Raw genomic sequence first — 57,671 nt, 5'->3', positions numbered from 1 at the left:
CTCGCAGTTGGTACCCGGCATTGCCGGAATAAATACGGTTGGTTTTGCCACTTTATGTTTGCATACATATACCTTATCGGTATTGTAAAGTGTCTCTTCTGCTGCCTTCATCGGTGCGCCGGAAGCGGTCGGGAACACTTTCTCCAGGGTTCCGGTCCATGCTTTCAGAGCCTCTTCCATAGAGATCATGGTACTGCCATACTCGAAGGTTCCCTTGTCGGTTACCTCACCGATCACAGTGTACGGGATGGACAGCTCGCCTACCTTGCCATCCGGAACCTCGCAGACGATATTGCCCCAGCCAGCGGCGAAGAAGTCTCTCGGATCTACATTGTGCTCAATCTTTACGCCCAGGCGGTTACCAAATGCCATCTTGCTGACAGCCTCTGCCACACCGGCACCCTCAACCGCATATGCGGAAATAATCTTTCCAGACTCCATATCGCGGTAGATTTTCTCGTAACCATCCATGATCTGGCTGTAAACCGGCAGGTCATGTGCATCTTTCTCGATGGTAAAGAGAACAATCTTGCTGCCCGCTTTCTTAAATTCCGGAGATACCACGTGTTTGGTATCGGAAATATCAACTGCAAAGGAAACCAGTGTCGGCGGTACATCGATTTCTCCGTGCTCTTCATCATAGAAGCTGCCGGACATACTGTCCTTGCCGCCGATGGACGGAAGTCCAAATCCGAGCTGCGCACTGTAAGCACCGAGCAGAGCGGAGAACGGTGTGCCCCATCTCTTCGGATCTTCCGTCATACGTTTGAAGTACTCCTGGAAGGTAAAGCGGATCTTGTGGAAATCACCGCCGTTTGCCACGATCTTAGCAACAGAATCCAGCACTGCGTAAGTAGCGCCGTGGTACGGGCTCCAGCTGGACAGGTACGGATCATAGCCGTAACTCATCATGGTAACAGTATCGCATTTGCCCTCGCTCATCGGCAGTTTTGCCACCATCGCCTGTGTCTCGGTCATCTGGTGAACGCCGCCATATGGCAGGAATACACTGCTTGCGCCCACGGTGCTGTCGAACATCTCAACCAGACCCTTCTGGGAGCATACATTTAAGGAAGAAAGCATGGACAGCCATTTTTCTTTGACATCCTTTACTTCCTGTTTATCAAATACATTGCCTTCCCTGGTCGGAACCTCAACGGTAACGGTTGTCTCCTGATGAGCACCGTTGGTATCCAGGAATGCACGGCTTAAATCTACGATCGTCTTGCCTCTCCAGTTCAGAACCAGGCGCGGGGACTCGGTAACAACGGCAACCGGAACTGCCTCCAGGTTCTCTTCTGCTGCATAAGCAAGCATCTTATCAACATCTTTCGGGTCTACCACCAGAGCCATACGCTCCTGTGACTCGGAAATCGCAATCTCCGTTCCGTCCAGACCTGCATATTTCTTCGGAACCTTGTCAAGGTCAATCTGAAGTCCGTCAGCTAACTCACCGATCGCTACCGACACGCCGCCGGCGCCAAAGTCGTTACACTTCTTGATCAGACGGCTGACCTCTGGGCGGCGGAACAGTCTCTGTAATTTACGCTCGGTCGGTGCATTGCCCTTCTGAACCTCTGCGCCGCAGACCTCGATGGACTCCTCGGTATGTACCTTGGAAGAACCGGTTGCGCCGCCGATACCATCACGGCCGGTACGTCCACCCATCAGGATGATTACATCGCCCGGATCGGAAGTCTCACGGATGACGTTTTTGCGCGGAGCTGCTGCCATAACAGCACCGATCTCCATACGTTTTGCCACATAATTTGGATGATAAATCTCTTTTACATAGCCGGTAGCAAGACCGATCTGGTTACCGTAGGAGCTGTAGCCATGTGCTGCATCCTTTACGATGCGCTTCTGCGGAAGTTTGCCGTGCAGTGTCTCCGACATCGGACGGGTCGGATCAGCCGCACCAGTCACACGCATAGCCTGGTATACATAGGTACGTCCGGAAAGCGGGTCACGGATAGCACCGCCTAAGCAGGTGGCAGCGCCGCCAAACGGCTCAATCTCGGTCGGATGGTTGTGGGTCTCATTCTTAAAGTTTACCAGCCACTCTTCTTCCTTGCCGTCGATGGTAACCGGAACTACGATACTGCACGCATTAATCTCCTCAGACTCCTCCAGATCCTCCAGCTTGCCTTCACGGCGAAGCTTCTTCATAGCGAGAACAGCCAGATCCATCAGGCAGACAAACTTGTCATCGCGATCTTTGTAGAGAACCTCGCGATCTGCCAGGTACTGTTTGTAAGAAGCTTCCATCGGCTCATTGTAATCGCCCTTTGTAAAGGTAACGTCCTTTAACTCAGTCTGGAAGGTCGTATGACGGCAGTGATCGGACCAATATGTATCCAGCACGCGGATCTCGGTCACAGACGGATCTCTCTTCTCTTCGTTCTTAAAGTAGTTGTGGATATGCTCGAAATCCTTGAACGTCATCGCAAGGTTCAGGGAATCGTAGAGTTCTTTTAACTCTGCCTCGCCATAACCGCAGAAGCCATCGAAAATCTTGACATCCTCCGGCTGCTCAAATACCGTTACCAGCGTTTCCGGCTTTGCGTTGTTATTCTCACGGGAATCCACCGGGTTAATGCACAGGGACTTGATGCCCTCGATCTGCTCCGCGGTCAGTGTTCCGGAAATAACATAAGTTGTCGCGGAACGGATCACCGGATTTTCCTCTTCATTCAGAAGTTTCACACACTGTTCTGCGGAATCGGCTCTCTGATCGAACTGTCCCGGCAGGAACTCAACGGAAAAGATCGTATCGCCTTCCTTGGACGGGAATGCCTCCTCATAGACAAAATCAACCGGCGGCTCAGAGAAGATCGTAATCAGCGCTTTCTGATATGCATCCTCCGATACATTCTCAATATCATAGCGGATCAGTACGCGGACATCGGTGATCGTGTCGATCCCCAGATAGCTTGCGATCTCCTCTTTCAGATCGTGAGCCAGTACGGCAAATTCCGGTTTTTTCTCAACGAAAATACGTCTTACGCTCATGTTTTCCTCCTGTTTTTTCGTATTTTAATGTTTCATGTTCTGTAAAATACATTCATTTTTTAGCATAAAAGGCAAATGCCTTCTTCTAGCATCTGCCTTTATCATACACAATTTTTATAGATTAGTAAAATTAATATATTTAATATTTTTTATTAACACATCTTATTGGTTGCTGTTCCAACGTCCCTGTCTCATTCAGTGCAAGCAGCTTTCCCATCCCCGTCGAACGGTCATACGAAACAACCGACAGACTGGCATTCGCCACAATGATCTCCTGCGGCTCCCGATGGAAACGGAGCAGATAATTCATCAAAAAGACGAGGATCCCACCGTGCGCCACGATCACCGCATCCCCGGCTGTCTCCTCCAAAATCTGTCGGATCGCCCGTTCACTCCGCGCCTCGCAGGATTTTCTTGATTCTCCGCCGGACGGGATGCCGACCATCGGCTGTTCCCTCCACAGATGAAATTCATCCGGGTACTCTGCTTCCACCTGCTGCCAGCTTTTGCCTTCCCAGCATCCAAAATCGCGCTCCCGCAGCCCCGTCAGGCGGCGGAGCGGTAATTTTCCTTCCTTTGCCAGGATCTCCGCCGTCTGGAATGCACGCGCAAGCGGGCTGGCATAGACCGCATCGATCCGCGTTTCCGCCGGATAGCCGCTCCTTTCTTTCAGGACAGTGGCAAGCTGCTCCGCCTGCTGCCGTCCTGTTTCGTTCAGCGGAATATCCGTCGTTCCCTGTATCTTTCCCGCCCGGTTCCAGTCGGTCTGACCGTGGCGTACCAAATAAAACAGCATTTTCTATTACTCCTGTTCATCTATCTCTTTCTGAGCCATCTCTGCCGCCTGACCGCTGACCTTCATCGCGTCCATCGTCAGCTTCATGATGTCACGGATCTCATCCTCGCTCATCTTCATGCGCTCCGCCAATTCCGCAAGGGTCGCCTCACGTCCCAGCTCCCGCGCCATGCTCGCAGAAATATCCTTGAGGACATTAACACGCGCCGCCATCTCCTCCTCGATCTTCGTCTCGCGGTTCTGAATCTGCAGCGCATCCTCGATCGCCGCACGCACCTTTTTCTCCATCTGCGCGTCGAAATCACCGTTTTCGTACTCACTTGCGAACAGAAACAGCGCCATATTTGCCTCCTGCACCAGATCGCCCGCCGGAAGTCCCCGATCGTGGTACTCCTCCGCGATCTGAACCGCCTTCGCCAGTTTTAACTCCGTCAGACGGGAAGCCGCTGTCTTGTCCCCCTCCGTCAGTTTTTTCAGAAGCGCCGTTTCCTCCTCCGGCGTGCCCTGCGGGAGATTTTTCAGTTCCTCTAAGTAAATATCATAAAATGTATTAGATTCCATGTGGTATTCCCTCCTAAAAAATACATACTTCTAAGATGATTCCGTCATTTTATCACAAACAAGACACAGATACAATCATTATTGACTCCGCCCTCCAATCATGTTACACTGAATACAGTTCTATAAGGAGGACTAATAAATGGATATCAACTATGAATTATATAAAGTATTTTACCACGTAGCCTCGACGTTAAGTTTCTCCGAGGCATCTAAGCAGCTTTTCATCTCCCAGTCGGCGGTCAGCCAGTCGATCAAGGTACTGGAGAAGAAACTGAACCAGACTCTTTTCATCCGCAGCACAAAAAAAGTACAGCTTACCCCGGAAGGCGAGATCCTACTCAAGCACGTGGAACCGGCGATGAACCTGATCCGTCAGGGCGAAAACCAGCTGCTCGACTCTAACAGCTTAAACGGCGGTCAGCTCCGCATTGGCGCAAGCGATACGATCTGCCGCTATTATCTGGTGCCATTTTTAAGCGAATTTCACAAGCGCTACCCGAATATCCACATCAAGGTTACCAACCGTACCTCCATCGAATGTGCGCGGCTTCTGGACAACGGTCAGGTCGATTTTATTCTGACGAACTATCCAAACTCCGGGCTCGGTGGAACGCAGAATATCCATGTGCTGCGCAAATTCAACGATATATTCGTCGCCAATGAGACCTATTTTCCGATGAAAGACCGCCCGGTTACACTGCGCGAGCTGCAGGCGCTCCCAATCCTCATGCTGGATCGCAAGAGTACCACCAGCGAATTTCTGCACAACATGTTCCAGAAGCACCAGCTCGACCTCGTACCGGAGATTGAATTAAGCAGCAACGATCTGCTCATCGATCTGGCGCGCATCGGTCTCGGCATCGCATTTGTCCCGGATTTCTGTCTCCCGGCTGGCGAAAAAGAACTTTATGCCCTGACCCTGACTGAAGCCCTGCCGCCGCGCCAGCTCATCGTCGTCCACAATGAGACAATGCCGATCTCACAGGCATCGCGTGAATTTATTGAACTTCTGGAAAACGGCTCCAAAACGCCTGGAGTTCCTGCTCCAGAGACGAAAGACTGACTCGTTTGACATCGCTCCATTCCCTTGGAAATAATTCCCGGTACTCCCGACGCCAGAACCGGTCATCCAGTAAAAGGATGACGCCCTGATCGGCCGCGGTCCGGATGACCCGCCCTGCCGCCTGGAGTACCTTATTCATGCCCGGATACTGGTAGGCATATGCAAATCCATCTTTTCCCGCTTCTTCAAAATATCCCTGCAAAATTTTCTGCTCCGTGCATACCATCGGGAGCCCGGTTCCGACCACGATCACGCCGATCAGCCGGTCGCCTGTCAAATCGATTCCCTCCGAAAACAGACCGCCCATCACGCAGAACGCCACCAGGGAGGTATCACGTTCAGCTGTTCGTTCGGGAGAAAATTTCTGTAAAAATGCTTCCCGCTCCTCCTCGGTCATGTGAGAATCCTGGACCAGGATTTCCATGCTTTTTCCGTTTTTCCCGGAATGATTTTTCATTTTTTCATTATCATCCAATTCAACATTCTGATACGCATATTCCCCTTCACACACCTCACGTACCCGGTTCATATACTGATACGACGGAAAAAACACAATATAATTGCCCTTTTTCACACTTGCCATCGTCTGGATGTACCGCAGCACCCGCCGGTATTCCGTCTCATTGCGCCGCGTATACCGGCTCGTCACATCCGTCGCCGCCAGCAGAAGACGCCGCTCCTGCGGAAACGGGGACGGCACATAGACCGTATAGTCCTCCTCCTGATCCGACAGAAGCATCCGGTAATACCGGAGCGGCAGAAGCGTTGCCGAGAAAAAGACCGCCGCTTTCCCCTGCGACAGGCACTGCGCCAGATTTTCAATCGGATTGACACAATAAAGCCGGATGACAAATTCGCCGGACGGCAGAAGTTCCGTGTAAATCCTGTAATGCTCATCGACCCGCTCATACATATTTAAAAAATGTCGCACCGAAAAATAAAAATCCAGAATCGTGTCCCGCCCATCTTCCCCGCCCGGCTTTTCCAGATACTTTTCCATTTCTCCAAAAACACTGTTTAACACTGAAACCAGATGTCCGGCATCCTTGAGCAGCTGGTAGCCGCCGCACTCCCGCTTCATCTCCAGAAGCGCCTTATTTAACCTTGTAAGCTGCCGCCCCAGCGCCGGCGCACGATGTCCCAGTACCTTTTTCGTCAAAAGTACTTCTTCCTTTATAATAGAAGCACTGTACATTTCCCGCGCGCGCGATACCAGATTGTGGGCTTCATCCATCAGGAAGAAATAGTCCCCCTCCGCCCCATCCGCAAAATAACGTTTCAAGCGCACATCCGGGTCAAAGACATAATTATAATCACAGATGATCCCATCCACAAACGAAGAAATATCGAGGCAGAACTCAAACGGGCAGACCTGAAATTTTTCCGCATACTCTAAAATTACCGAACGCGTAATTCCAAATTCCTGATGCAAAATTTCATACACCGCATCGTTGACACGGTCAAAATGCCCTTTCGCACGCGGGCACATTTCCGGATTACACACCGGTTTTTCCAAAATACACAACTTTTCCTTTGCCGTGATCGTGACCGAACGAAAATACAGCCCGCGTTCCCGCAAAATCGCCAGCGCCTCTTCCGCCACCGTCCGCGTGATCGTCTTCGCCGTCAGGTAAAAGAGTTTCTGCCCATGTCCTTCCCCGATCGCTTTAAGCGCCGGAAATACCGTCGAAAGTGTCTTTCCAATCCCGGTCGGGGCCTGGACAAACAGCCTGCGCCCGCGCTCCAGCGTCCGGTAAACCGCCACAGCCAGCTCCCGCTGTCCCGCCCGGTACGGATAGGGAAATTCGAGCGCTTTGATTGATTCATCACGTCGCAGCCCGTTGTGATAGAGGTAACGCGCCCATTTGACATATTCATGGATCAGACCAGCAAACCATTCAGAAAGTTCGTTCATCGTCTGGATCTCCTGAAAGCGGCGGATCTCCTCCGTCTCCAGATTACAGTAGGTGAGCTGCAGTGTCACTTCGTCCAGCGCTTCCTGTAATCCATAGATATAGCCATAACAGCGCGCCTGCGCCATATGCACGCCAACCGCTTCTTCCAGACAGTTTACATCCTGGTAAACACACTTGATCTCATCGATCGTGACATCTTTTCCATCCCGGATGATTCCATCCGCACGCCCCTCGACCACGATCTGGAATCCGTCCTCCTCCACCGAATGGCGCAGCGACACCTCCGCCTGATACCCTGATCCCATCCGCCGCTGTATCTTCCGGTGCATCCGTCCTCCAGCTAACATCGCCTCTTTCTGTGCACCCGCCGTGCGCCGGTTATCAATATCCCCCGAACGCAGAACGAACTCAACCAGATTGCGGACGGAGATCCGTATCTGCCTGCCGGTCAGCTCCATGTGTGGTTCCTCCCTTCCCCGTACATGTACTCTCGGAATCTTTCTGTGCTTGATTTTGTGAAATGATTTTTTGTCAGTTGTGCCCAAATTTCTGAGGCGTACGCGGTGCGTACGTTGATGAAATTCGGGTGCGGCTGGCGGAAAATCAGCCACAAAAGCACGTGCAGAAAGACTCCGAGAGTACATATATATGTCTATCAAAAAGACTGCAGACACCATCTTCTCTCCGGCACCCGCAGTCTTTCTTTATTTTCGTACTATCAACTTTTCTTTCATCATGCCGATTCGAGCCATACATATCCTTCCAAAATATCTATGATATCTATGTTCCACTTGAACCAGCCTTCCAGCCCTTTTATGCCGCTGTCACATTGTCCGCTTCCATCGTGTCAAGGAACGCCTCATACTCTGCATCCTCGCCCGTGTACTCAACGGTCAGAATCTGTGTCAGATCCAAACTCATAACTCCCAGAATCGACTTGGCGTCAATGACAACACGGTTATAAAAAACATCAATATCAAAATCGCATTTCATAGAAGCATTGACAAATTTCTTTGCATCTTCTATCGTTTTCAGCATAATTTTTCTCTGTTTCATAATAAACAACTCCTTTTTCCTGAATGTACCAACAGAATTTTTCCCTCCGTTTTTTAGGCACATTTAAAACCATAAAGATTTATTCAGTGTTTATAGCATGATTTTTGTCGAATGTCAATTTGATTTCTTTTATACCGCATATTTTTAATACATGATTTTTACCAAAAAAGCAGCGTGTTTCTTGGTAAAATATTCCGACGTCTAGAACTATCGTCGTATTCATTTCATGATATATTGTCATTATTTATATACATCAAATGGTTTAGCGGATTGTTTTTGGGCAGTTGAACTAAATATTCATTGTGATTTTCCACCCAGCATGAGCACACAAATTCTCTTTTACCAAATTATCCTGATCTCTAGTTTCCATATAAAATGATGAATGATACTTAATAAATGGAAAAAAATATATTAAATCAAAAAAAATGAAAAATTATAAAAAAATTGTTGACTTTTCGTTATGGCTATGATATCATAACTGAGTCAGCAGCGAAGGGGAATAGTTCAATGGCAGAGCAACGGTCTCCAAAACCGTTAATGGGGGTTCGAATCCCTCTTCCCCTGCTTCTAAAGGCGTCAGTGATTCAGAGATGAGTCATTGGCGTTTTTTGTTTTTTTAAACATTCAAGTCGAACGTCCATGAGACTTGGCGCGTGATTCTGGTCAGAGAAGCTGACATATCCCTATCAGAATCACTGCGCATCCTCGCGGAGCGTTTATCTCAGTCGGAGACCTAACTCCCACTGAGACAAATTTGCTGTTACTCACATTACGCTAATATTATTTTTCTTAAATTTTCCCAAAATCCAAGCAACCTACAGCAGCCCAATCGCCTCCCGCACATTTGCCACCCCTTCCAGCCGGATATCCGACCTTGGTTTCAATTTACTGACATTGACCATCGGAAGAATGCATCTTGTAAATCCCATCTTGACTGCCTCATGGACTCTCTGCTCTGCCATCGAGACGGCGCGCACCTCTCCGGAGAGTCCGACCTCGCCAAATACGATCGTTTTCTCGTCCAGCGGACGGTCTTTATAGCTGGAAATCAGCGCCATCACGATCGCAAGGTCAAGCGCCGGCTCGTTCATCTTCATGCCGCCTGCAATGTTGACATACGCATCGTACCCGGACAGGGCATAACGGCATCGTTTTTCCAACACTGCCATGAGCAGGTTCACACGGTTGTAATCGACGCCCGCTGCCGTCCGCCGCGGCAGTCCGAAATTCGTCTTTGACACCAGTGCCTGCACTTCCAGAAGAATCGGGCGGGTTCCCTCCATCGAGCAGGCAGTCACCGCACCGGATGCCTCCGCCGGGCGCCCTTCCAGCATAAATTCGGATGGATTCGGCACCTCCGCCAGTCCTTCCTCCCGCATCTCAAACACGCCGATCTCATTGGTCGAACCGAAGCGGTTCTTCACTCCCCGCAGAATCCGGTAGGACGCATGGCGATCGCCCTCAAAATATAGCACTGTATCGACCATATGTTCCAGCATACGCGGTCCCGCCACAACGCCCTCTTTCGTCACATGACCGACGATAAAGACTGTCACACCCAGTCCTTTTGCGAGCTGCATCAGGACGCCGGTGCACTCTCTTACCTGGCTGACACTGCCCGGTGCGGAACCTGCCGCCTCGATAAACATGGTCTGGATCGAGTCGATCACGACCACATCCGGGCGTACCTCCCGGATTACCTCCGCGATCGTATCCAGGTTCGTCTCACTCAAGAACGAAAGTGGTCCGCGCACCGTCCCGATCCGGCTTGCCCGCAGTTTGATCTGTTTTAATGACTCCTCGCCGGAGACGTATAAAACCTTTTGTTCCTGTCCTGCCAGGTTCCGGCAGACCTGCAGAAGCAGGGTTGATTTTCCGATTCCCGGATCTCCGCCGACCAGCACCAGGGAGCCACGCACCACGCCGCTTCCAAGCACCCGGTCAAGTTCTGCAAATCCGGTTCTCGTCCGATCCGTATCGGAAAGCTCAATTTCATCTAAGCTGACCGGCTTTGTCTGCGCGCCAACCCGTTTCCCCGGTGCCGCCGTCAGCGAAGCCGCTGCCGCATACCGCCCTGCTGCCGTACCGGATGATGCCGGTGCGGACGGCGCTTCCACCATCGTATTCCACGCCTTACACGCCGGGCACTGCCCCATCCATTTGGAAGATTCATAACCGCATTCCCTGCAGAAAAATCCCGTTGATTTTGCCTTTGCCATGCTGATTCCTTTCCAAACACTTCTTCTCATATTTCTTATTACATAAAAAGCTGCTGCATGGCGGAAACCGGCTTCCGGCGCACACGCCCGCCATTCCTGCCATGCAGCAGCTTTCATCTCATGCATTGTAACTTGTACGTAACGTTTTGTTTTTCTTTTCCTTATCTGGCTTCAATCCGGATTGCGGTTGCCTTGCCCGGGTTCAGCTCCACGCTCAGTACCAGTTTGCCGCTGACGTTGGTCTTCATGCCACCGACCGATACGCCGTCTACATATACCTCATACTCACGCTCATCCTCTAACTGAATGGTAATCTGAGCATCCTTCTCGCCCTCAACCGAAAACTGTACGGAAGTATCTCCCGCCTGGAAATGATTGACTGCCGTGCCCGGTACCGACTCATATACGAACATTCCGTTGCGCTCCAGCTTGGTAATCTCGCCGAATGTTTTTACCTTATAAAGATCGCCCTGAAATTCAAAATCCTGCAGCTTGGACTTTGCTGCTAACATATAATTGCCAAAACTGATGGTTCCGTCATCCTCGATGCGGATTAACTCGCTAACTACTGGCATAATGCTTTATCCTCCTAGTATCCTTTTAATCAATATCGCAACTGCTCCGCACTTACACAGTTACTCAGTAGTATCATTTTAACACACTTCGACCGGGTTTACCAGTCTTTTCGCTTCCAGCCCTTTAGACCGTCTCAAATTTCAGCTGATCGCCATCTTTTTCAATCCGAACCTCTGTTTTTTTCCGGATCGTGCCTTCCAGGATCTTCTCAGAAAGCTGATCCTCGATCTGCGTCTGGATCGTCCGGCGCAACGGTCTTGCACCATATTTGGAATCATATCCCTTGTCTGCCAGGAAATCGATCGCATCATCTGTGATCGTGAGCGTCATTCCAAGCTGATCCTCCGTCCTTTTCTTGATGCCGCGCAGCAGAATGCCCGCGATCGTCTTGATATTCTCCTTCGTCAGAGGATGGAATACTAAAATCTCATCGATTCGGTTTAAAAACTCCGGTTTAAACATCCGGCGCACTTCCTCCATCACGCGCTCTTTCATAAACGCATAATCCGCTTTCTCACCGCTCTCCGACGAGAATCCAAGCCGCTTCGGGGAAATAATATTTTCAGCGCCCGCATTGGAGGTCATAATCAGAATCGTGTTCTTGAAATCCACCTTCCGTCCCTGTGCGTCCGTAATGTGTCCGTCATCGAGGATCTGCAGCAGAATGTTAAATACATCCGGATGCGCTTTTTCAATCTCATCAAAGAGAATAACCGAATATGGATTGCGACGCACCTTCTCGCTGAGCTGTCCGCCCTCCTCGTAGCCAACATATCCTGGCGGCGAACCGATCATCTTGGAAACGCTATGTTTCTCCATGTACTCCGACATATCAACGCGGATCATCGCATTTTCCGTGCCAAACATCGCCTCCGAGAGTGCCTTGGAAAGCTCTGTTTTTCCGACACCCGTCGGCCCCAGGAACAGAAACGAACCGATCGGCCGCTTCGGATCCTTGAGTCCCACACGACCACGGCGGATCGCACGCGCCACGGCGGATACAGCTTCCTCCTGTCCGACCACGCGCTCATGCAGAATGGACTCCAGTTTCAACAGCCGCTCTGACTCTTCTTCTGCCAGCTTGCGAACCGGGATCTTCGTCCAGTCAGAAACAATGTCCGCAATCTCATTTTCACCGACCACTAACTTGCGTGAATTTTTCTCTTTTTCCCATTTTTCACGAATCTTTTCAATCTTTTCCTGCTTTTTCTGCTGCTTCTTCTTGATCTCACCGGCTTTCTCATAGGCTTCAGCCTTGATCGCCTCTTCCTTCTGACCTTCGAGTTTTTTGATCTCCGCTTCGAGCTTTTTGATCTCCTCCGGCTCCGTATATACAGTCAGACGCAGCTTCGAGGATGCTTCATCGATCAGATCGATCGCCTTGTCCGGCAGGAAACGGTCATTGATATAGCGGGCAGACAGGCGCACCGCTGCCACCAGTGCCTCATCCTGGATCGTCACCTTGTGATGTTCCTCATAGCGGCTGCGAAGCCCCTTCAAAATCTCAATGGATTCCGCCTCCGTCGGCTCATCCACCATAACCGGCTGAAACCGGCGTTCCAAGGCCGCATCTTTTTCGATGTATTTGCGGTATTCTTCCAGCGTCGTCGCACCAATGAGCTGAATCTCGCCCCTCGCCAGCGACGGTTTCAGGATATTAGAGGCATCGATCGCGCCCTCCGCGCCGCCTGCACCGATGATCGTGTGAATCTCATCAATAAACAAGAGCACATTTCCACTCTCCCGCACCTCGGCAAGTACCTTCTTAATCCGCTCTTCGAACTCACCACGGTACTTGGATCCTGCGACCATGCCGGACAAATCGAGGCTGACAACCCGCTTTTTCGCGATCGTCTCCGGTACATTGCCGGAAACAATGAACTGCGCCAGACCTTCCACAACCGCCGTTTTTCCGACGCCTGGTTCCCCGATCAGGCACGGATTATTCTTCGTCCGGCGGCTTAAAATCTGAATAACACGTTTCATTTCCCGTTCCCTGCCGATGACTGGATCGAGCTTTCCGTCCCGCGCCATCTGAGTCAGATCCCGGCTGAAATTGTCCAGATTCGGTGTATTGCCTTTCTCCGGGCGCACCCGTCCTGCTGCCGCATCTTCCGCCGCCTCGGACGGCGCATCATCGCCCATAGCCCCCATCAGATCCACATATAATTTCTGAATATTAACATTCATTGTATTGAGTAAACGGCACGCAGTTGATTTTCCATCCTTGATGATGGCAATCAGGATGTGCTCCGTTCCAATCAGAGGCGCTTTGAAAAAAACCGCCTCATCATAACTCGCCTGCAGCACGGCGCGCGCCCCCGGCGTATATTCAATCTGTCCCTCTACCTGAGTCGCCACTGCCGGGCTTATCAGACGCTCCATCAGTTCCATGACACGCTCTTCTGTCACATCATGTTCTGCCAGAACCGCTGCCGCCACGCCAGTTCCCTCTTTTATCAGTCCTAAAAGCAGATGCTCCGTCCCCACATAGCCGTGTTCCAGCTCCTGCGCTGTCTCGACTGCCAGACGGATCGCTTCTCTGGCTTTCTGAGTAAAACGATCGATCATTTTACTGTTCCTCCTGTTTCTTTTTACTTTACACCAGCTTCGGCAGTTCCTCACGCAGATACCGCGCCCGCTCTGCCTCCAATTCCTCACGTCCCAGCGGCTTGCTCGAACGTTTCTGTAAGTTTGCCGGCTGGATGCCGATCATCAGGCGGTAAATGCTCACAAATTCTGCCGGTTTTAACAGCCCGTCCGCGATGCCCGCCCAGACATGAGATAGAAATGTCATCGCTTCCTTGAGCGTCATCCGGCGCGCATATTTCAGAACGCCGTAGGACTTGTACGCCTCGTCCTCCCGCTCCAGGCGGTGCCTCGACAGAGAAACCTCGCGGAACTGATTTTCCTGCGCCGAGAGCTGCCCCGCCACGTTGGCTACCAGCTCCAGAATCTCTTGTTCGGTGATTCCGAGTGTCTTCTGATTGACTACCTCGTACAGATCGCCATAGTTTTCATTGCCTCTGCCATAAACGCCGCGCACGGTCGTGCCGAAACGTCCCATATCGCCCAGAAGTTCCTGAAATTTCTTATTCATTGTCAGAGACGGCAGATGCACGACCACGGACGCCTTCATTGCTGTTCCGACATTCGTCGGATAGGACGTCAGATACCCATATTTCTCATTAAATGCATACGGAATCTTCTCGTTGATATAATCATCCAGCTCATCCGCTTTTGCATAACATTCTTGCAGATCGAGTCCCGATGCCAGCACCTGTAAACGGATATGATCGTCCGCATTTAATACCATGCTGACCCGCTCATCCTCCGAACAGAGGATCCCACCCGGCGTCGTCTTCTCCGCCAGCGTGCGGTTTAAAAGCCGCCGTTCCCGCAATGCGGTGCGGTCAAGCTTCTCCATCAATTCCAGATCTTCATATTCATAAAACTGACCGTCCCGGTCACCCAGATCGCGAAAATTCTGTTTTAAACGGGCAATCATCGTCCGCGCCTCATCCGGCTCCAGACGGCTCGGAAATTTATATTCCTCCCAGTTCCGAGACAGACGCACCCGGCTGGAAACGATATTGGACGCATCATTCGCCACTTCCTCAAACCATTTCGTCATGTCTCATCTCTCCTTCCAGACTGTGTATCTTATCCCGGCAGGCAGCAGCCGTCTCATAGTCTTCTTCCTGCAACGCCGCTTCCAGCCTGCGTTTCAGCTGCTTAATCTGCTCTTCCGGGCTGAATTCCAGTTCTCCTTTCTTCGTCACCTCTGCAGCCGCCTGACTGCGCGGCTGGATCTTCGGATGTTTGCCGGTATGGCTCGAATTTTCCTGCAATTTCTTAATTTTCTCTCCAAGCAACGGATCAAACACATGATAACAGTCCGCGCATCCGAAACGGCTGTTCTTGATAAATTCTTCATACGTCGTGCCGCAGGTCGGGCATACCACATCCTCTTTCGGTGCCTGGCTGGCAGATGCATCCGTCAGTCCCAAAAGGCTCGAAAGCAGTTTTCCAAGCGGAAATTCTCCCTCAATCAGTGCCGAGTACGGTCCCAGATCCATCTCTTTCGCGCACTGGGCGCAGAGATTATGCTCTGTCTTGACGCCGTTAAACACTTCTGTATATTTAATATTCGCTTCGCGAATCCCACATTTCTCACACAGCATAATTTATCCTCCCAACATACACATCCCGCAACGGTTCCAATACACAAAAACCATCGCCCGCAGCCGGAACCTGCTATTCCGCTGTAAATGCGTCATAAATGGAATCCACCAGATTGTGAACCTCCTCGCGGCTCACATTTTTACAGACACCTCTTGCCAGAATCACACTGAGATCCCGGCGCATCTCCGAGATCGTCCGCATCTTATCCGTGTCAAGTGCAATCACTGCCCCGCGGCGGCGGTCCACACGCAGAAAGCCTTCCTGTTTCAGTACAGAATATGCCTTGTTGACCGTGTGCATGTTAATTCCGATGTTATCCGCTAACTGGCGCACGGATGGCAGCGTATCGCCCTCCCGGATCTGGTCGGTCGCAATCCCGATGATGATCTGGTTTATGAGCTGAATATAAAGCGCTTCCTCACTGTTAAAATCAATCTCTACAATCATACTCCACCATCTTTCATTCTGACGGCAGACCCCGTTTCTAAATACAGTCAGCCGCCTGTTTTATCATTTGTTATATAGATTGTATAACAAACAGGTGTTTTCGTCAACTGTAAAACTGTGTTAATTGTGTGAACTTGTTACTGTTCACGGATAGGCACTTTTGGAACTGAAAGTGCCGTAAGAAAACGTGGTGGCAGCAGGAATTTGCCGTATTTAAATGCGAAGCCACGGCAAATTCCGTTACTGGGCACGTATGCGTGAACAGTAACGTGAACTTGTTACAAAAAAAGCGATATAAAAGAAAAGACAGATACCCGCCAGAAATCTCCTGGACAGATATCCATCTTTTCCTCTTTTATTTACTGCGGATCGTCGATATACTCAAATCCATCCTCATCACGCCGATCCCGCTCTAACCGGGCTTTTGCCTCGCGGGCGCGTCTGGATCGCTCTGATTCCGACTCATATCTCGTTGGGCGATCACCGTATTCCTCCCGTTCCAGCGTGTAGTAAAGCTCCGAGCGGGATGCCGGGCGCACATAAATCGCCGGGCGCGCATTCCGGCGTTCTCCCGATGCTGCAGACTCTTTCGCCGCACGATGCGCCGATGCAGGCGTGTAATCGCGCTGCAGGCGGCTTTCTTTTGCTGAAACGGCACGTTCCCGTTCTGTGCGTCGGCTTTCTGCCACTGCCTGGCGTTCCCGCTCTGCGCGGCTTCCGTCTGCCGAAGTTCTGCGCGGACGCTCTGAATGGCTTTCCTCTGCCGCATCTCTGCGGGTGCGCTGCAGACGTTCTTCTTCTGATGCCTCTCTGCGGACACAAGCCGGACTGCTTTCTTCTGGCATTTCTCTACGAACGCGTTCGGAACGATTTTCGCTTCCTGCTTCCCGGCGACGTCTTTCCTCCGGCATCCGTTTTGCGCGGTCTGCCGATGCTGCCTCCATACTCCGCTCTCGGCGAACAGGCTGGGACGCGCGCTCATCTTCCCTTGTCCGGCGGACCGGCTGCATCTCGCGCTCCTCTTCCCGCTCCCGGCGAACCGGTCTTGTCTCCAGCGTCTCTTGGGTTCGGCGCGCACTCCGACGCCCTTCCTCCATCCGCTCTGCGGACGGGCGGCGTCTGTCATCCGCTGCCATGCGCTCCTTCTCACTCCGCGCTACCGGTCTTGCCGGCATCATTTCCCCATCTTCTCTCTTGTCGCGCCCAGTGCCTCGTTTCACCCGTGCGTCTGCCGCCGGTCGTGCATTCGGCGATGACGGACGACGCTTGGACCTCTGTCTGCCTCCGGCTGCCTGCGCTTCCTCTCTCCACTCTTTCCGCTTGAGCAGAAGATTGATCACGATAAAGAACAAGATTACACACGCTACGCCCAGAACCGCAAGCATGACAAAGCGGATATTATAATCCCTGCAAAGTGCGTTGTACTTATCTACAATCTCTTCCACTTGTGCATCATCGTATTTAGTTGCCAGAGACGGGTCTTCAAAATACCGCTGGAAGGTCTTTTCTGCAATATCATACCGATACAGCGACTTCTCGCCGCTCTCATTCATACCATATACGACACAATACTTCTGCTGTTCATCGCTCTTCCACACCCAGCCCTGCACTTTATACGTGCCGTTTAACTGAATGGTCGTCTCCATAAATCCATCCGGAATCTGAACCGACTCATCCGGTGGAAGCACCAGAATCGACTTTGCTGTCACATCGATCGTCACATACGGCGATAACACACCGGATTCCGGTATATAAATATAAAATGCACCATTTCCATCGGCACCCTGCAAATACAAAAGCGTCAGGTCATTGCCATTTCCACACTGGACCTCTGAACCGCCATAAGTACAGGTAGACTGCGTATATCCTTCCGGAAGCAGGGAGGCATCAAATTCCGTCGCCACCGTATAGGAAACGCCGTCTATTTCCACATCCAGCCCGTTTTTCACAACCGGCGTTGTCCCAACTGCCTCTGTTTCAGCCCCTGTCTCCGCCTCTGACGGCACATCGACCGTATCGAGCTTATTGACTGTGATCGTGTAGCTCTTAGTTGTCTGTCCATCCTCCGCCGTCACCTTGCAGACAACGGTATTAGCACCTACCTTTAAGCTGGAATCACCGCTGACAAGGACTTTCGCCTTGCTGTCCTTCGCACTCGCGCTGACCGCCAGCTTATCGACGCTGGCTCCTACCTGCGCCGTATAGGAAGTCACATTTGGCGAAAATGCAGGGGAAAGTGTTCCTGGAGAAATCTTCAAGGACGAAAGCGCCGCTTCCGCCGAGGAGGTTGCCGGTGCTTTTACTTTGACGCTCGCCGTCCCCGTTTTAGAAACTGTGACTGCCTGTGCATCTGAGTCATAGACTTCATAACTTCCCACAGAGATCGAAGTATTTCCCGCCTGCACTGCCTTGAATTTCAGCGTATAGGAAAATGCCTTCGTCGAATTGGAATCCATCGTTCCAACCAGGCGGACGGAACCTGCACCGCCGCTTGCGTTATTTCCGCTCACAAACTCAATGACCGACGGATCATAGGAAAGTACCACGTCGGATGCCCCTAGATTTCCATCCTGAGAGGAGATCTTCACATTGACGCTGAACTCCTGCCCCACCGTCGCACTCGGATCGGAAAATGAAATTTTTGCGCTGGATGCATAGGCGCTGATCCCACCAACCGGCGCCGCCACCGTCAGCATACCTGCCGCAAGTATACCTAATATGATATTTTTAAACCTTTTCATTCAACTGCCCTGTCCTATATTCTTTATTGGTAACGGTCCCATATCTGCACCGTTCCCTTTCTTTACAAATTTTCACGTACCCGCTGCCATCTCTCAAGACCAGCCGCAGGTACGTGAAATATCCCTACAGTCCCAGAATCTTCTTCTGCATCAGAAGAACATCCAAAATATCTACTTTTCCATTTCCATTTAGGTCGGCGCGCGCGATTTCTTCCGCTCTTAACTTTCCAAGTCCCAGTATCGACCGCTGTGCCAGCAGGATATCCATGATGTTCAGCTTACCGTCGCCGTTGACATCCCCGCGCACCGACGATGCCGCATGCGTTCCCGATGTGGACTGGGATGGTGCCGCCGCACTGGTCGGCGACTGGCTCCCCTGCGGACTGCCGGCGCTCCCGACAGACTCCCCATTTGGCGCAATCAGGGTTCCGGAACTGCCGCTCCCAAATCCATTCACATTCGATCCCGGTGCAGACTGCCCGGAAGGAGAGCTTCCTGAACTGCTTCCCGAAGAGGTCGGACCGACAATCTGCACATCCGAACCGCCGGAGGAAGAATTTCCTGAACTGCTTCCTGAAGACATGCCCGGTCCCGTCGCCGGACCGCTAGAGCTGCTTCCAGAGGAAACGCCGCTTCCAATCGAGCTTGAGTAGGTCGGACCGCCCGACTGGCGCACTACGTGAAGGACGTAATTTCGCAGATTTCCATTTGCCGCTTTGACCGTCACGGTGATCTCATTGACACCGCTCTGCAGATCGACCGTTCCCGTTCCGGCAATCGTTGCCTTGGAATCAATCGCGCTCGCTGCTACCGTCACGCTTGCCACCGATGGATCCACGATCAGATCGTAGGACTCTGTATCTCGGTTAAAGGTCGGTGTCAGTGCAAATCCATCGACACCCAGCGCCGACAGCTTGTTGTTCGGGCTGCCGTCCAGCGTCGGTTTGACGCAGGCGCCCGCCGGCATGTTTTTATACACCGGAATCGAGAACTCAAGTGTTGTATTTGCCAATGCCGTGATCTTCGAAAGCGTCAGTCCTTCGGCAGCTGCCGCCTGCACGTTCGTCATGTACTGGTGTTTATAAAGGTTGCTGCCCTGCACATTAAATTTCTTTAAGTACAGCGTATCCTGCCCTTTTTTCACATAATTCTCGCCATAATAAACCGAACCGCCGCGGATCGATTTCTCGATGCTGTTCCACGGGCGCAGATAGCTTCCCGACTGGGATGCCCACCAGAGTCCGCGTTCTACCGCACTCATCGAGCCGGACTGATATGCCTCTATATTAAAGAAGTTATAATATCCCTGATAGCCGGACACCGTTCCGGAAATACTGCGTCCGGTTCCCTGGCTGCCCTGTTCCTGCAGAATCATCGACGCCAGAATATATGGATTGACTCCCGATTCGGATGCCGCATTCATGATGATATCTACATAGGAAGTGCCGATTGCAGACTGCTGCGCCACTCCCGTGGAAGTTCCCGAACTGCTGGAAGTGCCACTTCCCGGTGCACTTGTTCTTCCGCTGCTGGTTGAACCAGAAGTTGTTCCAGTTGTGCTGCTTTCCGGTGCGCTTGTACTGCCACTGGTGGTTCCAGCCGTGCTGCTGGTTGTCCCCGATGACTTATTCGATGTGCCGCTGCTGACCGGCGCCGTCTCCCCGTCTGCATTGTTGGAAGAAAATCCATCTCCCGCCATGCCCGGTCCATTGGTCGCTGCCACCCGCTCCGTCTTATGATCGCTGATCGAAGCGATCGGAGACGACAGACCGGCGCTGCTTCCGCTCGAACCTGACGAACTTCCCGGTCCCGGCGCTGAACCGGAAGAAGAGCTTCCTGAACTACTTCCCGTACCGGCCGATACCGACGAGCCGCCCGACACCGTGCCGGAAAGGAAAGTTCCGCTCACCATGTTCTGCAGCCCCGTCTTCGTGTGAAGCGAACTGTCATACGACTGTTTCATGAACTGGTAAATATATTTATCATTTAAGAAATTCCGCGGATCCATATAATAGGCGATAATATCCGAAGACGCCTGTACCCAGGAGCTTCCGTCAAAGCCCGGCCAGGTTCCGGTTCCCCAGTCATACGCACCTGTCTCGGTCGATTTCCAGGACGAAATGCTGCTGCTCGCAACCAGGTTCCGCCCGATCACGCTTTCATTTTTCAACGCTGTGTTCCAATCCAGATTCGTCTGGAACGCCGTGAACGTCCAATTCGGATATTGTGCATGCAATTCCCGGAGTCCCTGTTTATAGCTCTCCGGAAATCCCTGCTTTGTCAGATAGCTTTCAAAATCCGAATCCGATTTGATCGCAGTCGGAAACTTTATGTATTTGCTCGAAACATAACCCGTCTGCTCACCGCCGCTTCCGCTATATCGTATCTGATACCATACGACGCCATCCGTTCCCGTCTGCTCACCAAGTACTGTAACTGGTGCGCCCTTGGACAGCTTCGCTAGTGCCTGATACGAAGTGCCCGGACCACTCCGGACATTCAGGTTTGTCGCATTGACCGACGCGGTTCTCTCTTCCGCATAGCTGACGATCCCCAGCAAAGACTCTGCTGCAGTACCTGCCAGCCCTGGGTTGACCGCCATCACAGCGCCCAGCAGAAACGCCGCCGCCCGTTTCCCCAATAACTTCCATTTTTTCATCCGTCTATCTCCTCATTCTGCTGCGTTTTCTGCAATTCATCCCCCGCAACGGAATTCTTATTCTGTCTGCCGCCGCATTTCCAGACAGCCGCTCGACTGTTTTCCATCTTTTTCACGTTTTTACAATCGTATCTATTATAATGAAAAAAGACCATATGTGTCAACCTTACCGAAAAAACTTCGCAAAATTTGGGGTCTTTGCGTGAAATTGTAAGATTTTCTTAATTTTTAGAAGCAGTATAGGTTGGCTTCGAAATGTTTTCCGGATACATGATTTTTGAATGCATGACCGCATGAAAAAGAATGTGCCTTGGCACATTCTCGCGCCGAGCGCGGTCGCTTGCGACATGTTTCTGCTTCGCGCGAGTGCGCATCCTCGCGGAGCGTTTTTTTGTTTCATAGGACATAATTTCCTATGAAATAAAAAAGGGAGTGCCAACCCGGTACACTCTACCGATTCTGGCACTCCTTTTGGCTCAAAATCCTTAAATTCTTTTTAGCTTAGATCTGGTAAGACTCGCTTTTTCTTCCAGCCCAGGTATTGATTCCGTTTCCATCCATCTCCTCAGTGGACACCGGTGCTTTCTTTACTTCCGGCGCAGCTGCTTTCAGGATTTCGCGTTTCTCAACCGGCGGTTTCTTTGCCGGACGGGACTCGAAGAACTCTTTTGCTACCTGTGGGAACAGTGCATAAGTCAGGACATCCTCATCCTGCTGCTTCCACTGCTTCATCTCCGCCTCAATCTTCTCAAGCTGCGGCTCGATCAGATCTGCCGGACGACAGGTGATCGGTTTTGCATCGCCGATTGCTTTCTTCTGAACTTCTTTGTCGAACGGCTTTACAGTCTGTCCGAACTCGCCCATCAGAAGTTTCTTGGATTCCTTTGTGAACATCTTGTAGCGCTCGCCCATCAGGACATTTAATACAGCCTGCGTACCAACGATCTGGGAAGACGGAGTAACTAACGGCGGCTCACCGAAGTCTTTGCGGACTCTCGGAATCTCTTTCAGAACATCGTAGTATTTATCCTCTGCGCGCGCTTCTTTCAGCTGGGAAACCAGGTTGGAAAGCATACCGCCCGGGACCTGATAACGCAGGGTATTGATGTCAACGCCCAGAACCTTGGTATTCATCAGACCACTCTTTAACGCTTCCTCACGCATCGGGCGGAAGTAATCTGCGATCTCCGCCAGTTTTTCCTGATCCAGTCCGGTATCATACGGAGTACCTTTGAAGGTCTCAACCATAACCTCGGTCGCCGGCTGGCTCGTTCCCATCGAGAATGGGGACATCGCGGTATCGATCATGTCAGCGCCCGCTTCCACTGCCTTTAGGTACGTCATGGATGCAACGCCGGAGGTGTAATGCGTATGGATATCAATCGGAAGATCAACTGCCTCTTTCAGTGCTTTTACAAGGATCTCTGCATTGTACGGAGTCAGAAGACCTGCCATATCCTTGATACACAGGGAATCAGCGCCCATATCCTCGATTCTCTTTGCAATGTCTTTCCAATAATCCAGTGTATATGCATCACCCAGTGTATAGCTCAGTGCTATCTGTGCGTGTGCTTTTTCTTTGTTGGCTGCCTTTACCGCTGTCTCCAGGTTGCGGATATCATTTAAACAGTCAAAAATACGGATAATATCAATACCATTGGCAACTGATTTCTGTACGAAATATTCTACCACATCATCTGCATAGTGGTTATAACCCAGAATATTCTGTCCGCGGAACAGCATCTGAAGTTTTGTCTTCTTAAAACCATCTCTCAGCTTTCTAAGGCGCTCCCACGGATCCTCCTTCAGGAAACGAAGGCTGGCATCGAATGTCGCACCGCCCCAGCATTCTACTGCATGATATCCAACCTCATCCATCTTTCCGATGATCGGAAGCATCTGCTCCGTTGTCATTCTGGTTGCAATCAGAGACTGGTGCGCGTCACGAAGGACAGTTTCCACGATCTTAACCGGCTTTTTCTTTTCATTTGCCATTCTAAAGATACCTCCCAATACACTTTTATTATGAGTCAACTATCTGCGACCTGGCTGATTAAATAATTCACAGCCATATTTTTATCCATTATACCACAAGTTTCTCGATTTCTGGATAGTTTTTTTAATATAATTTCATAAGTAAATTCTATATCGTGGGAATGTGGGTTGTGATTTTTGCTGATGTCAGAGAGCTTTCCTCTGCGCCGCGTGGGGGCGGCTGGAGGAAAAAAGTTTCTTGGTCACCTCTTTCTAGTCCGCAGTGCAGCAGCTCGAAAAAACTTCGTTTTTCCTCGCTGTCGGGCATTCGCCCTATGAAAAAAAGAAGCCGCACACAGCTGCTTTTGTGTAAACACAACGCTTCTATGGATCACTTCTTTCTAGTCCGCAGTGCGGCAGCTCGAAAAAACTTCGTTTTTCCTCGCTGTCGGGCATTCGCCCTATGAAAAAAAGAAGCCACACACAGCCGCTTTTGTGTAAACACAACGCTTCTGTGTGTGGCTTCTTTTTTTCGCACTGCTCTTTGCTTACGCAAGTTTGGACTTAGCCAGCTCTGCCAGTTTTGCGAAACCTTCTGCATCGTTGATAGCCATGTCAGAAAGGATCTTGCGGTTCATCTCAACACCAGCCTGCTTTAAGCCGTACATGAACTTGCTGTAGGACAGACCATTGATACGTGCTGCTGCGTTGATACGAGCGATCCACAGCTGTCTGAACTGTCTCTTTCTCTCTTTACGACCAGCGTAGGAGCTTGTAAGAGCTCTCATTACGGACTGCTTAGCTACACGGTACTGTTTGGAACGTGCGCCTCTGTAACCCTTTGCCAGCTTTAATACTCTATTGTGTTTCTTTTTAGCGTTTAATCCGCCTTTTACTCTTGCCATCGGTTATTTCCTCCTTCTTAATCCTCGAATCTTATAAGTACGGTAAAATCTTCTTCATTACCTTGCTGTTTGTAGCATCAGTAACGATGTCTTTTCTAAGATTTCTTTTTCTCTTTGTAGATTTCTTAGTTAAGATGTGGGATTTGTAAGCTTTATTTCTTACTAACTTTCCGGTTCCGGTTGTTTTAAAACGTTTAGCAGCTGCTCTGCTTGTTTTCATTTTAGGCATGGTGTAGTCCTCCTTAATAATAGTTATGTCCTTATATCTAGCGTTTCGCAGAAAGGAACAGTACAATACTTCTTCCTTCTACTTTTGCCGGTTTATCAACGGCTGCGATATCGGCAAGCTTCTCTGCAAAATCGTCAAGGATATACTTTGTCTTTGACATATGTGCCATCTCACGACCTCTGAAACGAAGTGTAACCTTTACTTTATTGCCTTTTTCCAGGAATTTTCTCGCATTGTTCATCTTGGTATTCAGGTCATTTTCATCGATATTCGGGGAAAGACGAACTTCCTTGATCTCGATTACCTTCTGTTTCTTCTTAGCTTCTTTTTCTTTTCTTGCAAGCTCGTATCTGTATTTACCGTAATCGATAATCTTGCAGACCGGCGGCTTCGCAGTCGGAGCAATCTTTACTAAATCCAGTTCCGCTTCTTTCGCTAACTTGTAAGCATCCTTTGCGGACATGATTCCAAGCTGCTCTCCATTTTCGCCAATCAAACGAACCTCTCTGTCTCTAATCTGTTCGTTAATCATTAACTCGCTAATAGTCGTGCACCCCCATGATATGTGATGATTTTGGTTGATTCAGTGTCAAAAAAAATAAGTGAACAGTACAGACCATCCACTTACTCATAATAGGAAATCCAATATAGGAAATTTCTCAAATTTATGAACCCACAGTCACTTGCTCGTGCTGAGGTGAGGTAGATAACCTGCTTTCCTGTCTTCGTAAAGTTGTTTCCTCACAACTTTTGTTAGTATACTATGGTTTCTTTGGAATGTCAACCGGTTTTTTCGAGATTTTTGAGAAGATTTTTGAGAAGATTTACAAATGATTTTTAAATATGGTTCACGTGTTGCGCAAATGACGGCAACGTACGCAAATACATTTACGGACATACTAAAAACTACCGCCGGATATCATTACCTCTGCCCGGTTTTGCTTCCTTCCTGACAGAATTTTCCATATCCGGCGGCATTTTTTATTTCGAATATTTATGCAGTCTTTCTTCTATTAAAAAAGAAAACCGCATCAGTCACCGTTTCTGGAAACTCGAACATTCCGTCTGCATAGAAACTGTCGCATTGCCTCCGGTGATTCCGATGTGTTCCGCGCTGCACCGGCGGTCTGTATTATAAACACAGTTCGTTGCCTCGCACTCTACTTCGAGACGGCTCTCCGGTGTTTTAAAAAGGTTGCGGAATGTGCCGCCTTTCTTCTCGTCGAAGCTGCCACAGCAGGTATCGCATTTATCCTGCGCCGTCTTTCCTTCTACCAGAATGGTATTTTTACAGCAGCAGTTTTCCGCATTGTGCATACATCCGGTTACACTACAATCCAGTTTTGTCATGATTTTTCCTCCTGTTTTCTGACATGCATCACCGAAAGTCTCCTCCGGCATCCAGCTGTCAAACTTTTCAGCGATACACTTTTCAATGTGTCATGGTTTTCGTTGCTGTTCACACATGTATGACCAGTAACGGGATTTTACCGATACTTCGCATTCCAAATCGGCAAAATCTGCAACCAGAACTGTATCGTACGGAATTTTCAGTTCAGAAAATTCCTGCCTGTGAACAGTTACTGGTTTTTAGATTCAGGAGTAGTATCTGCTTCTTTTTTGGATTTATTCGTGTAAACTAAAACAAACGCATCCATGATTTTATCTCACAGATGCGTCTGCCTGATTTTTTAATTTTTCAAAATTATTTAGCTTCGTCTGCTTTCACAGTCTCACGCAGGTTTTTCTCTTCGATCTCCTTCTGGATGGACTCGATGAAGCTCTCTACACTGCTTGCACCCTCGTCACCTGCAAAACGGCTGCGGACGGAAACGGTCTTCTCTTCTTCCTCTTTCTGTCCAACAACCAGCATGTACGGGATCTTCTGGGTCTGTGCCTCGCGGATCTTATAGCCGATCTTCTCGGAACGTGTATCCATCTCTGCACGGATGCCAGCCTCGGTCAGCTTGTCCAGAACTTCCTTGCTGTAATCTGCGTATTTGTCAGAAATCGGAAGAATCTTTACCTGTACCGGTGCCAGCCAGGTTGGGAATGCACCTGCGAAGTGTTCGATCAAGATACCGATGAAACGCTCGATGGAACCAAATACAACACGGTGAATCATGATCGGACGATGTTTCTCGCCGTCTGCTCCGGTGTACTCTAATTCAAATCGCTGTGGAAGCTGGAAGTCAAGCTGGATGGTACCACACTGCCAGGTTCTTCCGATAGAATCTTCCAGATGGAAGTCGATCTTCGGTCCATAGAATGCGCCATCGCCCTCGTTTACCACATACGGCAGTCCCAGCTCTTCCAGAGCGGAACGCAAGCCTTCGGTTGCCATCTCCCAATCTTCATCACTTCCCATGCTGTCTTCCGGTCGGGTGGACAGCTCTACGTGATATTTGAACCCAAACAGGGAATATACCTGATTGATCAGGTGTACAACGCCCTTGATCTCGTCCTTGATCTGCTCCGGTGTCATGAAAATATGTGCATCATCCTGTGTGAAACAGCGTACACGCATCAGACCATGAAGCTGACCAGATTTCTCATGACGATGAACGATACCAAGCTCACCCATACGCAGCGGCAGATCACGGTAGGAACGTGGCTCAGAAGCGTATACCAAAACGCCGCCCGGACAGTTCATTGGTTTAATTGCGTAATCCTCTTCATCGATCACAGTTGTATACATGTTGTTTTTGTAATGATCCCAGTGTCCGGAAGTCTCCCAGAGCTTGCGATTCAGGATGATCGGAGTGGAAATCTCTACATAACCAGCTTTTTTATGGATTTCTCTCCAGTAATCAAGCAGGGTATTTTTCAGTACCATGCCCTTCGGCAGGAAGAACGGGAAGCCCGGACCTGCATCGTGCATCATGAACAGGCCAAGTTCTTTGCCCAGTTTACGATGGTCACGTTTCTTTGCCTCTTCCATCATTGTGATGTATGCTTCCAGATCCTCTTTGGTTGCAAATGCGGTCGCATAGATACGGGTCAGCATTTTGTTCTTCTCGCTGCCTCTCCAGTATGCGCCTGCCAGATTCATCAGCTTAAATGCCTTACCAACACCCTTGGTGTTCATCATGTGAGGTCCTGCACATAAGTCAGTAAAATCACCCTGACGGTAGAAGCTAATCTCTGCATCCTCCGGCAGATCCTCGATTAATTCTACCTTGTACGGCTCCTCTTTCTCCTTCATGAACTCGATCGCTTCATTTCTCGGCAGAGTAAAGCGCTCCAGTGGAAGTGCTTCTTTGATGATTTTCTTCATCTCTGCCTCGATCTTTGGCAGATCCTCTGCAGTCAGAGGGGTAGCCGGATCGACATCATAGTAGAAACCGTCTGCGATGGACGGTCCAATCGCAAGTTTTGTCTCCGGGTAAAGACGTTTTACAGCCTGTGCCATTACATGGCTGGCGGTATGGCGCAGAGCTGCAAGACCTTTCTCATCCTTTGCAGTCAGGATATTTAACTGACAGTCATGGTCGATCACGGTACGGAGATCTTCTTTCTCACCGTCAACCTCACCCAGACATGCCACTCTCGCCAGGCCTTCGCTGATGTCTTTTGCAATGTCGATGATGGACATCGGGCTCGCATATTCTTTGACAGAGCCATCTTTTAATGTGATCTTCATCTTTTTTCTCCTTTTCGTTCTGAAATAATAAAAGCTTCCTGACCAGAAGAACCACGAAAGAATGTGTCTTGGCACATTCTCGCGCCGAGCACGATCGCCTGCGACATGTTGCTTCTTCGCGCGAGTGCGCATCCCGCGGAGCGTTTTTTGTTTCATAGGACGCAATTTCCTATGAAACAAAAAGTCCCTTAGCCAGATGTTTCTGACTAAGGGACGATTAATCGCGGTTCCACCCTTATTGAATCGATCGTTCGGATCGATTCCACTTCATTCTGATGATAACGGAATCACCGTTCCCGATTAAGGGACATTCAAAGCTGGTATTCAGATTTGCTTTCCTGTCCGACGCTTCCACCCACAGCCACCTGCCTCTGTTATTTCAGGCTTTTCCTGCGACGCCGTTCTCTGTCCAGTTCCACAATCCTACTGGTCTTCTCAACACTTTCTTTCTATATAGATAAACCCGTTTCTGGTTCATCATTACAGTCTCGATTATATCAGCTGTTTCTATTTTGTCAAGATATTTTTCTCTTGAGTTTTCACTGCATTGACAGACCGCCTCTTTCATGGTATGATAATAAGGCTATAAATATAAGGGCCAGTACCGGTTTCGACAGGGATCATGAAGCTGGTGAAGCTATCCGCATGCGATGCGTTAAATGGCAAACTTAAAATTAAACGCTAACAACAAATTAGCATACGCTGCCTAATTTGGCAGTTGTCAGCCTTAGAGCACTCACACTTTAAGAATCTGGCATCGAATATGTGAGAAACGATGACAGGCGGGTTCCGGACTGTCAGGCGTATCAGGAACTACTGAAGTTCTGAGGATGTTCGTTTCCGCAGGATAGAGGGAATGTCAAAGAACGGACTATGATAGTAGAAGAACAGGGAATTGGTTTTTGGACACGGGTTCAACTCCCGTCTGGTCCACTAAAAAGAACTGCCGCCCAGCAAATCATTTGCTGATGCGGCAGTTCTTTTTCTTATCTATTTTTATTCTGCATCTTTTACCGATTCTGGAATATCTCAATAATCGCCTTCACGATCGCCACCAGCACATTCCACATCCGTTTTAACGGACCTTCTTCACTGCTGCCGTCTGCCTCCTGATCGGAGATATCGGTTGATTCATCATCATCGCTGATCTCATCGGTCCGCAGGACGATCTGCACGCTGTTCGGGGACGGATTTTTCGAGGAGGTAAAGGAAATCTTCTCCGCCTCCGGATCTATGTTCAGGAAGTTGTTCTCATCCTCAAACTTATCGATCTGCTCATCGAGCGTACTCTTCATGTCTTCCCCCGCTTCCCGAACCGCCGCAAGCTGATCGATCATGGTCAGGTTCTTATCAAGAATCTTCTCCATGCCCTGCAGCGTTGCCTTGGTTCCGGCATCCAGCGAATCACCTGCCGAAATCAGCGTGTCATTCAAAAGACTGAGCATATCATGTGTGGTATAAAGCGCCCTGGTCAGCCGGTTCATCAGTTCTTCAGAATCAGACAGGGAATCCAGCATCGTCGGCACATATTTATCCGTTGTGTCAATCAGGACCCGCATATCATCCAGCAAATTAATCAGTTCATCGGTCGAACTTCTGAGCGCCGATAAAGTCGAACCCGTCTTGCCAGTAATATCTCCCGCCGTCTTGAACGCACCATTCACTTTATTCACAATCGTTTTCGCAGTTTTCTGCGCCTGCTCCACTTTCTGGAAAATGCCCTTCGTCTCTTCCACCAGACTTGCAGCATCCGCAGAATAAGTAGTCGCTGACAGAGACTCCAGCGCCTCCTCTACATCATCTTCTGCATTGCCAATCTCATCTTCCCAGCTCGCATCATTGACACCGCCGCTTCCCGGCTCGCCGGACGGTCCGGCTGTCAGGGCTCCCGCAGAAACCTCGGTTCCAAATGCATTCACCTCTGCATCCTGACCCGAGGAGTTGTCTTCCGAAGCGGAACCCGAATTCTTAGCAGAATCCGTCTCTGCCTTGTCTGCCGTCGAAGCAGGATTCTTCTCTTCCGTCTTTGTCGCTGATTCAGCCGCTTTTTCCGCCTGGTTACCAGCTGCACCAGACGCTATGCCTGCGCCCGCTGCTTCCTGTTCAGCCGAATCTTTCCTTTCTGTTCCTGCTGAGCCAGAGGCCGAAGTGCCTGCTGCCATTTCCGCGTCATCCGTGGTATTTGCAGAACCCGTAGTTCTTGCATGATCGGCGGCACCTGCAGAATCCGTGATATCTGCGCTGCCAGCCGCCCCCGTTGTCTGACCATTTCCGTTTCCAGATGCCGCCTCCGACGATACAGATGTCTCTTCCTTCTCCGCACTCTTCATCTTGCGGATCCGTTTCAGCTTCATGCCGTCTAACGTGGCTAAACTCTGATTCAGGCTTCCAATCCCCTGTTCTGTCACCGCCAGGGAGGTATTTCCCAGTCCCAGAAGTTTATCGAGTTCTTCCAAAATTTTCTGGACTTCCGCCATCCGCTGGACAATATCTTTCTCGATCGCATCCTGCGTCTGCTGACTGACAAGACCCTTATTTAATTCATCCGAAGCCGACCGGAGCGATTTGCTCAGACTTCCCAGGCGGTCATACAGGCGATCTAGTTCATCCTGCATATCTTCCATCGTATTGGAAAGCGCCTGTGTGTTGCTGTTAATATCCGTCACCGCATCGCGCGCCGTCTGTAAATACGGAATCATGACCGTCGTCTGATCCGTGACCGCTTGCAGATCGGCAAGCGCCTGTGTCGAGAGCGCCTCGATCTGTTTCCGGTTAGCACTGACGGTTCCACGCGCCTGATCGAGATTTGCCAGACCGCCCTTCACGCCGGAAACATCCGACTTCATGGATTCCATCGTCTTTAACAGCGCATTCATGCTGTCATACATCTTGTTTCCATCCTCGCGCCAGGTATCTTTCGCCTCTTTCAGATCCTTGATGCGGTTCAGCTCATCCAGGGTCCCCGGAACCATCATCATAATGACTCCGATATTCTCATACTTATCCGTGCCGACCCGGACTGTAAAATCGCCGTCCTCGCCCGGAAGCGCCGCAAACATTGCCGCCTGATAGCTTCCAACCGACTGCACCTGCGCCCCCGGCGCATCGACACTATAGCATTTCTCCATATCCACCGGCACAAGCACGGTCAACACCATATTATTTTTGTAATACGCCTTCGCCTCCTCATTCGGGGTCGCCTTTACATTGACCTCAACCAGACCAGACGCCCCCGCCAGTTTGGATGCATCCGCTTCCACTCCATTAAGTTTATAGGAAACGTCAAACGTCCACGGCAGATCGACGCTGTTTTTCGGCATCGTACACTGATAATAAAAACGCGAATTCTTCTCCGGCAGTTTCCATGTGACGGTTCCATCGCCAATTTCCGGCGCCGTGTCGTCCGTCATGTTGACCACCTTGTCATAGGTACCATAATCGGTATATTCGGTCAGTCCATTCGTGGTACAGCCTTTGACCACATTGATCTGCGTTGCCGTTCCATAATAGTCCAGATTGACATACATCGTTTCATCTACCTGAACTCTTGGTGCAGCCGCCCGGACAGGAACTGCCGCACTCGTTACCAGCGTAACCGCTGCCAGCGTCGCCGCCGCTCCTCTTCTAATGATCTTCTTCATGGCTTCCAGCCTCCCTTTTTTCTGTCATCTTCCGTTTCCGGTCTTTTCTTCGTTCTCTCACTTTTCCGAGTAGCCGGAGCTTTCTTCTGTGTTTCTCCCGCGCCTCCACATCGGAATCTGTTTTCTCTTGAGAACCGCCCGTCTCTGTCATTTCTGTATCTTTCAGCGCTTTCGTTTCAGCTTCGAATTGTTTTCTTTTCGACGTAACTGAATCCACCAGCGGCTTTTTCCCTTTCCACACGGCACCAGCCACGCGTCTTGCCGCCCGTTTCATACGGGCATGGCGGCGTTCGCGCCGTTTTTTGAAAAACAGATGAATCCTCTCAAATTCGTTCTGCATCAGGATATGATCAAACAATACCAGAAATGCCGGCATCAGGGAGCAGACAAAAAGCATACTAATCAGAGCCCCCCGTCCAATCAAATGTCCCAGATCGCCGATCGCCGCGACACTCGATACCTTGTATACAATATATCCGGCACAGGTCAGGATCGAACCGGATGTCAGAATCGCCGGAATACTAAGATTCAGCGTCCCGATCGCCGCTTCCTTCTTATCCATCGTCTTGCGGCATTCCAGATAATTGTTCGTCGTCAGAATCGCATAATCGACGGTCGCGCCCAGCTGGATACAGCTTACGATAATGTAACCAATGAAAATCATCGTGTCTCCGACGATGTACGGTACCGCCATATTGACGAAAATCGCGACCTCAATCGGAATCATGATAAGGAGCGGAATAATCAGTGATTTAAAACTCCACATGACAACCACAAATACGCCGATCAGCGACATCACATTGACACGGCTGTAATCCTTCGTGATCGTCGTCTGAATGTCCTGTGTGGACGGTGTTGTGCCGACCAGATACGAATTTTCCGGATAATATTTCTTCATGATCGCCTGGATCTCATCCGAGCACTGGTACGCCAGCTTGCTCTCGCCCTTACTCTTAACGTAAATAAGGATTCTCGCATAATCTTTTTTATGTAACTGGCTTGTGATGCTGTACGGAAGGAAATCTTCCGGTACGCCTTCCGGGAGCTGCCCGGACAAGGACGTTACACTCTTCATGTACGGCAGGTCTTCCAGCTCATCCGTGAACTGTTTTTCCTTGATAGAAGAAGTATCCGGCACGATCGCCATCATCATATTGCTTCGTCCGAATTTTGCTGTGATCAGCTCATCATCCTCATATACCGTCGTTCCCTCGCTGGCGCCGACCGCATCATTTCCGTAGAGAAAATCGTTCATGCTCTGCGCCGTGTACGCCGGGATCACCAGCACCGCAATCAGAATCAGCACGATGCGGCGGCAATTATAAATGCCGTGGCTGAGCTTATCAAACGACGGCAGGAACGAACGGTGCGAAGTTTTCTCAATCATCGGTGTCATACGCAGAATCATCGCCGGCATGAAAAACACAACTGTCAGAAGACTCAGGACAATACCTTTTGCCAGCACGAGTCCCATATCAAATCCGATATTAAACTTCATAAAACACAGAACGATAAATCCGACGATCGTCGTCAGGCTGCTGGCGAAAATGGAGTTTAATGCCTCATTGATCGCGTTGCTTAACGCGGTCATCTGATCCAGTCCCTTTGCCTTTTCCCTCGCAAACGCGTGGCTTAAGAAAATCGAATAATCCATCGAGCAGGCGAGCTGCAGGACCGCCGACACACTGTTCGTCAAAAAGGATATCCGCCCGATAAACAGGTTCGTTCCTTTGTTCAGGACGATCGCCACGCCCATGACCGTCAGATACAGCACCGGTTCAAACCAGGAGTTCGTCGTCACGGTCAGAATCAGGAAAATAACCACGACCGCCAGCGTCATAATCAGCTTCATCTCGCTCGAAACATTTTCCTGCAGCGATTTATTCTGAACCGCCATGCCGACGTAATGTCCCTTGTCTCCGAGAATGTCCTTGATCTCATCGATCGTCTGGGACGTCCTCTTATCCGTGTCGCCGTTTACAAAAACAATATCCATAACCGCCGTATTATCCTTGTAATACTCATCAACACTATTAAAGTTGATAAATGCGTCCGCCGCGTATACGCTGGTCGATGTATCGAGCCACATGACCTGATCGACTCCGTCCAACGCCTCTATTTTATCCTTGTAGGCTTTCGCCTCATAAAGCGAAACATCGTCAATCATGATACGCCCCGTGCCGGGGTAGCCGAATTTCTCTTCCATCAGGTCCAATCCCTGTTTGGACTGGACGGTCGACGGCAGGTATTCCGTCAGATCATAGTTGATCTCGACAAACGGCGCCATGAGCGCTGATATCAGCACCAGAACCAGAAAGACAATCTCGATCGCCCTGCTCCGCTCAATGATGAATTTCGGCAGGGAGAAGGCTTCTTTTTCCGTCTGTTTTTCTTCTTTGCGTTTATGTAAAAATTTCAGTTTCATGCCTGCTTGCTCCTGTCATACAATGATTGCGATCCTTACCGCATCAAAATAATCATATAATAATGCTTATCGCCGACCTGCTGATGTGCAACACCCATTTCCTTATAATAAATCACCCGGTCCACGCGCTTTTTCTCGTCGCTGTCGTGATTACGCAGAAGCTTTTCTTCTGCCTGCGTCACATCGTCACAGTTGATGAGGTAAATCTCCGTATGACGTCTCGCAGTGCTTTCCCCGATGGATTTGAGGTAATCATCAAGTGTGCCTTCATCCGGGATCCGGCTGCTTCCATAGCCCTTACTGCGTGCCATCGCCAGGCGGTGTTCGGCGATCTGCTGTAATTTTCCATTTAAAATAAAGCTGGCATCTTTATCGTAATCTTTTTTGTCATCGTCATAGTAATCTTCTTCCTCATCCCCGTCAAACGCGTCCGCCTTCAGCTCATTTAAGCTGTCCGCCATCGCCTGGGTATCTGCATCCAGAAATGCCAGCGTGTACGCGCCGCCGCCCGTGTTTTTCTTCTTTTTGGCGTTCGCCAGGCTGCCGTCCGCGTTGATCGTATACTGCGTCTCATCCTTTGTGAAGGTCGTTCCCTCCATCGCGCCGCTGTCTTTCAGGAAATAGTATTTTCCGTCGATATTCTGCCAGCCGGTCGCCATCGCGCCGTCCCCTTGCAGATAATACCAGGTTCCATTTTCCTGCTCCCAGCCCGTTTTCATCAAACCGTCTGCTCCGAGCAGGTACCATTTTCCGCCCATCTGCTGCCAGCCCGTCAGGTAAGAACCATCCATTCCCACCAGATAATAACCATTCTCCACCGGCTGCCAGACACCCGCATCATCCGCAAGCACTGTCTGGGCGGCAGACGCTGAGAAAAGGAGACTTACTCCTGCGATTCCTGCCAGCCGTACTATCTTATGTCCCAGAACCGCTTTCAGCGCCCTTTTTAACCCCGGCGCCGTCCGCTTTTCTTCCTTCTTCATCCACAAATTTCTGTCCTTCATACGCTGTCCTCACTCTTCTTTATGCTTATTGATCGGATCCATCTGTTTCCAGTTCCACCCCCCGTGCCGTTAAAAGTGCCCGAAGCATCGCCGCCAGCTCCTTTTCCGATATCCGGCTGCTGTCAATCAGCATATCATAACTTGCTTTATCCGCCCATGTCTTTTTTGCATAAAAATTATAATAATTTTTCCGTATTTTATCCGCTTGTTTGATCAGGTATTCAGCTTCTTTTTCATCTGTCTCGTAACGCCGCATAATCTCCTTCACGCGCGCCTCCATCGGGGCATATATAAATAGAGAAATAAGCCCTTCTGTCTCCTCCAGGATCTTGTCAGCGCAGCGTCCCACGATGATGCATGGACCTTTCTTCGCATACTCCCGGATCAACTGGGACTGCACGACAAACAAGGTATCATTCATCGGCTTTCCATAACCGGTAAACGGATTGCACTTGGCCGGAACCTTAAAAAGAAAACGGTTCGCCTTCATCTCGTCCGCCTCTTCCAGTTCCTCCATCTTAAATCCGCCGCACACCGCTGCTTCCTCTATCAGATGGCGGTCATAACAGGGAATTCCCAGTTCCTTTGCCAGAGACTTCCCCAGATTATGGCCGCCGCTTCCAAACTCTCTTCCGATTGTAATGACAAAATTTTTCATACCAGATTCCACCTTCGTATCTATTTCCTTTTGCTTTCGCATATGCTGCAGGTTCTCATAGCCGTTCCTTTCACGATTGTCAGCCACTCCTGCCGTCTGTGAAACGTTCCATACAAAAGACTTCTTCGCAGTGAACAGTTACATCTAAAATAGAGCATATACAACTCATGTCTGTTTAATTGACATTTGTTCATTTTTGAACTATAATGCATTATACTAAGTTGTTCGAATGAATACAATAATCATTTTTACGTCAGTTGTATTTTAATCAACATTTCATCACATTATGTTTGTTTTTTGTATCTGGTGTGCCCATTTTTACTTATTTTTAACACTCCCTTCATCCACAGCCTCCGATACACAGTCATACGGCGTTTCCCCGTCTGGAAACGTTCAGAAAGGAAGTCACTATGAAAGAAGAAATACTCGACCGGCGTGTACGAAAGACGAGACGCCAGTTAAAAGAATGCTTAACCCGCCTCCTCAAAGAAAAAAAAATTCAGGATATCACGGTGCGCGAACTCGCCGAGATGGCTGACATCAACCGCGGCACCTTTTATCTTCATTATAAAGATGTCTTTGACCTGATGGATCAGATCAAAAATGAACTGGTCGAGGAGGTTGAGTCTGTCCTGACGCACCATCCCGTTCCCGAACTGGTAGCGCGCCCTTCCCTCGCACTCTCAGAACTATTTCCTCTTGTACAGGAAAATGCAGAGATTGTTTCTATTTTAATAGGAGAAAACGGTGATCTGAATTTTGTCAACCGCCTGAAACGCATTGTCAGCGATAAATGTTTAAAAGGCTGGCTGGATCTCAAATGTTCCAGCGATCCGGATACGCTCGCGGCATTTTCCGCCTTTATCGTTTCCGGCTGTGTCGGTACCGTTCAGTACTGGATCGAAAGCGGCATGAAGGAATCCACAGAACAGATGGCAATCTTGACAGAGGACTTTATCTTAAAAGGCATCCGGGTGCTGGAAAATCCGGCTTGACTTTCACGAAATTCCGTGCTTTAATAAAACTGCAATTTTTAAAAATTCAGAAAGGAGAACCACATGGACAGTTGTGACAGCAACGGGCGAAGTCGTCGCGATGGGCAAAATCAAACTATGAATTCCAACCATGCGTACCAGACTGTTGGTCTGCCGCAGGGTCTTTTTGAGTGTGAATCGGGCTGTCTGGCAGCACATTTTTGCCTGCTTTAACAGGCGAGTGCTTCAATGCTGAACGTTTCCCGGCACGATTGGTTTTCATATATATTTGTCCATCGCCCTGGCGCGGGTTTGAAACTGCCATCTGCGGCATTTCATCCTGTTCCCGACTGGCGGTGGATTTTTTTATCCCCGCACTGCTCGCCCTGTACGTCCCAAACGGCATTAAATAGAACGACAGAAAGCGAGGGAACCAAATATGAATCAGACTCCAGAAATGGACGAAAAGAAAACAAGCTCCCCGGAAACGGCTCCGATCGCCGCAACCGCAGAGCATAATGCTAATTTTGAAGAAAATATCCGCGCGATCATCCGCAGCGGAAAACCGGCAAGCGTGATCCGGGATGACCTCGACAATTACCATGCAAACGATATTGCCGAGGTTCTGGAAACACTGGACACTGCGACCCGGAAACGCCTCTACAATATTCTCTCTCTGGAAATGACGGCAGAGATTTTCACCTATCTCGATGAACCGGCGCCTTATCTGCATGAACTGGGGCTTGACCGGGCGGCAGCCGTTCTGGCAGAGATGGATGCCGATGAGGCGGTCGATATCCTCGAAAATTTAGATCCAGAGAAAAAAGAAGCCCTGATCGCGCGCATGGATCAGGAATCTAAGGATGATATCCACCTGATCTTTTCCTACGATGAGGAACAGATCGGTAGCCGGATGACGACCAACTACATCGTCATTCCCAATAACTGTACGATCAAGCAGGCAATGCGCCATCTGATCTCCCAGGCGGAGGACAACGACAACATCGACACCATCTACGTCGAAGACGAAAATGGGCGCTATTTCGGTGCGATCGAGCTGAAAGATTTAATCACTGCCCGTGAGTACATGAAGCTGGAGGATATTATCAGTACCTCCTATCCGTATGTGTACGCGGATGAGAAATCTTCGGACTGTATGGAAGAGCTGATCGATTACAGCGAGGATTCTATCCCAGTACTCGATCGGAACCATAAAATCATCGGCGCCATCACTTACGAGGATATCGCCGAGGCGATCGACGACGAGATGGGTGATGACTACGCAAAGCTGGCAGGTCTTACTTCCGAAGAGGATCTGCACGAACCACTGTTGCAGAGTTTGAAAAAACGCCTTCCGTGGCTGGTGCTGCTGCTCTTCCTCGGCATGGGTGTTTCCTCGGTGGTCGGCATTTTCGAGCCGATCGTTGACCGTATCGCACTTCTTATCTGCTTCCAGTCGATGATCCTCGACATGGCAGGCAATGTCGGCACCCAGTCGCTGGCTGTCACCATCCGTGTCCTGATGGATGAGGACATCTCCGCGATGCAGAAGCTGGGGTTTGTATTCAAGGAAATGCGAATCGGATTTTTAAATGGACTGCTGCTCGGCTCGGCTTCGTTCGTCGTGATCGGCATTTTCGTTCATATTATGAAGCAGAAGAGTCTTTTCTTCTCTTTTGCACTTTCCGGCTGTGTCGGCATCTCTCTTCTGACCGCAATGGTGATCTCCAGCCTGGTCGGCGTACTGGTGCCGATGCTGTTTCACAAGCTGAAGGTTGACCCGGCAGTTGCGTCTGGTCCGCTTATCACGACGGTGAATGATCTGGTAGCGGTTGTGACTTATTATGGACTGGCGGAGATTTTGCTGGTGGATGTGTTTCATTTAGTGTAGAGAACCGGTGAAAATAGGTATTTGTGATTCGGACGCAAAACAGGACTCTTCCTTTTTAGCAACTTCTCCCTGCTTCTTATAGATAGAGTTTGCATCTACCCCGCCGCGCACGCTGGAAAGCGGATAGATGTTGGTGCCGCGTCCGATGATGCTGCCCGGGTTTAGGATAGAGCCGCAGCCTACTTCTACGTTGTCACCGAGCATGGCGCCGATTTTTTTGCGTCCGGTTTCGATCTTGCCGTCTTCGGCGTGGATTTCCACCAGGCGTTTATCAGATTTTACGTTGGAGGTGATGGAACCGGCACCCATGTGGGATTTATAGCCTAAGATGGAGTCTCCAACGTAATTATAATGCGGTACCTGTACTTTGTCGAACAGGATGACGTTTTTAAGCTCGGTAGAGTTTCCGACTACTGCACCTTCTCCGATCAGGGCGCTGCCGCGGATGAATGCACAGTGGCGCACCTCAGCGTCTTTGCCGACGATGACCGGTCCGTGCAGATAGGCGCTGTCAAATACCTTCGCTGTCTTGTGAACCCAGATGTTTTCACCACGTTTCTCATATTCTGCCGGATCCAGGCTCTTTCCCAATTCGATGATAAAATCACTGAGACCTGCCAGCGCCTCCCACGGGTAGGTAAACTGTTTCAGATAATCTGAAGCCAGCGTATGGGTTAAATCATATAATTCTGTGATTTTCATTTCTTCTTTTTTCATGATCATTGCCTTTCCTGAAATTCAATTTCTTCTATTATTATAAATAGATTGTTTACTTTCACTTACTTTGTTCCTGTCCGGATGTAATACTTGTCGTCTCAGAGCTAGTTTCAGCTTTTACTGTTCTTGCAGTCTTCGCAGTTCCCCTACTCTTTACGCTTCTGCTTCGCGACACTTTCTCTGCATTTTGGTAAAACACAGCAACCGCATCAAATGCCGGCCGCAGCCCATACGTATTTCCCATATGAACCGCATTGTAGGTGCGTCCGATAACGAAGCGCTCTAATTTCTGCATATATTCATCCGGTGTGATGCTGCCCTCTGCCACATAGGTCAGACCTTTTTCCCAGCTTGCCGTCAGCTCCGGGTTGAGAAGCTGCTTCATGGAGGTGTGTACGACCTCATAAATCAGTTCTCCCAGATAGGTCGGCGTGATGACCTGCGTTTTTTCGTTGAGCGCCATGTATTTGATGTTGAACAACTTTTTCAAGATCTCCGCGCGGGTTGCACTCGTTCCGATGCCGCTGCCCTTGATCTGGGCGCGCAGCTCTTCGTCTTCGATAAGCTGACCGGCATTTTCCATCGCCAGAATCATCGAACCGGAGGAATAACGCTTCGGCGGAGATGTCTCGCCCTCTTTGATCTGCAAATCATCCAGTGACACTTTCATCCCCTTTTTGAGCTGTTCCAGCATCTGGATAAACTCTGGGTGGGACGCGTCAATTACCTTTGGCTGGCTGCTGTCTGTTCCATCTGCTTCTCTTGCCGGATTTTCCGCATCATTTCCATCTATACCTGGTTCAAGGCGGTTCGTTCTGCCGACACTTTCCCCGGCAGTGTCCTTTTTCTTTTTCGGAATTTCCGCCACCTTGAGATATCCCGCTTCTTTCAATACCTTGAAACTGGCAAAGAAATGTTCACCTTTTACCTCAATCTCAACCGCATATTTCTGGTAAACCGCCGCCGGATAAAAGATGCTTAAGAAACGGCGCACAATCACCTGGTAAATCTTGCGGTTCAACTCCGAGAGACTTCGCAGCGCGCCGAGTCCCTGTCCGGTCGGTATGATTGCGTAGTGATCGGTAATCTGCTTATCATTGACATAACGCGTTTTTGCTATGTTCTTCCACAGCCCTGCCTGCATCGCCTCCGATGCAAATGCCGCCAGCGGCTCATAATGCGTCAGACCGCCGATATTTTTGCTGATCTCCTTCGCCACCGCCGTTGAAAGCACACGCGCGTCCGTTCGCGGATAGGTAACCAGCTTTCGCTCGTACAGCTCCTGCACCACTTTCAGGGTCTGATCCGGGCTGATTTTAAACATTTTAGAACAATCATTCTGGAGCTCCGCCAGGTTATAGAGAAGAGGTGGATTTTTGGTTTCCTTTTTCTTTTCCACTTTTAAAATGGTTCCCTGCGAAGTATTATATACGCCCATTAAACCCGCGTCCGCTTTTTCTGCGTCGCTGACCTCTGACTGCATGACTCCCGAATTTTCGTTTCCATTCTCGCGTTCCCACAGCCATGCAATCAGCGCCTCCGCGTCCTTTCGCTCCTTAAAACCATTTTCCTTATACAGACACGGCGTTCCATAGTAACGGCTTCCTTCCACCGCCCGCCATTCACCGTCAATCGAGATACCTGCCGGTCCAAATGTACCGATCACGCGGTAAAATGGCGTTTTGACAAATTCCCGTATTTCCCGCTCCCGGCGGACTACCATGCCGAGGACACAGGTCATGACGCGTCCGACTGAGATCACGGTCCGGTCAGAACTTCGCATATAGTTAGAAACAGATGGTCCATATTTCAACGTCAGTGCGCGGGAAAAGTTAATTCCCATCAGATAATCTTCTTTTGCCCGCAGATATGCCGAATCCGCCAGATGATCGTATTCGGACAGATCCTTCGCTTCGCGGATGCCGCGCAGAATCTCTTCCTCCGTCTGTGAATCGATCCAGACGCGCTTCTGTTTCTTGCCCCGCACGCCAGCCATCTGCGCGACGAGGCGGTAGATATATTCTCCCTCCCGTCCCGAGTCAGTACAGACGTAGATTGTATCTACATCCGCCCGGTTTAAGAGACCGCTCACGATTCCAAACTGTTTCTTCACGCTGTCGATAACCTGATATTTCCATTCTTTCGGGAGAAATGGAAGTGTCTCCAGACTCCAGCGCTTATATTTCATATCATATACTTCTGGATAGCTCATCGTGACCAGATGTCCAACACACCAGGTCACAACCGCATTTTCCGACTCAATATAGCCATCCACCGATCGTCCATTTACCTTGAGTGCATTTGCGAACTCACGCGCCACGCTCGGTTTCTCGGCTATAAATAACGATTTTGCCACGTTGTTCTGCTCCTATCTTACTAATTTCGTAACTGTTCAGTACCTTCACAGTCACGCGCAAAAATCCATTAAAAATTGCCTACGGCAATGGGATTTTTGCCTGCTGGCCCATGTTTTCGTACGGTCAGCGCAGTAAATGCGCAGACCTGCTGAACAGTTACCTAATTTCCTCTAATTACTTTTCCGCTTCGGCGTCCACTCCGCCAGAATCGCCGCCGCAAACATCAGCGCACAGCCAATTAGCATCCGCACCGTCAGCTTCTCATGCAGCAGCCAGACAGAGAACAGGAGTCCAAACACCGATTCAAACGACAGTAGAATCGAGGATGTGCTGGCGCTCAGATATTTCTGCCCCACTGTCTGAAGCAGAAAACAGAGCATACTGGATGCGAGTCCCAGATACAGCATCGAAACTGCTACTCCCGGCAGTGTAAATACTTCCGGATGGAACGCTCCTTCCGTGAGAAGCCCCAGCACCCACGAACACGCCGCCGCTGTTCCCATCTGCATGACCGTCAGGCGGATCGGAGTGCAGTATGCCGTGAAGCGATCCAGAAAAATCATATGAACCGCAAAGCAGATGCCGCACACCAGCGTCAGGAAATCACCAAAATTGACCGACAGATCGCCTTTCAGCGATAAAAGCGCCAATCCCACAACAGCAAATCCCGCTGCGATCAGGTTATTTGCCTTCGGGCGCACATGATTAACCGCCCATGCCAGAAATGGTACGATCACCACATACAACGTCGTAATAAACGCATTTTTACTCGCGGTCGTGTATTTCAGCCCATACGTCTGAAAATAATAACTGATAAATAGAAACAATCCCGCCAGTGCGCCGCATTTAAACTCCTGCATCGACATTCCCCGGATCTGTTTCCAGAAAAGAGCCGCCATCCCAAGCGCCGCGATCGTAAACCGGTACGCCAAAAGGTATGTAGGTGTGATCGCGTCCATCGAATTTTTCATCACAACGAACGCGCTGCCCCAGATAATTGTTACAAATAAAAGGCTGGCAGATGCCAGCACTTTTACTCCCTTGTTGTTTGTCTCACTCATGTCAATCTCTATCCTATGTCAAAATGATCACAAATCAAATACAAATTTAAACCGTCATAAATTTATAACTGGTCGTTGTATCGTATTTCTCGCCCTTTTTCACGATCGGGGATGCAAATCCCGGCATGTTGACTGCGTTCGGGTAATACTGCGTCTCAAAGCAGTATCCCTGGCGTCTCGCATACTTCACACCGCCCTTACCCGGAACCTGTCCGTCCAGGAAATTGCCCGTGTAGAACTGAACTCCCGGCAGATCGGTGTATACCTCCATCTTGCGCCCGCTCTCCTCGTCGATCGCAGCCGCCGCCAGACTGAATACGCCTGACTCATGGTTGAGAATCCAGTTATGATCGTAGCCGCCGCCCAGTTTTAACTGATCGTAATCCGCTTCAATATCACGTCCGATCGGCTTGAAATCTGAGAAATCCATCGGAGTCCCCATTACCTTGCGGATCTCACCGGTCGGGATCAGCACCTTGTCTACCGCCGTGATCGCATCACTGTCAATGTAAACCATCTGTGAAAGCGCCGGACCACTCTCATGGCCTGCCAGATTGAAATACGCATGGTTTGTCATATTAAAAATGGTATCCTGATCGCAGGTCCCCTCGTAATGAATCTTTACTTCATTTTCATCTGTCAGCGTGTAGGTCACACGGATCGAGGCATTTCCCGGATATCCCTGATCGCCGTCCGGGCTTTCCAGTGTAAACGAAACCTGATTAACGCCCGTCTCATATTCTGCCGCCCAGATACGGTTCCGGTAAAAATCCATGCCGCTGTGCAGGTTGTTCGGACCATTATTCGCCGTCAATTCGTATTTTTTATCATTTAACGTAAACACCGCGCCGCCAATCCGGTTTGCATTTCGTCCAACAGCCTCGCCCAGATGCCCATCGCTTACCAGGCAGTCTGCTACTGTTTCATGTCCCAGCAGGACATCCGCCATCTCTCCGTTCCGATCCGGCACCAGCATCGTGGACCAGATTGCACCCAGATCTAAAAAGGATGCAGAAACTCCATTCTGATTCGTCAATGTATAACGGCTGACCTCTCTGCCATCTTCCATTGTTCCAAAGATTGTCTTCTCAACCATGCCAAATCCCCTTTCATTTTTAGAATCCGAAAAATATTTTTCGCATTTTTTATGCTTACTTTTGTCAGAATAAATCTATCTAACTTATAAATAGCTGATTTATTAAGTATACAATACTTTTCCCTTCATGCACACCCATTTTTCCAAATCTGATTATAAAAATTTCGTAGCTGTTCAGTACCTTCACAGTCACGCGGAGCATTTTTTGTGTCATAGGACGAAGTTTCCTATGACACAAAAAAAACTGCCGTTCCGGACAGAGTCAGCCATCGTTTTTTAAACAGCCTCTCCGCCACTGGGCGGCAGTTCTTACTTTTATCAGTTTTAATTTTCTATTTCACGGATTCTCTGAACAGATTTCTTTATTTCGCCTGGATATATCCCTGTGCAGTCAGAAGCTCTGCACACAGTACCGCACCGCCGGCTGCGCCGCGCAGTGTGTTGTGGGAGAGACCTACAAACTTCCAATCGTAAACTTTGTCTTCTCTCAGACGGCCAACAGATACGCCCATGCCCTTCTCATAGTTGACATCCAGCTGTACCTGCGGACGATTATCCTCTTCCAGATACTGAATGAACTGCTTCGGTGCGCTCGGAAGCTCCAGTTCCTGCGGAAGTCCTTTGAAATTAACCAGCTTCTCGATCAGCTGCTCTTTGGTTGGTTTCTTTCTGAACTTTACAAATACGGCTGCTGTATGTCCGTCCAGAACCGGTACACGGATGCACTGGCAGGTAATCACCGGCTCGGATGCCTTCACGATCTCGCCGTCCTTGATCTCTCCCCAGAGACGAAGCGGCTCCTGCTCGCTCTTCTCCTCCTCACCTCCGATGTACGGGATGATGTTGCCTTCCATCTCCGGCCAGTCTTTGAACGTCTTGCCCGCTCCGGAAATTGCCTGATACGTCGTAGCTATTACCTCATATGGCTCAAATTCCTTCCATGCAGTCAGAACTGGTGCATAGCTCTGGATGGAGCAGTTCGGTTTTACCGCTACGAAGCCTCTCTTGGTTCCCAGACGTTTTTTCTGGAACTCAATCACCTTAAAGTGCTCCGGATTGATCTCCGGCACTACCATCGGAACATCCGGTGTCCAGCGGTGTGCGCTGTTGTTGGAAACAACCGGTGTTTCTGTCTTTGCATACGCATCTTCAATCGCACGGATCTCTTCTTTTGTCATATCTACGGCGCTGAACACGAAATCAACTTCGGATGCTACCTTCTCGATCTCGTTTACGTTCATAACGGCCATCTTCTTCACACACTCCGGCATCGGGGTCTGCATTTTCCAGCGTCCGCCGACTGCCTCCTCATATGTTTTTCCTGCAGAACGCGGGCTTGCTGCCAGCGCAGTAATCTCATACCACGGATGATTTGCCAGAAGCGTGATGAAACGCTGACCTACCATACCAGTTGCTCCCAGAATGCCTACACGTAATTTCTTTTCCATGTTCATCGTTTTTCTCCTCTTCTGACAGCGGCTTTTTCAGCTTCTCATGGCAGGATGGAGTTTGGATAGGAAGCTCCTGCTCTGCAACACGTTTTCACTCTGCCGCTGTAATTCTTGTCTATCCTATAACAAAACAAACAAAAAATCAACATTTTTCCGCAAGAAAAATACATTTGTACGCCTCTCGCGGACATTTGATAAATTTATAACGTCTGTCACGGATTTAACGATGTTTTAACTCAAAATAGGTTCTTCTAAGCTAAGTATTCCGCTGCAACCTTCTCAATCCCATCCGGGTACTGCGTCCGGTAGCTCTCAAAATCAAGCCCCCTTGCCGCAATCTCTTTTCCAAGTTTGACTAAGAACGACGGAATCTCGCTCTCAAACATCGTGCCAAGCTCACGTCCCATCGTCTCTTTTCCCTGTACCTCATTTCCGCCCAGATAAAATACAAATGCCGGCTGTGCCTTGCCATCTGCCATCCGCACGCCTCCGCGGAATCCCATCGGTCCAGTCTGGTGGGTACCGCAGGAAGACGGACATCCAGAAATATGAATCTGCGGAAGTGCGCCGTCCGGGATCTGTGCCTCCCCGACCGCCTTTACACACGCCTGTAACAGAGCCTGCGAATCGCGTGCACCAACCTGACAGATCGACGCACCGATACAGCTTACCGATGTCTCAAACTTTGTCTGAGCCGTCTCCTTCGTCGCCTCCAGAATCTTCTCTGCTTCTGCTCCGGTCAAATTAATGATGTACGCAGTTTCATCCGGTGCCAGGCGAAGCTCTGTGCCGTCAATCGTCTGCATCAGTTCTCCCAGGGCTGCCAGCGTCTCCGGGCGCGGCTGTCCGCCAATCGGATGCCAGATAACCGTATAAAGTCCCGGCTGTTTCTGCTCCAGCACACGTTCTCCCGACGCGCTGCTTCCATCGCCTGTTTTGCTCTGCTTTTCTTTTATTCCTGCCGCTGCCATCACTTCCTCGCGGGAAAGATCCAGTTGCTCCCCGGATGCCAGTACCTCCTGAAGTTTCTCCTGATACGCCTTCCGGTAATTTTCCGCTCCGCCGAGCGCTTCCTGCATATACCGGGTACGCGCTTTTCCGCGGTTTTCGTAATTGCCATATGCCCGGAATGTCAGCCACATCGCCTTAATGTAATAAAGAATCTTCTCCGGTGCAACGCCCTCGGCAACTTTAACGCCAAACTGCGGATTGCTTCCCAGGCCGCCTGCACTGTACACATCAAACGTTCCGTCCGGACAAGCCGCAAATCCCAGATCGCGGTAGGTCGCGTGCGTCACATTCGCCGGTGAATTAGAGAAACAGACCTTGAGCTTGCGCGGCATCTTTTCCGCATTGATAAAGGTCATCAGATATTCTCCCGCCGCCTTCGCCCACGGCATAACGTCGAAATATTCGCCCTCTTCCACGCCGGAAAGCGGAGAACACATCACATTTCGCGGAAAATCCCCGCCGCCGCCCATCGTCACGATCCCGGCATCGAGTGCCTGCTCCATCAATTCACAGACTGATTTCTCATCCAGATTGTGAAACTGCACGCTCTCACAAGTCGTAAAATGTACCATATTTACCTGATATGCGCGGATTGCCTTTGCGATAAATGCAAGCTTCTCCTTCGACACACATCCTGCCGTCATACGCAGACGCAGCATGCTCGCCGCGCCGCCTTTCTGTGCATAACTGCCGTAACGTCCTGAAAAGCCCTTATATGAGCCCTTATCCATCTTTCCTGCATAAAAATCCCTCGTTTTTTCACAAAACTCCGGAAGATCTGTTTTCCACTCCTGTGGAGCAATTCCTATCATTTTTCTCTCCTGTTTTCTCTTCAAATTGTAACTGTTCAGCACCTTCACAGTCACGCGCAAAAATCCATTAAAAATTGCCTACGGCAATGGGATTTTTGCCTGCTGGTCCTTGTTTTCGTACGGTCAGCGCAGTAAATGCGCAGACCTACTGAACAGTTACTTCAAATTCTACTTTTACCAGCTTATCTTACACCAGATCCAGCGCCACTTCCATCATATTGGTAAACGTCTTCTCGCGTTCTTCTGCCGTCGTCGCCTCTCCGGTCACTGCCGAATCCGATACGGTCAGGATACAGATCGCATTTGCGCCCGCATAGGCAGCGTTGCTGTAAAGTGCCGCCGACTCCATCTCCACCGCCAGCACGCCCATCTGCGCCCAGCTAGTTCCGTCCGGCTCAAGCGGCGGGTTGTAGAACATATCGGAACACAAAATATTACCGACATGATATTTTAAATTTCTCTTTTTCGCGGACTCAACCGCCTTTTCCAGCAGCTCATAGCTGCACACGCAGGAATAATCCCCCGGCAGGCGGAACTGTTTTACATAGTTGGATGTCGTACAGGAGCCCATCGCGAAAATAAGCTCGCGCACCTTTACCTCCGGACGCAGCGCACCGGCAGTTCCGATCCGGATCAGATTCCTGCATCCATAAAAATGAATCAGCTCATAGGAATAAATTCCCATCGACGGACAGCCCATGCCGGTTCCCATGACAGACACGCGTTTGCCCTGATAATAGCCGGTATAACCGTACATATTTCTCGTTGTATTGAACTGTTTTGCATCCGTCAGAAAATGTTCTGCGATATACTTTGCCCGCAGCGGATCGCCCGGAAGCAAAATCGTCTCCGCAATCTCGCCCTGCTTTGCCCCGATATGAGGGGTCGGTGTGTTCTGAAGTTCAGCCATATGAAATACCTCCTTTTTTCGTAAATGTACTCTCGGAATCTTTCTGTTTGATTCTAGCTTCTCGCCCGGCTTCCCTTGCCATCGCGGTGCCCTATTTTCAAACGGCTCAAATGAACCGTTTTTTCTTTATACATAACGATCGGATCATCCTCAGTGCCGTCCAGCAGATGGATTGTCTCCAGCGACTCGGTACGCCCCAGCTTGATGCCGCGCACACCTTTCGCATTCTTCTTCATCTCCGATATCTCCTCGATCGGGAATCGCAGGAAGATACCGCTGGTCGTCTGGATGACCGCCTCTTTCATGCCGTCCGCCGGCTGTACCGAGAGAAGCATATCATTCTCCTGCAGCTTGGTCGCCGCCACTGTTCGGTTATTTGTCTCAAATTCCCCGCCGGGCACGATCTTAATCATCGCATCCTTCGTTGCAAATAATAGCTTCTGTCCCTTTAACTGCGCCGCATTCACCACACAGACCGGACGTTCTTTGGTGGCATCAAATTTACTCAGGTTATCGATCGGCACCCCCTTATCGCGCAGCTTTCCAAAGGGAATCTCAGTCACCTTCACCTGATGGAATGCACCCAGATCTGTAAACAATCCTATCTTATCCGTCGTATGGCACGGCAGTACATACACATTCTCCGTGTCCACTGTCTCCCGGTTCCGCTCGTAGATCGACGGTTCCAGAATCTTGCAATAACCAAACTTGTCCAGCACGAACACGCCCGGTCTGGCGCTCTCCGCCGCCTCGTCATACACTGCCTCGCGTCCATCCTCGATTTTCGTCCGGCGTTCCACTGCAAACTCTTCCTTGATTGACTGCAGATCTTCTTTAATCACCTCGTCCATCGCCTCACGGCTGCCGAGAATCTTCTGGTATTCTTTGATCTTGCGAAGTGTCTCTTTGTACTCCTTCTGCAATGCCAAGATCTCCAGGCCGATCAGTTTATAGAGACGCATTTCCAGAATCGCAGATGCCTGTTTCTCCGTAAAATGAAGCTTCTTGGCATCTTCCTCAAATCCCGGTGTGCGGAACTGGATTTTGGAAATATCGCCCTCCATCAGGCAGGCTTTCGCATCTTTCAGATTCTTCGAACCACGCAGGATCGCGATAATCAGATCGATGCAGTCGCAGGCTGTGATCAGACCTTCCTTGATCTCCTTCTTCTCCTGCTCCTTTTCCAGAAGCACCTGATACTTGCGGGTATTATTTTCATACTGGAAATCCAGATAATTCTTTAAGATTCCCTTTAAATTCAGCGTCTCCGGACGTCCATTCGCGATCGCCAGCATATTGACACCGAACGTATCCTCCAGTTTTGTCTTTTTATACAAAATATTCTGGATTTTCTCAATATCCGCGTCTTTCTTGAGTTCCAGAACAATCCGGATTCCTTCTTTATTCGATTGGTTGGAAATATCCACCACATCGGCAAGTTTTTTGGACTCAACCAGATCTGCGATATCCGACAGACATTTATTGATGCCAGCGCCGATCATCGTGTACGGAATCTCCGTGATCACCAGCTTGTCCCGGTCAGAACGGCGTTTTCCAAGCTCCACCTCCATCCGGGCACGCAGTTTGATGCGCCCCGTTCCTGTCTCATAGATCGCCGGAAGTTCACTCTTATTCGCAATGATGCCGCCGGTCGGGAAATCCGGTCCCTTTAAGACGCTCAGAAGCGCTTCCGTCTCCATCTCCGGCTGATCGATATACGCCATCACCGTATCGATGACCTCGCCCAGATTGTGCGGCGGAATGCTGGTGCTCATGCCGACCGCAATTCCCTCGGCACCGTTGATCAGCAGATTCGGCACGCGGACCGGCAGAACCTCCGGCTCTTTCTCCGTCTCATCGTAGTTCGGCACAAACCGGACGGTCTTGTCCAGATCCTTTAAATACACTTCCTCCGCAAACTTCTGGAGACGCGCCTCCGTGTAACGCATTGCCGCCGCCCCGTCGCCCTCGATGGAACCAAAGTTTCCATGTCCGTCTACCAGCGGCATTCCCTTCTTAAAGCTCTGGGAAAGCACGACCAGCGTCTCATAGATCGAGCTGTCGCCGTGCGGGTGGTATTTACCCATCGTATCACCGACGATACGCGCCGATTTCCGGTGCGGCTTGTCATGCCCCAGATGCAGCTCCCCCATATCGTAAAGAACGCGGCGCTGTACCGGTTTCAAACCATCCCTTGCATCCGGGATGGCGCGGGCCGTGATGACACTCATCGAGTAGTTCATATAGCTGCGCTGCATTTCCTCTGAATATTCTGTCGTAATGATCGTTTCAGCCATTCTATTTTCTATCTCCTAAATTCCTGTCATATACCTTCATAATCGCAACTGTTCAGTGCCTTCACAGTCACTCATAATCTTTCTATTAAGCATCTATCTCCGCCTCATCCGCGTGATCGTAGATAAACTGCCGTCTCGGCGGCACGTCGCTTCCCATCAGCATCTCCGTGATCTCCGATGCCATCCGGGCGTCCTCGATCTCCACACGCTTGAGCACACGGTTCTCCGGATTTAACGTCGTCTCCCAGAGCTGTTCCGCATCCATCTCGCCCAGACCTTTGTAGCGCTGCAGGGCAAATTCCCCTGTGTGGGTTCTGCGGTAGCGCTCCAATGCTTTCTCATCGTATAGATACTCTTCTTTTCCCTTTTTCGGAATCACCTTAAATAACGGCGGCATCGCAATATATACGTGCCCGTTCTGAATCAATTCCGGCATAAAGCGGTAAAGAAACGTCAGAAGCAGCGTATCAATATGGCTTCCGTCCACATCGGCATCCGTCATCAGGACGATCTTGTGGTAACGCAGCTTCGCAATATCGAAATCATTGCCATATCCTTCCGAAAAGCCGCAGCCGAACGCATTGATCATCGTCTTGATCTCGGCATTCGCCAACACCTTGTCCATCGAAGCTTTCTCCACATTTAAAATCTTGCCCCGGATCGGCAGGATCGCCTGATAGCGGCGGTTTCGTCCCATCTTAGCTGAACCGCCCGCGGAATCTCCCTCGACAATGAAAATCTCACATTTCTCTGCCTCGCGGCTCTCACAGTTTGCCAGCTTTCCGTTGCTGTCAAAGGAAAAACGGGATTTCGTCAGCATATTGGTCTTGGCGCGTTCCTCTGCCTTCCGGATCTTTGCAGATTTCTCCGCACAGGCGATGATCGCCTTCAATACCTCTAAATTCCGGTCAAAATAAAGCTGCAGCTCGTCCCCTGTCACGCTGAACACCGCTTTTGTCGCATCGGCACTCGCCAGCTTTGTCTTCGTCTGCCCCTCAAAGATCGGATCCGGATGCTTGACCGCCACAACCGCCGTCATGCCGTTTCTCGTATCCGGTCCTGTAAATTTTGTATCTTTTTCCTTCAGGATTCCCAGCTCTTTCGCATAGCTGTTGATCATCTGGGTAAAACGCGTCTTAAAGCCCGCCAGATGCGTGCCGCCCTCCTGTGTGAAAATATTGTTGCAGAAGCCGAGTACATTTTCCTCAAATGCATCGACAAACTGGAACGCCACTTCAACCTCGATCTGGTCGCTGACGCCCTTAAAATAAATTGGATCATGAATCGGCGTCTTCGTGCTGTTCAGCTCGCGCACATACGCCACGATGCCGTCCGGCTCCGAATAAGTCACCTTTTCAGCCTCGCCTGCCCGCTTATTCTCATAAAGAATCGTCAGCTTCGGGTTCAGATATGCCGTCTCATGCAGGCGGCTCTTGAGCCAGTCCGCCTTGAACCGCGTTTTTTCAAAAATCTCCGGATCCGGCAGAAAATTGATCTCTGTTCCAGTCTCTCTTGTCTTTCCAACCACCGGCAGAAGACCATCGATCAGTTCAACCGTCGGGATGCCGCGCTCATATGCATCGTGATGGATCTGTCCATTCTTATATACATTGACCTCCAGATGCGCTGAGAGGGCATTGACAACCGACGAACCGACGCCGTGCAGACCGCCGCTCGTCTTGTACGCATTGTTGTCAAACTTGCCGCCCGCATGCAAGGTCGAGAGCACAATTCGCTCCGCTGCCACACCCTTTTTATGCATCTCCACCGGAATACCGCGTCCATTGTCCCGGACGGTGCAGGAGCCGTCCGCCTCCAGCGTCACGCGGATCTGGGAACAGGCGCCCGCCAGGTGCTCATCGACCGAGTTATCCACGATCTCATAGATCAGGTGATTCAGCCCCTTCGTTCCCACGCTTCCTATATACATACCAGGACGCTTACGGACAGCCTCCAGCCCCTCCAGAACCGTTATGCTGTCCGCATCATACTGTGTTTTACCCATAGGTTCATTCCTCCTGTGCCCGACCTGGGAATCATATTTGCTGCCATTTACACGTGTGATGCAAACGGCAGCTTTTATTTCACTGGTCAGGCTGATTTCTTCCACTTATAATGCGTATTTATTTTATGACTTTGAAATCATGCAAATAGAACACTCTAACTCTCTGGCATCACACCCGCCAGCCATTGTTTTATAGACTTTTCATTAGCGAAAAAGTAGTAAACCGTTCTCATTTACTATAAAATATTAGTAACTGTTCAGTACCTTCACAGTCACGCGCAAAAAACCATTAAAAATTGCCTGCGGCAATGGGATTTTTGCATGCTGGTCCATGTTTTCGTACGGTCAGCGCAGTAAATGCGCGGACCTACTGAACAGCTACAAATATTATTACATAAATTCAAAAATTTTGCAATGCATTTTTTAGAACAAATGTTCGTCTCTTCTCTAGGCAACCAGATTCCATGCCAGCACTGGCAGCTTTCTTTTATCCCAGCGCCACATCCAGAATCATCATCAGCACAAATCCAACCGCAAATCCGATCGTTCCCATATCGGAATGACTGCCCTGCGCCGACTCTGGAATCAGTTCCTCCACAACCACGTAAATCATCGCCCCTGCTGCAAGCGCCAGGAGAACCGGCAGAACCGGTTCCAGATAGCGGTACGCGGCGATCGTCGCAAGCGCCCCGATCGGCTCGACGATACCGGAGAGTGTTCCCATCGCAAATGCCTTTTTCCGGCTCATCCCTGACTCACTCCGAAGTGGCAGGGAAATGATCGCTCCCTCCGGGAAGTTCTGAATCGCGATTCCAAGCGAAAGCGCCAGCGCCGCTGCAAGCGTGATACCGCTCTTTTCTGCTAAGAATCCGGCAAATACCACTCCGACTGCCATGCCCTCCGGGATATTGTGAAGTGTGACCGCCAGAACCAGCATCGTCGTCTTCTTGAGCCCGCACACATGCCCCTCCGGCTCATCACTTCCCAGATGCAGATGCGGGATCACACGATCCAGCAAAAGCAGCATCAGAATACCCACCATAAAACCAATGGATGCCGGCAGAAATGCCAGATGCCCCATCGCTTCGCACATATTCATCGACGGAATTAAAAGTGACCAGACCGACGCCGCCACCATCACCCCCGATGCGAATCCCAGAAGCGTTTTCTGGATGATCGGCTTTAACTCATTTTTCAAAAAAAAGACGCAGGCTGCTCCCGCCGTCGTACCGACAAACGGAATCAAAACCCCAAGAAGCGTATTTTGATCCATATTCATTCCTTTCTTTTTCTTTTTAAATATCTGAACGGTTCTTTTCCCGGAACCTCGTTTTTTTTCTTCTATTTCTCTTTGATGTACCGGGTCGTTCAAAGAAGTCATCTCAAGTTCCTCTGATTGAATATTCCTATTGTAGCATATGCGCCTTTCTTTTGCACGGTTCCTTTTTATCATTAAGCCAGTTTCATCCACCAATCCCGGCTCAAATCCGATTCAAACAACCCTCTGTTTATACATCGGCATTCTTTCATATGTTTCTCGTTTGCAAACGTCTTTCCGCAAACAAAAAAGAGAACCAAAAATCAGGATGTCCCTAATTTCCAGTTCTCTTTTCATTCTTTGAATACAATGATTTATCACTCTTTAATTTATTTCTGCTCAGAATTCTGTTTAATAAACTCATGAACATCGTTTACGCTTAAATTGCTCTCTTCAATCGCATCCAGTAATTCGCTTAATTCAGCTTTACGAATCTCAGCCGCTAATTCCTTTTTCTCTGCTTTCAGAGCTTTAACGGTTTCTTCTAATTTAGCCAGCTTCTCTTCTACCGCTGCCAGCTTCTCTTTGTTTACTTCTAATGCAGAACGTTTCGGTCCTCTCGGCATAATACATACCCCTTTCGTTTTCTTTGAGAATAGCACAAATCTCTTATTTGTGCAATATCGATTCGTTTAAAAACCAAGTTTTTCATCAATCAGAGTAATCTCCATTTCAATAAAACGCATTTTTTAATAATATACTTCCTTTTTGAATCTCTTTTGAATAACTTTCTCTCTGGACAAATTTCTTTTTCCTTATTATAATATCAGATTGTATCCAAACGCAAGAAAAAAGGAGTTTGTATGAGTGCTTCCAATACACAGAACGATTTTTCCAAAGGAAGTATCGTTAAAAATATCATGAATCTCGCGATCCCGATGACGTTGGCGCAGCTTATCAATGTCCTGTACAACATCGTTGACCGCATCTACATCGGACGCATACCCGATCATGCCACCCTATCTTTGACCGGCATCGGGCTTTCGCTGCCGATCATCACGCTCGTCATCGCATTTGCCAACCTGTTTGGCATGGGCGGCGCGCCGCTCTGCTCAATTGAGCGCGGACGCGGGGATATCAAAGAAGCCGAGGCGATCATGGGAAATTCCTTCTCCATGATGGTTATTTCCGGTGTGCTTCTGACCGTACTCTGCCTGATATTCCGCAAACCAATGCTGTATCTGTTCGGAGCCAGCGACGCTACTTATCCATATGCGGACGCCTACATTACAATCTATCTGCTCGGCAGCCTGTTCGTGATGGTCGGACTCGGCATGAACTCGTTCATCAATTCACAGGGATTCGGGCGCATCGGCATGATGACCGTCCTTTTGGGCGCTGCCGCCAATATCCTGCTCGACCCGATTTTTATCTTTATGCTTCACATGGGAATCCGCGGCGCGGCGCTCGCCACCATCCTGTCGCAGCTTCTCTCTGCCATCTGGATTCTGCGGTTTTTAACCAGTGACAAAACAATTCTGAAACTGAGACGTTCTTCGATGCGCCTTTCCGCACGGAGGGCCCGGAAAATCGTCGGACTCGGTCTGTCCGGTTTCACGATGGCGATCACCAACTGCACCGTCCAGATCATGTGCAACGCAACCTTACAGGTATACGGCGGCGATCTCTACGTCGGTGTTATGACCGTTATCAACTCCATCCGTGAAATTGCAACTCTTCCGGTAACCGGCGTTACCCACAGCGCTCAGCCGGTGCTCGGTTTCAATTATGGGGCAAAAGAATACGGCCGCGTTAAAAAGGCAATCGTCTTTACCTCTTTTATTGCAATTTTATATACGACCGGTATCTGGCTGATCGTCGATGGTTTCCCAGCATTCTTTATCCGCATTTTTAATCAGGATGCAGAACTCATTGCGGCAGGTATTCCGGCGATCCGCTTATACTTTTTCGGATTCTTTATGATGTCGCTCCAATTCTCCGGACAGTCGATTTTCGTCGGTCTGGGCGAATCCAAAAAAGCGATCTTTTTCTCTATTTTCCGAAAAGTAATTATCGTTGTTCCGCTGACTCTCCTGCTGCCAGGTATGTTTGGAATGGGAACCAACGGCGTATTCGCCGCCGAACCAATTTCCAACTTTATCGGCGGAATTGCCTGCTTTGGAACGATGCTTTTTACCATCTGGCGGAAATTGACGAAACTGCAAAAACAGGAGGCAGTTTAAAATATATCGCACAAGCCTGTAAATAAAAAGCAGCTGTAAAACAGATATTTCTTTGAATTTCTTTATCTGTTTTATAGCTGCCTTTTTATTTATACTTTTTTGCGGCGGTTCTGCGTCCTTATTATATTATCACGACTTCTTTTTATCTATTTCCTTTTTCATCGAATATCCGCTTAATTATTCCGTTGTCTCATACGCATACAGAATCGTCCGAGCATTGTCAAATTCATAGCTGCACGTTACAAAAGAATAGAGACGTACAATTGTCCCCTCGATCGGGGCTTTTGCACTCGCGCCCAATATCATCTGTGCAGATCCTCCTCCGGTGTGCTGATCGGTGCAATGTTATAATTTTCCACCAGATACTGCAGCACATTCGGAGAGATAAATGCCGGAAGGGACGGTCCGAGGAGAATATTTTTGATCCCCAGATGAAGCAGTGTCAGCAGGATACACACTGCTTTCTGCTCATACCAGGAGAGCACCATGGAAAGCGGCAGATCGTTGACACCGCAGTCAAATGCTTCTGCCAGTGCCACCGCAACCTTGATGGCGCTGTAAGCGTCGTTGCACTGTCCCATATCCATTATTCTCGGAAGACCGCCAATCGTACCCAGATCCAGATCATTGAACCGGTATTTGCCGCAGGCAAGGGTCAGAACAATGCTGTCTGCCGGTGTCTGCTTTACAAATTCGGTATAATAATTGCGTCCCGGCTTGGCACCGTCACATCCGCCGACCAGGAAGAAATGTTTGATGGCTCCCGATTTAACGGCATCGATGACCGTATCCGCCACTGAAAGAACCGCATGGTGGGAAAATCCAGTCATGACTGTTTTGCCGCCGTTTATGCCTGTAAAATGCATATCCTCAGGATAACCACCCAATGAAAGTGCCTTTTCAATAACCGGCGTAAAATCTCTCTCTTTGCCGATGTGTACCATTTCCGGATAGGATACGACTTCCGTCGTAAACACCCGGTCGGCATAGCTCTTTTTCGGAGGCATCAGGCAGTTCGTCGTAAAGAGAACCGGAGCCGGAATATCTGCAAATTCCTTCTGCTGGTTCTGCCATGCCGTGCCGAAATTGCCCTTCAGGTGAGGATACTTTTTCAGTTCCGGATAAGCGTGCGCCGGAAGCATTTCACCGTGAGTGTAGATGTTGATGCCCTTATCTTTCGTCTGCTCAAGGAGCTGTTTTAAATCGTATAAATCATGGCCGCTGATAACGATAAACGGGCCTTTCTCCACGGTCAGAGGCACCTGCGTCGGAACAGGATTTCCATAAGATTCGGTGTTGGCCCGATCCAGAAGCGCCATGCACTTGAGGTTGATTTCACCCACTTCCAGGACAATCGGAAGCAGCTCGTCCATGCCCCAGTCATCCATGCCGATCGCAAAGAGTGCCTTAAAAAAGAAGCGATTAATCGTGTCATCGGTATATCCCAGAACGGCCGCGTGGTAAGCATACGCCGCAATGCCGCGAATTCCGAACAAAATCAGCGATTTCAGAGAACGGACATCCTCGCCTGCCTCCCAGAGATTATTCATATCATAATTGTTATTTTTGCCGCAAGAGACCGTGCACACGAAACAATCAGGCACCAGGCGTTCTCTCTCTTTTTCAACCCGCCGGATCAATTCAGTGATGGTGTCATTGTTAAAATTCACATTTGTTACCGTGGTAAACAATCCTTCCAATACAAGTCTGCTGGTATCCCCGGTAATCAGGTATTCATTGCCTTCCGTCGCTCTTGCAAGGCCAATCAGCGCACCCGTCAGCTTATCCTGCAGCCTGGCGGTGTCCGCTCTCTTGCCGCACACACCGGCACTGCCGGTACAGGCCGTACAGCCTGCCGTCTGCTCACACTGGTAACAA

At 49.8% G+C, this 57,671-nt stretch carries 41 protein-coding genes, 1 tRNA gene and 1 other RNA gene (2 of these 43 cut by a window edge); 6 read left to right on the top strand and 37 right to left on the bottom strand.

The features are described 5' to 3' along the window. From DXD12_RS01715 to DXD12_RS01705, 3 genes are all read right to left on the bottom strand, one after another. A protein-coding gene (locus tag DXD12_RS01715) for a phosphoribosylformylglycinamidine synthase (protein ID WP_118637136.1) crosses the window boundary here: on the bottom strand, positions 1–3,012 show its 5' portion. Its footprint begins 753 nt before the window's first position; the window shows 3,012 of its 3,765 coding nt (coding positions 1–3,012); the start codon lies at positions 3,010–3,012; its stop codon lies beyond the left edge, outside the window. 139 nt (positions 3,013–3,151) lie between these two features. After that, positions 3,152–3,808 (bottom strand): histidine phosphatase family protein, encoded by a 657-nt coding sequence (locus tag DXD12_RS01710; protein WP_118637134.1) that lies wholly within the window; start codon positions 3,806–3,808, stop codon positions 3,152–3,154. 6 nt (positions 3,809–3,814) lie between these two features. Next, complete coding sequence (locus DXD12_RS01705; protein WP_118524657.1) at positions 3,815–4,369, bottom strand: sigma-70 domain-containing protein; 555 nt, start codon at positions 4,367–4,369, stop codon at positions 3,815–3,817. A gap of 139 nt (positions 4,370–4,508) precedes the next feature. Between DXD12_RS01705 and DXD12_RS01700 the strand changes: the two genes are divergently transcribed. Continuing rightward, positions 4,509–5,432: a LysR family transcriptional regulator gene (locus tag DXD12_RS01700; protein WP_118637132.1), complete on the top strand. Its 924-nt coding sequence runs from the start codon at positions 4,509–4,511 to the stop codon at positions 5,430–5,432. Here DXD12_RS01700 and DXD12_RS01695 read toward each other — a convergent pair. Both DXD12_RS01695 and DXD12_RS01690 read right to left on the bottom strand, forming a co-directional pair. After that, positions 5,368–7,806, bottom strand: a complete 2,439-nt coding sequence (locus DXD12_RS01695; RefSeq protein WP_118637130.1) for an ATP-dependent DNA helicase — start codon at positions 7,804–7,806, stop codon at positions 5,368–5,370. The genes DXD12_RS01700 and DXD12_RS01695 overlap by 65 nt on opposite strands. A 355-nt stretch (positions 7,807–8,161) precedes the next feature. Continuing rightward, positions 8,162–8,404 (bottom strand): HPr family phosphocarrier protein, encoded by a 243-nt coding sequence (locus DXD12_RS01690; protein ID WP_107000009.1) that lies wholly within the window; start codon positions 8,402–8,404, stop codon positions 8,162–8,164. Positions 8,405–8,897: 493 nt separating this feature from the next. Here DXD12_RS01690 and DXD12_RS01685 point away from each other — a divergent pair. Continuing rightward, positions 8,898–8,968: transfer RNA gene (locus tag DXD12_RS01685), tRNA-Trp, on the top strand. Between the two features lie 251 nt (positions 8,969–9,219). On the opposite strand, the gene radA is transcribed toward DXD12_RS01685, so the two are convergent. From radA to thrS, 14 genes are all read right to left on the bottom strand, one after another. Then, on the bottom strand, positions 9,220–10,623 hold the full coding sequence (radA, locus tag DXD12_RS01680) for a DNA repair protein RadA (RefSeq protein WP_118637510.1): 1,404 nt from the start codon (positions 10,621–10,623) through the stop codon (positions 9,220–9,222). 161 nt (positions 10,624–10,784) lie between these two features. Further along, positions 10,785–11,198, bottom strand: a complete 414-nt coding sequence (locus tag DXD12_RS01675) for a hypothetical protein (protein ID WP_022359635.1) — start codon at positions 11,196–11,198, stop codon at positions 10,785–10,787. Positions 11,199–11,322: 124 nt separating this feature from the next. Further along, entirely contained in the window at positions 11,323–13,770 is a 2,448-nt protein-coding gene (locus DXD12_RS01670; RefSeq protein ID WP_118468725.1) for an ATP-dependent Clp protease ATP-binding subunit, read from the bottom strand. A 28-nt stretch (positions 13,771–13,798) separates the two neighbouring features. Beyond that, complete coding sequence (locus tag DXD12_RS01665) at positions 13,799–14,833, bottom strand: ATP--guanido phosphotransferase (RefSeq protein WP_117795639.1); 1,035 nt, start codon at positions 14,831–14,833, stop codon at positions 13,799–13,801. After that, positions 14,817–15,383 (bottom strand): UvrB/UvrC motif-containing protein, encoded by a 567-nt coding sequence (locus DXD12_RS01660; protein WP_107000012.1) that lies wholly within the window; start codon positions 15,381–15,383, stop codon positions 14,817–14,819. The genes DXD12_RS01665 and DXD12_RS01660 overlap by 17 nt, the downstream gene beginning before the upstream one ends. 73 nt (positions 15,384–15,456) lie before the next feature. Beyond that, positions 15,457–15,831, bottom strand: coding sequence for a GntR family transcriptional regulator (locus tag DXD12_RS01655; RefSeq protein ID WP_022359631.1), 375 nt, complete (start codon positions 15,829–15,831; stop codon positions 15,457–15,459). Between the two features lie 359 nt (positions 15,832–16,190). Beyond that, entirely contained in the window at positions 16,191–18,572 is a 2,382-nt protein-coding gene (locus DXD12_RS01650) for a cadherin-like beta sandwich domain-containing protein (RefSeq protein ID WP_118637128.1), read from the bottom strand. A 124-nt stretch (positions 18,573–18,696) separates the two neighbouring features. After that, a complete protein-coding gene (locus tag DXD12_RS01645) occupies positions 18,697–21,231 on the bottom strand; it encodes an SH3 domain-containing protein (RefSeq protein ID WP_118637126.1) in 2,535 nt (844 codons plus the stop codon). Between the two features lie 501 nt (positions 21,232–21,732). Further along, positions 21,733–23,226, bottom strand: a complete 1,494-nt coding sequence (locus tag DXD12_RS01635) for an oxaloacetate decarboxylase subunit alpha (protein ID WP_022358437.1) — start codon at positions 23,224–23,226, stop codon at positions 21,733–21,735. A 527-nt stretch (positions 23,227–23,753) separates the two neighbouring features. Then, positions 23,754–24,110 carry a 50S ribosomal protein L20 gene (gene rplT, locus DXD12_RS01630; RefSeq protein ID WP_022358436.1) on the bottom strand — a complete coding sequence of 119 codons (357 nt, stop codon included), beginning with the start codon at positions 24,108–24,110 and terminating at the stop codon, positions 23,754–23,756. A 31-nt stretch (positions 24,111–24,141) separates the two neighbouring features. Beyond that, positions 24,142–24,339, bottom strand: coding sequence for a 50S ribosomal protein L35 (gene rpmI, locus DXD12_RS01625; protein WP_022358435.1), 198 nt, complete (start codon positions 24,337–24,339; stop codon positions 24,142–24,144). 37 nt (positions 24,340–24,376) lie between these two features. Continuing rightward, entirely contained in the window at positions 24,377–24,871 is a 495-nt protein-coding gene (gene infC / locus DXD12_RS01620; RefSeq protein WP_107000016.1) for a translation initiation factor IF-3, read from the bottom strand. Between the two features lie 503 nt (positions 24,872–25,374). Then, positions 25,375–25,689, bottom strand: a complete 315-nt coding sequence (locus tag DXD12_RS01615; RefSeq protein WP_107000017.1) for a DUF1540 domain-containing protein — start codon at positions 25,687–25,689, stop codon at positions 25,375–25,377. Positions 25,690–26,044: 355 nt separating this feature from the next. Further along, a complete protein-coding gene (thrS, locus tag DXD12_RS01610) occupies positions 26,045–27,982 on the bottom strand; it encodes a threonine--tRNA ligase (protein ID WP_118637124.1) in 1,938 nt (645 codons plus the stop codon). 595 nt (positions 27,983–28,577) lie between these two features. Here thrS and ssrA point away from each other — a divergent pair. Next, positions 28,578–28,918: a transfer-messenger RNA gene (gene ssrA / locus DXD12_RS01605) on the top strand. 74 nt (positions 28,919–28,992) lie between these two features. Here ssrA and DXD12_RS01600 read toward each other — a convergent pair. From DXD12_RS01600 to DXD12_RS01585, 4 genes are read right to left on the bottom strand one after another with little or no spacing between them, the layout of a single operon-like run. Continuing rightward, the gene (locus tag DXD12_RS01600; protein ID WP_118637122.1) at positions 28,993–31,623 is read right to left on the bottom strand and encodes a hypothetical protein; all 2,631 of its coding nucleotides are present in this window, start codon (positions 31,621–31,623) and stop codon (positions 28,993–28,995) included. Then, entirely contained in the window at positions 31,607–34,048 is a 2,442-nt protein-coding gene (locus DXD12_RS01595; RefSeq protein ID WP_118637120.1) for an MMPL family transporter, read from the bottom strand. The genes DXD12_RS01600 and DXD12_RS01595 overlap by 17 nt, the downstream gene beginning before the upstream one ends. A 35-nt stretch (positions 34,049–34,083) precedes the next feature. Further along, a complete protein-coding gene (locus DXD12_RS01590; protein ID WP_022358429.1) occupies positions 34,084–35,052 on the bottom strand; it encodes a surface protein PspA in 969 nt (322 codons plus the stop codon). A gap of 25 nt (positions 35,053–35,077) precedes the next feature. Then, on the bottom strand, positions 35,078–35,710 hold the full coding sequence (locus tag DXD12_RS01585; RefSeq protein ID WP_118524061.1) for a cytidylate kinase-like family protein: 633 nt from the start codon (positions 35,708–35,710) through the stop codon (positions 35,078–35,080). A gap of 410 nt (positions 35,711–36,120) precedes the next feature. Between DXD12_RS01585 and DXD12_RS01580 the strand changes: the two genes are divergently transcribed. Beyond that, positions 36,121–36,705: a TetR/AcrR family transcriptional regulator gene (locus DXD12_RS01580; RefSeq protein ID WP_118637118.1), complete on the top strand. Its 585-nt coding sequence runs from the start codon at positions 36,121–36,123 to the stop codon at positions 36,703–36,705. 115 nt (positions 36,706–36,820) lie between these two features. Here the strand turns inward: DXD12_RS01580 and DXD12_RS15405 are convergent, their stop codons facing one another. Then, positions 36,821–37,009 (bottom strand): hypothetical protein, encoded by a 189-nt coding sequence (locus DXD12_RS15405; RefSeq protein WP_147354003.1) that lies wholly within the window; start codon positions 37,007–37,009, stop codon positions 36,821–36,823. A 114-nt stretch (positions 37,010–37,123) separates the two neighbouring features. Here DXD12_RS15405 and mgtE point away from each other — a divergent pair, with 114 nt between their 5' ends. Beyond that, on the top strand, positions 37,124–38,575 hold the full coding sequence (mgtE, locus tag DXD12_RS01575; RefSeq protein ID WP_243105324.1) for a magnesium transporter: 1,452 nt from the start codon (positions 37,124–37,126) through the stop codon (positions 38,573–38,575). On the opposite strand, the gene DXD12_RS01570 is transcribed toward mgtE, so the two are convergent. The 11 genes from DXD12_RS01570 to DXD12_RS01520 all read right to left on the bottom strand — a co-directional run bounded on the left by DXD12_RS01570 (position 38,567) and on the right by DXD12_RS01520 (position 54,176). After that, positions 38,567–39,292, bottom strand: a complete 726-nt coding sequence (locus tag DXD12_RS01570) for a UDP-N-acetylglucosamine pyrophosphorylase (protein ID WP_118472879.1) — start codon at positions 39,290–39,292, stop codon at positions 38,567–38,569. The two genes, mgtE and DXD12_RS01570, sit on opposite strands and share 9 nt — an antisense overlap. Positions 39,293–39,350: 58 nt before the next feature. Further along, on the bottom strand, positions 39,351–41,648 hold the full coding sequence (locus DXD12_RS01565; protein ID WP_118637116.1) for a DNA topoisomerase: 2,298 nt from the start codon (positions 41,646–41,648) through the stop codon (positions 39,351–39,353). 171 nt (positions 41,649–41,819) lie between these two features. Next, on the bottom strand, positions 41,820–42,710 hold the full coding sequence (locus DXD12_RS01560; protein ID WP_118628555.1) for a DMT family transporter: 891 nt from the start codon (positions 42,708–42,710) through the stop codon (positions 41,820–41,822). A gap of 46 nt (positions 42,711–42,756) precedes the next feature. Continuing rightward, positions 42,757–43,806, bottom strand: coding sequence for an aldose epimerase family protein (locus DXD12_RS01555; protein ID WP_118637114.1), 1,050 nt, complete (start codon positions 43,804–43,806; stop codon positions 42,757–42,759). 362 nt (positions 43,807–44,168) lie between these two features. Beyond that, positions 44,169–45,254, bottom strand: a complete 1,086-nt coding sequence (asd, locus tag DXD12_RS01550; RefSeq protein WP_118637506.1) for an aspartate-semialdehyde dehydrogenase — start codon at positions 45,252–45,254, stop codon at positions 44,169–44,171. A 254-nt stretch (positions 45,255–45,508) separates the two neighbouring features. Further along, a complete protein-coding gene (locus DXD12_RS01545; RefSeq protein WP_118637112.1) occupies positions 45,509–47,080 on the bottom strand; it encodes a nitrite/sulfite reductase in 1,572 nt (523 codons plus the stop codon). Between the two features lie 187 nt (positions 47,081–47,267). Continuing rightward, on the bottom strand, positions 47,268–47,990 hold the full coding sequence (gene deoD, locus DXD12_RS01540) for a purine-nucleoside phosphorylase (RefSeq protein WP_107000027.1): 723 nt from the start codon (positions 47,988–47,990) through the stop codon (positions 47,268–47,270). Positions 47,991–48,043: 53 nt separating this feature from the next. After that, positions 48,044–50,287 carry a DNA topoisomerase (ATP-hydrolyzing) gene (locus tag DXD12_RS01535; protein ID WP_118628559.1) on the bottom strand — a complete coding sequence of 748 codons (2,244 nt, stop codon included), beginning with the start codon at positions 50,285–50,287 and terminating at the stop codon, positions 48,044–48,046. Positions 50,288–50,372: 85 nt separating this feature from the next. Continuing rightward, positions 50,373–52,292: a DNA gyrase subunit B gene (locus tag DXD12_RS01530; protein ID WP_118637110.1), complete on the bottom strand. Its 1,920-nt coding sequence runs from the start codon at positions 52,290–52,292 to the stop codon at positions 50,373–50,375. 487 nt (positions 52,293–52,779) lie between these two features. Next, positions 52,780–53,565, bottom strand: coding sequence for a ZIP family metal transporter (locus DXD12_RS01525; protein WP_117795818.1), 786 nt, complete (start codon positions 53,563–53,565; stop codon positions 52,780–52,782). 374 nt (positions 53,566–53,939) lie between these two features. After that, the gene (locus DXD12_RS01520; RefSeq protein ID WP_022360338.1) at positions 53,940–54,176 is read right to left on the bottom strand and encodes a hypothetical protein; all 237 of its coding nucleotides are present in this window, start codon (positions 54,174–54,176) and stop codon (positions 53,940–53,942) included. A 237-nt stretch (positions 54,177–54,413) separates the two neighbouring features. Between DXD12_RS01520 and DXD12_RS01515 the strand changes: the two genes are divergently transcribed. Beyond that, positions 54,414–55,793, top strand: a complete 1,380-nt coding sequence (locus tag DXD12_RS01515; RefSeq protein ID WP_118637108.1) for an MATE family efflux transporter — start codon at positions 54,414–54,416, stop codon at positions 55,791–55,793. A gap of 177 nt (positions 55,794–55,970) precedes the next feature. On the opposite strand, the gene DXD12_RS15745 is transcribed toward DXD12_RS01515, so the two are convergent. Together DXD12_RS15745 and hcp are read right to left on the bottom strand one after the other, a co-directional pair. Beyond that, positions 55,971–56,099 carry a hypothetical protein gene (locus DXD12_RS15745; protein WP_265104141.1) on the bottom strand — a complete coding sequence of 43 codons (129 nt, stop codon included), beginning with the start codon at positions 56,097–56,099 and terminating at the stop codon, positions 55,971–55,973. Beyond that, positions 56,096–57,671, bottom strand: the 3' portion of a protein-coding gene (gene hcp, locus DXD12_RS01505) for a hydroxylamine reductase (RefSeq protein WP_182457001.1). It continues 17 nt past the right edge of the window; 1,576 of the gene's 1,593 nt are visible here — the last part of the coding sequence; its start codon lies beyond the right edge, outside the window — the gene reads right to left on this strand; it ends in the stop codon at positions 56,096–56,098. The genes DXD12_RS15745 and hcp overlap by 4 nt, the downstream gene beginning before the upstream one ends.

Origin of the sequence: Clostridium sp. TF11-13AC (assembly GCF_003481065.1) — a bacterium.
GTDB classification, from domain to species: domain Bacteria; phylum Bacillota; class Clostridia; order Lachnospirales; family Lachnospiraceae; genus Otoolea; species Otoolea fessa.
This window is presented reverse-complemented; position numbering and strand designations above follow the sequence as displayed.

Excerpts from the sequence above, each read along its gene's own strand:
- DXD12_RS01525 (WP_117795818.1), bottom strand. The coding sequence starts at position 53,565 with ATGGATCAAAATACGCTTCTTGGGGTTTTGATTCCGTTTGTCGGTACG.
- thrS (WP_118637124.1), bottom strand. The coding sequence starts at position 27,982 with ATGAAGATCACATTAAAAGATGGCTCTGTCAAAGAATATGCGAGCCCG.
- radA (WP_118637510.1), bottom strand. The coding sequence starts at position 10,623 with ATGGCAAAGGCAAAATCAACGGGATTTTTCTGCAGGGAATGCGGTTAT.
- mgtE (WP_243105324.1), top strand. The coding sequence starts at position 37,124 with ATGAATCAGACTCCAGAAATGGACGAAAAGAAAACAAGCTCCCCGGAA.
- DXD12_RS01635 (WP_022358437.1), bottom strand. The coding sequence starts at position 23,226 with ATGGCAAATGAAAAGAAAAAGCCGGTTAAGATCGTGGAAACTGTCCTT.
- rplT (WP_022358436.1), bottom strand. The coding sequence starts at position 24,110 with ATGGCAAGAGTAAAAGGCGGATTAAACGCTAAAAAGAAACACAATAGA.
- DXD12_RS01545 (WP_118637112.1), bottom strand. The coding sequence starts at position 47,080 with ATGATAGGAATTGCTCCACAGGAGTGGAAAACAGATCTTCCGGAGTTT.
- DXD12_RS01555 (WP_118637114.1), bottom strand. The coding sequence starts at position 43,806 with ATGGTTGAGAAGACAATCTTTGGAACAATGGAAGATGGCAGAGAGGTC.
- DXD12_RS01600 (WP_118637122.1), bottom strand. The coding sequence starts at position 31,623 with ATGAAGAAGATCATTAGAAGAGGAGCGGCGGCGACGCTGGCAGCGGTT.
- DXD12_RS01520 (WP_022360338.1), bottom strand. The coding sequence starts at position 54,176 with ATGCCGAGAGGACCGAAACGTTCTGCATTAGAAGTAAACAAAGAGAAG.
- DXD12_RS15405 (WP_147354003.1), bottom strand. The coding sequence starts at position 37,009 with ATGGCAGTTTCAAACCCGCGCCAGGGCGATGGACAAATATATATGAAA.
- DXD12_RS01655 (WP_022359631.1), bottom strand. The coding sequence starts at position 15,831 with ATGATTGTAGAGATTGATTTTAACAGTGAGGAAGCGCTTTATATTCAG.
- DXD12_RS01580 (WP_118637118.1), top strand. The coding sequence starts at position 36,121 with ATGAAAGAAGAAATACTCGACCGGCGTGTACGAAAGACGAGACGCCAG.
- DXD12_RS01695 (WP_118637130.1), bottom strand. The coding sequence starts at position 7,806 with ATGGAGCTGACCGGCAGGCAGATACGGATCTCCGTCCGCAATCTGGTT.
- deoD (WP_107000027.1), bottom strand. The coding sequence starts at position 47,990 with ATGGCTGAACTTCAGAACACACCGACCCCTCATATCGGGGCAAAGCAG.
- DXD12_RS01560 (WP_118628555.1), bottom strand. The coding sequence starts at position 42,710 with ATGAGTGAGACAAACAACAAGGGAGTAAAAGTGCTGGCATCTGCCAGC.
- DXD12_RS01690 (WP_107000009.1), bottom strand. The coding sequence starts at position 8,404 with ATGAAACAGAGAAAAATTATGCTGAAAACGATAGAAGATGCAAAGAAA.
- DXD12_RS01585 (WP_118524061.1), bottom strand. The coding sequence starts at position 35,710 with ATGAAAAATTTTGTCATTACAATCGGAAGAGAGTTTGGAAGCGGCGGC.
- DXD12_RS01535 (WP_118628559.1), bottom strand. The coding sequence starts at position 50,287 with ATGGCTGAAACGATCATTACGACAGAATATTCAGAGGAAATGCAGCGC.
- DXD12_RS01530 (WP_118637110.1), bottom strand. The coding sequence starts at position 52,292 with ATGGGTAAAACACAGTATGATGCGGACAGCATAACGGTTCTGGAGGGG.
- DXD12_RS01515 (WP_118637108.1), top strand. The coding sequence starts at position 54,414 with ATGAGTGCTTCCAATACACAGAACGATTTTTCCAAAGGAAGTATCGTT.
- DXD12_RS01675 (WP_022359635.1), bottom strand. The coding sequence starts at position 11,198 with ATGCCAGTAGTTAGCGAGTTAATCCGCATCGAGGATGACGGAACCATC.
- rpmI (WP_022358435.1), bottom strand. The coding sequence starts at position 24,339 with ATGCCTAAAATGAAAACAAGCAGAGCAGCTGCTAAACGTTTTAAAACA.
- DXD12_RS01650 (WP_118637128.1), bottom strand. The coding sequence starts at position 18,572 with ATGAAAAGGTTTAAAAATATCATATTAGGTATACTTGCGGCAGGTATG.
- DXD12_RS01660 (WP_107000012.1), bottom strand. The coding sequence starts at position 15,383 with ATGCTGTGTGAGAAATGTGGGATTCGCGAAGCGAATATTAAATATACA.
- DXD12_RS01615 (WP_107000017.1), bottom strand. The coding sequence starts at position 25,689 with ATGACAAAACTGGATTGTAGTGTAACCGGATGTATGCACAATGCGGAA.
- DXD12_RS01665 (WP_117795639.1), bottom strand. The coding sequence starts at position 14,833 with ATGACGAAATGGTTTGAGGAAGTGGCGAATGATGCGTCCAATATCGTT.
- DXD12_RS01705 (WP_118524657.1), bottom strand. The coding sequence starts at position 4,369 with ATGGAATCTAATACATTTTATGATATTTACTTAGAGGAACTGAAAAAT.
- DXD12_RS01595 (WP_118637120.1), bottom strand. The coding sequence starts at position 34,048 with ATGAAACTGAAATTTTTACATAAACGCAAAGAAGAAAAACAGACGGAA.
- DXD12_RS01700 (WP_118637132.1), top strand. The coding sequence starts at position 4,509 with ATGGATATCAACTATGAATTATATAAAGTATTTTACCACGTAGCCTCG.
- DXD12_RS01670 (WP_118468725.1), bottom strand. The coding sequence starts at position 13,770 with ATGATCGATCGTTTTACTCAGAAAGCCAGAGAAGCGATCCGTCTGGCA.
- asd (WP_118637506.1), bottom strand. The coding sequence starts at position 45,254 with ATGGAAAAGAAATTACGTGTAGGCATTCTGGGAGCAACTGGTATGGTA.
- DXD12_RS15745 (WP_265104141.1), bottom strand. The coding sequence starts at position 56,099 with ATGATATTGGGCGCGAGTGCAAAAGCCCCGATCGAGGGGACAATTGTA.
- DXD12_RS01710 (WP_118637134.1), bottom strand. The coding sequence starts at position 3,808 with ATGCTGTTTTATTTGGTACGCCACGGTCAGACCGACTGGAACCGGGCG.
- DXD12_RS01590 (WP_022358429.1), bottom strand. The coding sequence starts at position 35,052 with ATGAAGGACAGAAATTTGTGGATGAAGAAGGAAGAAAAGCGGACGGCG.
- DXD12_RS01645 (WP_118637126.1), bottom strand. The coding sequence starts at position 21,231 with ATGAAAAAATGGAAGTTATTGGGGAAACGGGCGGCGGCGTTTCTGCTG.
- infC (WP_107000016.1), bottom strand. The coding sequence starts at position 24,871 with ATGATTAACGAACAGATTAGAGACAGAGAGGTTCGTTTGATTGGCGAA.
- DXD12_RS01570 (WP_118472879.1), bottom strand. The coding sequence starts at position 39,292 with ATGAAAAAAGAAGAAATGAAAATCACAGAATTATATGATTTAACCCAT.